This is a genomic window from Methanoculleus taiwanensis (assembly GCF_004102725.1).
GTDB classification, from domain to species: domain Archaea; phylum Halobacteriota; class Methanomicrobia; order Methanomicrobiales; family Methanoculleaceae; genus Methanoculleus_A; species Methanoculleus_A taiwanensis.
Genome location: NZ_LHQS01000002.1, coordinates 1,134,133 through 1,191,803, shown reverse-complemented (window position 1 = coordinate 1,191,803; position 57,671 = coordinate 1,134,133). Strand labels below are relative to the sequence as shown.

Genomic DNA, 57,671 nt, shown 5'->3' with positions numbered 1-57,671 from the left:
AAGAACTTCGGCGAGCTCGGCGACGGCAAGGAGCGCCTCAAGAAGATCATGGAAGAGACGAGCCGCTGTATCAAGTGCTACCAGTGCATCGACCAGTGTCCAATCTGCTACTGTGAAGAGTGCAGCACCAAGAAGCCGGACATGGTCACGCCCGGAAAGCTGCCGGTCGACTTTATGTTCCACCTGATCCGGTTCGCCCACATCTCCGACTCCTGTATCAACTGCGGTCAGTGCGAGGAGAACTGTGCGATGGACATCCCGAACGCACTCTTCATGCACGCCCTGCAGACCGACCTCGAGGAGATGTTCGGCCAGAAGCCCGGTGTTGACATGACCCTGCCGATTCTGGCACTCGTTGATGAGAAGACTGAGCGCAAGCGCCTGGCAGACACCGGCGACGATCAGATCTTCAACATCTTCATCAACAAATAATCTTTTTGAAGAGATCGTATCTTGAACTATCCATGGAAAACCGCCCGCTGATAGCGGGAACGGAGCGGTCGGAAGATCCGTAAAGCCTCGGAAACTTCACTGGTTTCCCGGCCGCCTTTTTCGAGGGCGCTGCATGCCATTCCGGCGGAAAAGGAGTTCCGTGTGCGGATCTCCAAAACATTCTGGTTGTTCTTTTGTATTCGTGCCATAAACCGGTCGCTGACCCTGTGACGAAGGCGGGCATAACCCTGCCTGATCGATGTATTGGACGGCCTCATCATCCTGACTATCGATGGGTAAAAGAGCATCACGGAATTGATGCATCATCCCCGCTTGATCCGTAGACAACCAGAGCCTCGATCTGAAACGCGGATTAGGATAGTATGGACTCTCTCGTCCGGAGATGCTGTGAAAACCGTATTTCCGGCAGGGCATGGACGGCTAAAAAAAGGATGCGGAGAGAGCCGCTGTCAGACGTAGTCCCAGCCACCGTAGGTGTCGTCCCAGACGACATCCTGGTCGCGTATGTATCCGCCGAACTGGTGACTCGTGTAGTCGTTCGTCGCCTCCTGATTGTTGTAGACGTCCATGATGATGTCGCTCGAATCGACGGCGTAGCCGGTGCCCGTATAGCCTCCCGTCGTGTCCGTCGGATAGTAGTAACTGTCGGTCGGGTAGTACCCGGTATCGACGTAGCCGGTATCCGTCTCCGTGGTCTCCTGTCCGGAGGAGATCGAAACCCATCCTCCTGATGCCTGATCGTAGTAATACCAGTCCTTGCTGGTCGCATCGTACGCGTAGTTGTTCCCGGAGGTCTGGTCATAGTAGTAGGTGGTCATCGTGTCGTAGTCATACTGGAACCAGAGCCCCGTCGTCTCGTCGTACTGGTACTCACTGGCGGTATCGTCGGTTGAGGGCGCTTCAGTCCCGACGGTGGTGCCCTCGCTGATCTCTTCAGTCGGGGTGGGAGTGACCCAGTCGTCACTGGTATCTTCGGTCGTTGAGCCCCAGTAGTCACCGGAGTCATCGGACGAGCTCCAGTGATCGCTGGAATCGTCGGAAGTGGAACTCCAGTAGTCACCGGAGTCATCGGACGAGCTCCAGTAATCGTCGGTATCGTACCCGTAGCTCGCCTGCGGCGAGGTGTTTGCTTCCATCATCGGGATCGGGGCCAGTGCGGAGGCCGCGGGCGTATCGTTCCGCTCCGCGGTATCGGGGATGGTATAGAGGACGACATCCGAGGTATTGTCGTGCCAGTCCTCCCAGACGACGTACTGCCCGGAGATATCGGGCCACCACTCGAGTCCCGGGTCGTTCGTCAACCGTCGCGCATCGCCGGTGCTGATTGTGTAGAGCACGATATCGAACGTCCCGTTCCGCTCCTCGACCCAGACGATCCGGTCGTCGTCTATCGCCGGAAGTGTGTGGTTCCCACTGCCGGTCGTGACCTCCGTCTCGCTCCCGGTAGCGAGATCGAGCAGGCGGATCTGCGCGTTACCGCCTCGCCAGTCCTCCCAGACGACCCGGGAACCGGAGACGTCCGGCCACCATTGGTCGGAGGTGTTATTCGTAGCAGGCGCCGCTCTGCCGGCGTCGAGGGAGGCTAGCAGGATATCGTTTGACCCGGTGACATTGTCCTCCCATGCGAGCAGACTCCCGGAGATGGCAGGGAACGTCTCCCATGCGGTGTCGTTCGTCAGGCGGGAGACGTTTCCGTCGGCGAAGGAGTACAGGAAGAGGTCCGGCTGCCCGGTGCGCCAGTCGAGCCAGACGATGTACTCGTCCGAGACGGCCGGCTGCTCCTGCCATGCCGGATCGGCAGTGACGGGCATCTCGGTTCCGTTCTCGTACAGGTAAATGTCATACGAGTTGTTGCGGTAGTCCTGCCAGACGACTCTTCCGCTGCTGGTATCGGGGAAGAGCGGGTACACCGCGCCGCTCGAGACCTCCTGCTCCTCTCCGCTCTCGATATCGTAGCGGTAGACCGAGCCGTTCTCGGTTCGGAGGTCGATCCAGACTATGTAACCGTCAGAGACCGCAGGGAAGAGCTGCGCTGCTCTGCCCGGACTCACCGGAACGGCAACGCCGGGTGCGGCCTCGGGTGGCTGCACGGAAATGTTCGCGGTCAGGTTTGCATCTTGAGTCTGATTGTTTCCGGTGGCGTTCTCTTCACCGATTGGCGCTCCCGATGCCACCGGGATCAGAACGAGTGCCAGCACGAGCAAAAAAGTAATAATTCGTTCCAAAGGTATCCCCCCTTGAGGATATCTACGAACCTCCGCAATATTATTTTAATATTTTTATAATTGTGATGGCTGCTTTATCGGATCGTTTTTCCGCGTATACGACTGATTTTTCCAGGCCGAGCTAAGGCTTCGAACCCATTTTTTTATCTCCGTGCCGCTTCTCGCCCGGAGATTCGTCGAACAGGTCGGCGGCTCGATAACCGATAGTCACCCCGTCACCGTCTCCGTGAGACGAATCTGCTATCATTCAGGTAAAATCGAAGAGGGAGGTCCGCCGCCTTCGTGATCCCGACCCGGGTCGTCTGGACGATCTCCCCGGATGTGCCTTCCGGCCGGTGGTCAGGCAGGCTGTCGGGCGACCAGACCTGGAGGGAACTGCTATGGAGGGAGGCTCCGTTCAGATCCATGGTGATGCCGAGTGCTGATGCCAGTTTCCCCGGGCCGTTGCAGAGAGACACCAGATCCTGCGTTCCCCGCCTCTCCTGCATCAACTCGATCCCTTGTGCCGGTTCAAGAGCCCGGATCAGGACCGCCTCCCCATCACCCTCCGTGCCGGTCACGATATTGACACAGGTATGGAGGCCGTAGATCCGGTAGATGTAGGCGCGGCCTGTCGGGCCGAACAAGACGCTGTTCCTCTTCGTCTCCCCCCGGAAGGAGTGGGCTGCAGGGTCGCCCCGGAGATACGCCTCGTCCTCGACGATCCAGCCGCTCGTCGTCTTCGCTCCTTCCCGGTGCACCAGCAGGCATCCCAGCAGCTCCTGTGCGACGGTCACGGTATCCCGTTTGTAGAATGCAGGTGAGAGGAGCATAGCGGCCTTTAGCACTCATCTCTCCTGTGCATCAAGGTTTCGGGCACGGAGACAAACCCTGACTGGACGCGGGGCGGCCGAAAAAAGGTAAAGGTGCCAGCGCCGCCGAAAAGAGGGGTTATTGGTTCTTCTTCCGAAGGATGAACGCTGCTCCCGCCACGAAGAGCATCGCAACGATAGCGATGGCGATCATGCCCCTTGGGAGGGTTTCGGCTGTTCCTGTACCCGGTTCGGCAGGGGTGCCCGCAGGGGTCGCTGTCGTTGCCGGCTCTGCAGCTGCTGGGTTTCGTATTCTTCGTGTGTCTCGATAGAGCCAACTCTCCCGAAGCTGGTCAAGCTGGCTTTTATCGGAGGACTGCGAAGATTTTGTAGAAGAACGAGGAACGGTATGACACTGCACGCTCTTGCCGCCGGGAACGATGTCATCCTTCTCCTGACCGTTACTGCACTCATCTGTATCGCCGGGATATGGATGCTCTTCTCGCGGTGGGGGCACGGAAGGGCAACGCGGTTCATTGCCTTATGGGTAGACGAGGCGCTCCGGTGCGGCGGCGGCAGGTTTCTTCGAGTGCTGGTTCTGGACGTCCTTCTCTTCCGCCGTGTCTGGCGGCGGAGCAGGGGTCGATGGGCGGTGCACATGGCCATGTTCTGGGGATTTTGCATCTTTGGCGGGCTCGCCGTCCTGGGGATGCTGATCGGTCTCCTCGCGTTCATCGACCCTGCAGGCGCCGGCGGAGCAGTTGCCCGCTTCCACGACAGCCTGCACGTCCCCTACGACCTGCTGGGCTACGTCCTCCTCGCCGGTTCGGGGATCGCTCTCGGACGCCGGATTGTCTCCCGGAAGGTCCGGGAACGAACAAACGCCGCCGATCTCTTCCTCGTCGGGAGCGTCTTCTGCATTACGCTCACCGGCATGATCGCCGAATGGTTCAGCGGTTTCGGGTCGTTTATCGGCCCTGCGGTGAGAAACTGGGAATTCGCCCTGCAGTTTCAGACACTTCATATCTACGCCATGTTCATCCTCTTTGTAATGGTACTCCCGTGGAGCAAGTTCTGCCACATTCTGGCGACGCCGCTTACGCTGCTTGCCCGTCGGGGAGGTGAATGATATGGACGGCCGCTCCTTTTCCGAGATCCACTCCCGCTGGTTCTCGCCGATCCAGGTGCTGGAGCTCGATGCCTGCACCCGCTGCCAGGAGTGCCTTAACATCTGCCCGGTCACCGCTATAGACCGCGAGACCAGTCCGATGGACCGCATCGGCGACTGGAGGCGTATCGTCGACCGGCAGACCGGCATCCGTGCACGGCTCTTCGGCCGGCCGTCGCTCGATGAGAAGATCCTTCACGACCTTGCCGACAGTGCGTACGCCTGCACGACCTGCGGGGCGTGCGGTGTCGTCTGCGAGAGCGGCATCTCCACAGCTCAACTCTGGGAATCGATGCGGGGAGCAATCGTAGACCTCGGCGGTAGCCGGGCGGGTGTTTTTGCCGATGCCGCAGAGCGGATTGCCCGGTTCCGGAACCCTTACGGCGCCCCTCAGGAAAAGCGCAGTGCCTGGATCCCGGGCGATATCGTCATCGCCGATGCGGCACCGGTCGCCTACTTTCCGGGCTGCACAGTTTCGTTCCGCCAGCCGGAGATCGGGATGGCGGCGCTCCGCATCCTCCAGTCGCTCAACATCCGATTCTGTATGCTCGGAGAGGAGGAGTCCTGCTGTGGCTCTCTCCTCTTCCGGACAGGGCACTCTCCGGAAGACGCGGAGGTGATCCGGAACCTGATCCAGGCCGTGGTCGACCGGGGGGTCACGACGCTCCTCTTCACCTGTGCCGGGTGTTTAAAGACGGCCACAACCGACTGGCCGCGGGTCTGGGGAGGCCCGCTGCCGTTCACGCCGGTACCGTTCGCTGTCTTTCTCCGGGATCAGATCCGGCAGGGGCGCCTCTCCTTTCAGAGCAGGATCGCCCGGCGGGTTGCCTACCACGACTCCTGCCACGCCGGTCGGCATCTGATGCACGTGCTCGGCCGGGACCAGGCCTTCGAGGCGCCGCGTGAGGTTCTCCGCGCAATTCCGGGCATCGAACTTACGGAGCTTCGCACCAATCGGGAGTTCCAGATCTGTTGCGGTGCCGGCGGCGGCCTGAAACGTAAGAGTCCCGACCTCGCGCTTGCGATCGCCGGACGGAAAGTCACCGACGTCAGGGAGACCGGAGCAGAGGTTCTGGCCACCACCTGCCCGTTCTGCCGCCGGAATATCCTGGACGCGGCCGGCGATACGCTCGAGGTCGTCGATATCGCAGAGCTTGTGGCCGAGGCTCTGGGGCTGCAGGCTGACGAATGAAGATAACCCGAAATACTTTTTTGAAATGCAGAAAAACGAAACGACGCCCCGGCCGGGATTTGAACCCGGGTCAAAAGCTCCGGAGGCTTCTAGGATATCCACTACCCTACCGGGACTGCTATATCAGGTTGTATCGACTGGTATAAAAGGCCAGCGGAGGGTTCTGCCCTCACACCCGCCGTGACTCATAAAGATGCCAGATTTTGCACGCCCCTTCGTGGCTCACCATGCACGGACCGACCGGGGTGCGCGGCGTGCAGGCCTTCCCGAAGAGCTTGCAGTCCGACGGCTGTGCGATGCCGCGCAGCACCCGGTCGCAGATGCACGCGGAGTGCTTGTCGACATGCCGGATCTCGATATCGAACTTCTTCTGCGCATCGTACTGCTCGAACTCAGGCTTGAGCCGGAGGCCTGAGCCCGGGATGACGGGGAACCCGCGCCACTCGACGTCGCAGGGTTCGAAGACGTCGTACATCAGCGCCTGTGCTTTTCTGTTCCCCTCGCGGCAGACCGCCCGGGGATACGCATTATCGATCCGTGCTTTGCCTTCGCGGATCTGCTTAACGAGCATCACGAGTCCGAGGAGGATATCCTCAGGCTCGAATCCGGCCACCACCTGCGGCACCGGGAACTGTTCGTACTCGTGGTATCCCATCACCGTGCAGACGTGGCCGGGGAGCATGAACCCGTGGAGTTTCGCCTCGCCCTGACTGAGCAGCCACTCCATCGCCGGAGGGACGAGGCGGTGGCAGGAGAGGATCGAGAAGTTTTCGGGAGGGTTCGTGAGGATCGTCGCGGCGACGGTCGGAGCCGTCGTTTCAAAACCTACCGAGATGAAGACGACCTCTTTTTCGGGCTCGCGGCGGGCGATCTCGACGGCCTTGTGGACGCCCTGCACCACGCGCACGTCTCCGCCCGAGGATTCGAGCGAGCCGTTTGAGCCCGGAACACGGAGGAGATCGCCGTATGTCGCGATGACGCAGTCCTTTTCGACGAGATCGATTGCGGCGTCGATCTCGCCCTGCGGCGTGATGCAGACCGGACAACCTGGGCCCATCACGATCTTCAGTCTTTCGGGGAGAATACTCCGGATACCGGCGCGTGCGATTGCTGCTTCGTGTGTGCCGCATATATGCATGATGCAGAGGTCGGAATCGACCAGGGAATCGAGCGTGTCCAGAATATCCTTTGAAACCGGCATGAAATCTCCTATTTATATTCGCTGCAATCACATATTAGTACTGGTATGGACGGGATCTACTCTGGAATCGGAATTATCGTCGCCGGAACCGTGGGCGCATATATCGTTCACGAGATCTTCCGGTGGCTGCAGAAGAGGGCGGACCTCACCGAATCGAAGATCGACGACATTATTCTCTTCTCGCTCGCTAAACCGGCCTCCATCGCCGTTGTCCTTGGCTCACTCTGGATCGCAGTCACGATGTACGTCGACCCTGCGACCCTCCTCGGCAGCTATGCGTGGCTCCTCTCGAGCAGGTACTTCACCGCCGCCGCCATCCTGATCGGTGCCTGGGTTGTATCGAGTTTCTCCTACAGTTTCATCAACCTCTACGGGCGCTGGATGGCATCGAAGACCGAAACGGACCTCGATGACCGTATCATCCAGCTCCTGGAGGTTACGGCGAAGTACGTCGTCTGGTTCATCGCTGTCCTTATGGTGCTCCAGACGCTTGAGATCGATATTACGCCTCTCATCGCAGGTGCGGGGATCGCCGGCCTTGCCGTCGCCCTGGCCGCGCAGGATATTATGTCGAACTTCTTCGGCGGAGCGCTGATCCTGGTCGACAAGCCGTTTCAGGTCGGCGACCGGATCAAAGTCAACGACTATCTCGGCGACGTGATCAGCATCGGGCCGCGGAGCACCCGGATGAAGACGCTCGACTACCAGCTCGTTACGATCCCGAACTCGACGATCTCGAGCAACGTCGTCGTCAACTATGCGATGCCGGATGTGAAGCTGAAGATCAAGATCCCGGTCTCGGTTGCCTACGGCAGCGACGTTGCCCGCGTGAAGGAGATTCTCCTCGAGATCGGCCGGGAGGCAGCAGAGCGATCCCGTTACGTCCTCGACGATCCCGCGCCCTCGGTCTACTTCCTCACGTTCGGGGCGTCGAGTCTCGATTTCATGCTGGTCATCTGGGCACGCGCATTCAATATGGCCTGGGACGTGCAGGACTTTGTGAATACCCGGATAGACGAACGGTTCGGAGAGGAAGGCATCGAGATTCCGTTCCCCCAGATGGATCTCCACATCAGGGACGGGTTATACCCGCCGGGAAAAGTTCCGGAAGGAGTCTACCCGGTTACGGACAGTACAATGCCGTCATTTAAGGCGGAAAAATAATCCCCGTTCTTCCGTTACCGCCTCAATCTTCCCTTTTTCGAGCAGTATGCCGAGGTACTTGCTCATCTCGTTTGGATGCAGCGAAAAGATCCTGCAGAGATCCTCGGTGGTGCACGGCCGCCGGGCAAGGGTCACCCAGATTGATTCGAGGATATCTGCCCGGAAGGACGGGACGCTCTCCCTGGCCGTGCAGGCCGCGATCACCTCGACCCGGTGGTCGCCGAGGAATGCGGCGATCCGTTCGAGCGATCTCTGGGAGGCAGGCGTCACCCAGACCTCCGTCCCGGGGCGGTCGAGCGTATTCAACTGTACCCGATCGGGATCGATCGCGAAGATAGCGTCGCGGATCCGGGTAAGTTCCTCCTCCGAGTCGTTCAGTCCCGGGACGATAAAGATCTCAAGCCAGATCTCTCCGGGAAAGTCGTGGGAGAACGCGATCAGCCCTTCATGGACAGAGTTAGCTGACACACCGGTGCATGGGCGGTTCACTTCTGCAAAAGCCGATTCTGAGACCGCATCAAGGGAGGGGACGACGAGATCCGCGCTCGCAAGGTCGCTACGCACCTGCGGGTCGGCGAGGAGGGCGCCGTTCGTAAGCACCGCCACCCGGTATCGTGGGTAACGCTCTTTGAGGAACCCGATGATCTCCCCGATACCGGAATGCAGCGTGGGCTCTCCCGATCCCGCAAAGGTGATATGGTCGAGTGCCGGTTCCATCCGGAGATAATCGTCAAGTTCCCCGATCACTTCAGCCGCCGGGACGTACTCGCGCCGCTCACAGGTCAGGGCGGTCGTCCTGCCGCACTCACAGTAGATACAGTCGTACGGGCAGGTCTTATGGGGGATGAGATCGACGCCCAGGGAGACGCCGAGACGGCGGGAAGGAACAGGGCCGAAGAGATGTTTGTAAACCATCAGAACACCGTCATGCTGCTATTTTGAGTATATTGCACCGGTACGTATTTAGGACTGCACGCCGGAAAAGATGATCGCGATAAGCAGGAGATGGGTCGGATGACAGCAGGAGAAGCGGGACGCGAACACCCCGGGCACACCCGGGGGGTGCCGGCATGATGATCGCCGTCGTGAGCGGGAAAGGGGGGACAGGCAGGACGACGCTGACGGCAGCGCTCGCCGGACTCGCCCCGCCCCCGGTAGTCATGGCGGACTGCAACCTGGAGTCTCCGAATCTTGACCTGTTCCTGTCGACCGCTCTCGTTTCGCGCAGACCTCTGCCGGGAACCCCGTGTGCCGTCATCGATGCCGGCACCTGCGTCGAGTGTCTCTCCTGCGTAGAGCACTGCGTTTTCGGGGCGATCTCCTACAGAGGAGGCAGGTTCACCGTCAATCCGGCGGCATGCGAGGGGTGCGGCCTCTGCATGAAGGTCTGTCCGGTCTCTGCTCCGCGTATGGAACCGCGAACCGTTGGAGAGCTCTGTCTTTCGGAGACCCCGTACGGCCTGCTCTCGCATGCCCGTCTTTTCCCGGGTTACAGCGCGAACGGCTCGCTTGTAGCCGAAGTGATGCGGCAGGCACGCGAGGCTGCCGGAGAAGAGCCTCTTCTCCTCGTCGACGGCCCTCCGGGAACCGGGAGGGCGCTCCTTGCCGCCGTAGCAGGCGCAGATCTCATTCTGGTCGTGACGGAACCGACCGCGGCGGGTATCCGCGGCCTCCGGCGGGTCGTGGCGGCCTGCCGTGATGTCGGAGGAGCAATCGGGGTGGTGATCGGCAGATCCACGCGGAGCCCGGAGATGACGGGAGCTATCCGGAGACTCTGCCGGGATGAAGGGATCGGCATCCTCGGCGAGGTTCCGTTCGACGATGCGGCGGCCGCCGGCTTCAACCCTTCCGCCGCGCCGGCTTACCGGCAGATCCTGGACGCCATCGAGAGACTCTATTAGGCATCCTTGATACCGAGCATCCGGTGGCAGTAATTGTCGACCGACCGGAAGACCGCACCCCTTACCCCCTCGATCTTGCCGGCTCCTTCCACGACGACGAACTCCAGAAGATCGGCATAGTAGTTCTGCGAGGGGTATTTGCGTTTGAAATTTTCGAGGCAGAGTGCGGACTCCGCCTGCTTCCCCCGCAGGAATGCATGAGCAAAATCGACAACGGCGAGCACGTGGCCGGCCATGCCCTTCTCTACAGCGAGCCGCCGGAACTCGTTGAACTCTTTATCCCCGGAGAGGTAGAAGGACGTCCGGATGCCGTAGTATATCGGTTCGATATCGTCAGGATACTTCTCTCGCATCGCCCGGACGAGGCCGAGCGCATCGCCGAGCTCCGCCTGATCGAACCGCATGTAGTATGCCTCCCGGAAGAAGATCATATCGTCGGGGAACCGAACCAGGGCGGCCTGGAGCATCTTTACGAGGACTACTTCGTTCCGGTCGGCTTTCGCCTTTGTGAAACCGATCTGAAGGAACCAGCGGTTTTCGGGGAACCACTCCGTTGCCGAGAAGATCATCATCCAGAAGGGTTCGTCGAGCCAGGAGTCGTTCTTCATCTCACCACGGACGAGGCGGTGCAGGGGAGGCTTCCACTGGCTGAGTTCCTCGAGGTACTGGCGTGCAAGTTTGAGGTAATTCCACCGTTCACCGGATGAAAAACCGGGCTCCGTTGAACCGTCTTTGTAGAGAGCGTAGTGGCAGTATGCATACCAGCACCCGACCAGAGCATCGTGTTTCCAGTAGGGCTTGAGGAAGGTGAGCGCCTCGAGGTACCTGCCGATCTTCATCAGTTTGGCGGCGGCAGCGAGGTGGATGCCGGCTTTCCGCTCCTTCTTTCGCTTGATGCCGATCGCGATATCACAGAGGCGGAGAACGAACTTCGTATCGTCGGCACGACGGGTGGTATCGAATACTTTGTACGTGACCGCATCGACGAATTCGTCATAGGCCTGTTCGGGAACCGGGACGCTCATCTGATCGAAGAGCGATGCGACCTTGCCGAAGAAGACAGGAAAGTTGCTATCGATATTTTCAGTGTTTTTATTGATATATTCAAATAGTTCTGCTTTTGATTTATCGAGCATACTCGAGACGACAACATCCGGGACGAACCCTTCCTGCATACAATATACTTGGGAAATGCGGTAATAAATTATCCGAAATTCGTAAGGAGTTGCTGCGCGCCGTTCCGGTAAAACCATCCCGATTCCACACCGGCGCTCAGACGCAAACCTCCGGAGCGGCAAAATATTCATGCCGGGCAGGACGGAACGTGCCATATGTTTCCCGTCATGCCGATATCCCTTACATTATCTTTTAAATGATTAAAATACAGTAAATATCGCCAGATATATCTACAAAGGTATATATATAGAATCAGGCTGTATACTCAGTATGCTGGAGTGCCGTGCATCCGGCGTGTGAGGTGCTGTTTCATGACCCCGCAGAGTGAACTCGAACTGAAAAAATTTGTTGTTCCCGAGTTTATCTTCGGATCCGGATCGCTCGATCTTGCGGGGCGGTATGCTCGCAACTTCGGCTTGCGGAAGGTGCTGCTCGTCACCGACCCCGGGGTTCGGCGGGCGGGCTGGACCGAGCGGGTCTCTGAAAGCCTTATAAATGCCGGAATCTCCTATGAGGTCTTCGACCGCATATCCCCGAACCCCCGTGCCGCCGAAGTAATGGCCGGTGCCGAAGTCTACCGGGCAACGGAGTGCCAGGGGATCGTCGCGGTCGGCGGCGGAAGTCCCATGGACTGCGCGAAGGGGATCGGGATCGTCAGCTCGAACCGGCGCTCCATTCTGAGCTACGAGGGGGTCGACCAGGTGCTTCTGCCGGGTCCACCGCTCATATGCATCCCCACAACTGCCGGAAGCTCGGCGGACGTCTCGCAGTTTGCTATCATCACCGACGAGCGCGAGAAGCGCAAGATCGCGATCATCAGCAAGACGCTCGTCCCGGACATATCGCTCCTCGATCCCCTCCCGCTGACGACGATGGACGCCGAACTTACCGTGGATACGGGGCTCGATGCACTCTGCCACGCGATCGAGGCGTACGTCTCGAATGCGAGCTCGCCCATGACCGACCTGCACGCCCTGCAGGCGATACACCTGCTTGTTTCTTCTCTTCCGGATGCCGTTACCGCACCGGACGCTCTCTCTATCCGCTACCGGACTATGCTCGGCAGTCTTCACGCCGGCCTTGCGTTCTCCAATGCAAGTCTCGGTGCTGTCCATGCCATGGCGCACAGCCTCGGCGGCCTGCTCGACCTGGCACACGGCCGGTGTAATGCCCTCCTTCTCGAGCATGTGGCGGCCTACAACTACGACGCGGCGCCAGAGCGGTACGATGCGATCGGGCGATCCCTGGGGGCCGCCCCGTGCGGGGTCGGGCACGACGAGAGGCGGAGCCATATCCAGAATACGATCGCTTCCTTCCGCCGGTCGCTCGGCGTCGGTGTGACGCTTTCCAACCTCGGGGTAACCGGGTGCGATCTCTCCGATCTGGCACTCAGGGCGCTTAACGATCCGTGCATGGCCACGAACCCCCGCCGGCCGACGCACCGGGAGGTGGAGATGATCTATGCATCGGCACTCTGATGCGGAGCCTGACTGGGATTCGCTCCGTGAGCGGATAATCGGCCTTGGGGAGCACTCGATCCACAAGAGTTACTACCCCGAGCTCCAGGACCGGCTCGCCGAGCTTGAACGGTTCCGCGCACTCCTTGACCAGACGAGCGACGCCATCTTCCTCATCGATGCTGAGACCGGGCTTCTCATCGATACGAACGAGTCGGCATGGCTGCAGCTTGGCTACAACCGGGAGAGGCTGATGCGGATTCCGTTCTGCAACCTGATCGCTCCTGCGAGCCTCGCCTGGTTCCTCGAGTTCTTTGCGTCCGGGCAGAACCGGGCGCGCCGGGAACAGGTTACGGTAGCCGGGCTCATGACCGCCGACGGTTGTGAGGTTCCCGTTGAGATCACCATCAGGTTCGTGACGTTCGGGGACGAGCGCTATGCCGTTGCCGTGGCGCGGGATATCTCCGAGCGGATCCGGACCGAGCGCGAACTCCGGATCAAGGAGAGCGCGTTTGAATCGTCGACGAACGGTATTCTGATCGCCGATCTCGAAGGTCTCCTGATCTACGCAAACCCCGCTCTCCTCCGGATGTTTGATTACGAGGGCGTGCACCGTATCCAGGAAAAATCCATCACTGACCTTTTTTCCTGTGCAGACACCGATACACGGCTGCTTGCACGGCTCTACCGTGAGGGAGCGTTTGCCGGCGAGGGGCACGGGAGACGGAACGGCGGGTCGGTCTTCGATGTGCATCTCTCGGGAAGTATCGTTCGGAACGACTCCGGGCAGCCGCTCTGCATAGTGGGCATCTGCATGGATATCACCGAGCGAAAACAGATGGAAGAGCTGAAACGCGAGGCGTACGAGCAGCTCCGGAAGAATATCGAGCAGTTCGCCATCCTCGGGGATCACATCAGGAACCCGCTGCAGGTGATCGTCGGTATTGCCGAGATGATCGACGATCCCCTGACCGCAAAGATCCTCAATCAGTCGGAGCGGATCAACGATATCATCACCGAGCTCGACCGGGGATGGGTCGAGTCCGAGAGCGTGCGGCGCTACCTGAAAAGGCGTGAGCGGCCGGAGGCATCCTTCGCGAAGATCTTCCGGAACCAGAACAACCCTGAGTGACGATCGGTTTTTTGCTGTCCGGAGCACTATCTCTGGTATGTTTGGCATCTCCACGTACTGCCTTCACCGCGAACTGCTCGAGACGGCGCTCGATGCGCTCGCACCGGTCACCGACTACGTCGAGGTGATGGATGAGGGGCTGCACTACCTGGAATCCGCAGAGCCCCTCGAGAGTTACTCGTTTGCCTGCTCCATCCATGCACCGAGCCGCGGCGTGAATATCGCAAGCCTCCTCGAACCGATCCGGAGGGCGAGCGTCGAGGTGCTCGTCGATACCTTCGCCCTTGCCGGGGAGCTCGATGCCGACGTAGTCGTGCACCCGGGGTATTACGCGTGGCGCGAGGAGCGGGAACGCGCGGTGGCGAAGTTCCAGCAGTCCCTCGACGAACTGCAACAGGCGGCGGACGAGTATTCGGTCTCGTTCACCGTTGAAAATATGGGCAACTGGGAGTACTTCTTCCTCCGGACGCCCGATGAACTCCCGCTGATCGACGGGATCGGGTTTGCACTCGACGTTGGGCATGCCAACCTCAATGATGGCAGCCTCGAGGGATTCCTCGCTCATCCGATTGCCCACTTCCACCTCCACGACAACGACGGCGGTAAGGATACCCACTCTCCCGTCGGGGAAGGGACGATCGACTTTTGCGCGGTGATGGATGCGGTGCGGAGAAACAACGTCATCCCTATCGTCGAGGTTGATACGTTCGAAGGCGTGCTGGCAAGTATTGAGGCGCTAAAAAAGCTCTGAATCGGATAATGGGGGCATTCAGGCTTTATTCTCAAGCAGAATCTGATGCCTTCTCGAAAACACAATCCGCAACATTTTATTAGGTCGAGCACCCACTTATGTAGGTGCGCCATGCCTCAGTGGCTCAGCCGGTAGAGCGCGTCCTTGGTAAGGACGAGGTCGCGAGTTCGAATCTCGCCTGAGGCTTGATTATGGGGGTTCTTAACCTCCCTTGTTTTTTTCCCATGTTGACAGAAGGTTTTCAGGCACTCCACGCACGTGGGGATATTTCACCTTGTTTATACACTACAATTCCTGTTCCGGCCGGGGTTTTGAATAGAGGGACATATGCCCCTCTTTTTTATTTATCTACGGTCATTCCGTCTTCATACCGCATCACCCTGGATGGTGACGGTCGTATCGGTCACCGGGCTCGTCTTTGATCGTTTCAAGGCTCTATCAACAACATGGTGTTCCCCAGTGCAGCACGGGACTTCCATGTGGACGACCGTGATCGATTTGATCGCATGAGGAGAGAAGAGTTCTCCCATCCTTTTCAGAGCACGCAATCCTTGCAGTCCTGCTCGCCGCACGGGATATTATCGATCTTCCACTTCAGGGCCCAGCGCTTGATATCCCGGATGATATCAACGATCTCAAGCCCGCTCTCCGTGAGGGTGTACTCGGTTCTGACCGGAAATGCAGTTGCGTCAACGTTCCGTGTAAGGATCCCTTCATCTTCGAGTTCTTTTAACCGCTCGGAGAGGACTTTCGGTGTGATGCCGGAGAGTGCATCCCGGAGCTCGGAGAAACGCCGGGTATATCGCTCGCCCTTGTAGAGCTCGAGGATGAGGAGGAGCGTCCACCGTTTGGCGATGTACCTGACCGTCTGGTTGACTGTGCATGACTCATGCATGGTATGTAATTGGAAACTCTCGGCTATTTATAATTAGGTATTTAATTAATATTTTGTATCAAAAAGAAATCAAAGGAGTCGAGCCATGTTCTGTTACCAGTGTGAAGAGACGCTGAAAGGGACCGGATGCACGGTCAGAGGCGTCTGCGGGAAGGAAGATGATATCGCTGCATACCAGGATGTGCTGATCTATCTCTGCAAGGGGATCTCGATCCGGAACCTTGCAGCAATGGAGCAAGGCAGAGGGGATCCTGACGCAGGGCTGTTCATCGCGGACGCGCTCTTTGCAGTGCTGACCAATGTCAACTTTGACAAGGCCCGGTTCGCGGCCATGATCGCCGAGGCCGTCGCGATCCGGGATGGGCTTCCCGCGACCGGCAGCCCGGAACCGGATGCCTGTACCTGGAAACCGAAGGATGAAAGCGATATTCTTGAAAAAGCATTATCTGTCGGGACGCTCTCGACAGCAGACGAGGATCTCCGCTCGCTCCGATCAACACTTCTCTTCGGTCTCATGGGGGTTGCCGCATACTACACGCACGCCGCCGTTCTGGGAAAGACCGATGATACCATCACGACATTCCTGCAGAAAGGGCTTGCCTCCACGACAGAGGATCTTACGGTTCCGGAGCTGGTCAGCCTCGTGCTGGAGTGCGGGAGCGTCGGCGTCAGTGTCCTTGCCCTGCTCGATGCCGCCAACACATCGGCATTTGGAAAACCGGAGATTACCGCCGTAAAGACGACCGTGGGGACACGGCCGGGCATCCTGATTACCGGTCACGACCTGAAAGATCTTGAGATGCTGCTCGAGCAGTCAAAGGACGCTGGCGTGGATGTCTATACCCACGGCGAGATGCTCCCGGCCCACGCGTATCCCGCGTTGAAGAAATACGCCCACCTGCATAGCAACTACGGTGGTTCGTGGCCGCACCAGCGCGAGGAGTTTGAGCAGTTCAACGGCCCGGTTCTCTTCACGACCAACTGCCTCGTCCCGCCAAAGGACTCCTACAAGAACCGCCTCTTCACAACCGGCGTCACCGGGTTCCCGGACGTCCCGCATATATCCGCGTCCCCGGACGGGAAGAAGGATTTCTCGCAGGTCATTGCATGCGCAAAGAGCTGCCAGCCGCCCAACGCACTCCCGGGAAGTGGCAACGATCTCATCACCGGTTGTGCGCACGATGCCGTCCTTGCAATTGCGGACAAGGTTGTCGCAGCGGTCAAGAGCGGTGATATAAAACGGTTCATTGTCATGGCAGGGTGCGACGGCCGGCAGAAGGAGCGCGAGTATTACACGGAATTTGCAAAGGCGCTCCCCGGTGATGCGGTCATCCTTACAGCAGGCTGCGCCAAGTACCGGTACAACAGCCTCGGGCTTGGAACGATCGGCGGGATCCCCCGCGTAATCGATGCCGGGCAGTGCAATGACTGTTACTCGCTGGTTGTGATCGCACAGGCACTCGCCGGGGCATTCGGTGTCGGCATCAATGACCTGCCGATCTCCTACAACATCGCGTGGTACGAACAGAAGGCCGTGCTCGTTCTCCTCGCCCTGTTCTCGCTTGGTGTGCAGGACATCACGCTCGGCCCGAAACTGCCGGGATTCGTTTCGCCGGCTGTGCTGGATCTGCTCGCCAAACAGTTCGACCTCAAGCCCAACACCACCGTACCGGCTGATCTTCGCCGGATGGTCGGAGCCTGAACCCGCTGCGGTGCAAGGATGGAGATGACTGCCATATTCCGGTGGATCCTTTCCCGGTTCCGCCCCCGGCAACTGGACGATGCTGAGTGCGAGTGCAGGGAGATCCGCACTCTCCTCATCGACCCCTGCGCCCAAGACGAACCGACAGGCCCGGCGGCGGCAGGCTATCCTGTGGAGAGGATCCGGAAGGCCCTTGCGCGCATGCAGCGGGCGCAGACGAAAGCGGAGTTGCTCGCCTTCCTCGGCCAGGAGATAGAACTGTTCGATCTTCACGATATCGAGAAGATGAACGCCTGCTTTACCCGGAAAGTTGCCTTCCTGCCAGAACACTATCGTGAGCGCCTTCTTGGAAAGGTCAGGGAGCAGATCTTCGGGGCGCATCACCGCCTCCTTCTCGTAGCAAGGAACGGGTATGAGGACGGCAGTCCCCTTCATCCTGCCTTCCCTTCGTACTGCGCCATGGTCGCGGCGGCATGTACGGAGAAAGCCCGCGAGAAAGACCCCCGCCCGCTCTACCTGAAGTACCTGCTCGCCGCGTTCACCATGTTTGTCCTCGAAGAGCCCGCCCACCCGGTCGGCACCCCCTTTCCCGGCGGGCAGATCGTCGATGTGTGGGAGGGTCAATACCTCTGTCCGGTGAGGGAACAGGCAGGCGACGTGCCCTTTGCGCTCTGCCCCTACTGCCCCGCCGTGCAGAGCGCTATCCCCACGTTCCCGGAGAGTCGGGCGGCCCGCGAAGAGAGCCGCAGGCGCGAATGCCTCGCAAACTACTGGACGAACTACAAGGGATGACGCGGAAAGAATAATTCAGAGAACCAAAAGGTGATACTCATGAACATTGTCAACGTTGCCGATCTGCCCGTCGGCCTAAACCCGCATCATGTGGATGCCAGGAAAATCTATGATACGGAGCACGCAACCGCTGTGGTCATCACGCTGCAGCCGGGCGAAGCCCTCAAGAAGCACATAACGCCGGTAGACGTCTTCTTCTATGTGCTGGAGGGGACAGGCGTCGTCGAGATCGGCGAAGAACGGGAGACGGTCGGATCCGACCACCTTATCGAGAGCCCCGCAAAGATCCCGCACCGCTGGAGCAACGAGAGCGGCGACACCTTCCGGGTGCTGGTTGTTAAGGTTCCGCGGCCGACGAGCGAGACAAAACTGCTGTGAAACCATGGTACTCGGATCTGCCCCGAAGGCGCTCGGCATCGCGTATGCCGTGCTTGCCGTTATCGTCCTCGCGTCTCTCTGGCATTCCGGATGGTTCTCCCGGCGACGTGCCGCCGGGTTTCTTCTCGTCTCTGCCGCCCTCGGGTTTCTGATCTTCTCTCCCGTCTTCCCGTACATACTGCAGCTCGTGATACTCGGGGATACCAGGGAACTCGGCGTCCTGCTGCCCGCAGCGGCTGCCGGACTGCTGGTATTCATCGCCGTCACGCTGTTTTGCGGACGGATCGTCTGCGGGCAGATCTGCCCGGTTGGGGCTGTGCAGGAGCTGATATACCTGATTCCCGTCCCGCGGCACGGCCGGAACCTGACCCCGCGGGCGATGAGTGTCCGCATCGGAATTTTCATAGTCATCCTTGCAACCGGGGTGGGGTTCTCCGTCAATCTCCTCGGCATCATCGGCCTGAAGGATTTCTTCTTTCTCTCCCCGACGAGCCCGGGCTTCGCCGTCTTTTTTGCGATCGTCCTGGTCTCGGTAACCGTATACCGCCCTTTTTGCCGGTTCATCTGCCCGTACGGCGTTTTCCTCGCCATCGGCGCCGCACGGAGCCGGTGGAAGATCCGGAGGACGGATGCCTGCATTCAGTGCGGCAGATGTGAGCGAGCCTGCCCCGTGAATGTGGCAACGGCAGAGAACAGCAGGGCGGAGTGCTACCTGTGCGGGCGCTGCACGGAGGTCTGCCCAGTCGAGGGTGCGCTCGTATATGGTCGTAAATCCTGATCAATAAGCATGTGCCGGGGAATGTTCCCATAGGGGGGAGAGATGGCACGGGAGCAGATCACATGTTCCCGGGACACGCGATCGTGCAGTCGGTAGTGTCGAGAGCACACTTCACATCATTCCCGGCCGGGATCATAACCGAACCGCCGATTCCGGGCATGTTTGTGGTTATTAAGGAATCAACTCTGCTGGTAACATCGATTTCACTAATTTATTATGTTCCATGAGCCAAAAGGATCGTATCGTCAGGGGAAATGATACGCTACCCCGTACCCTTGACACCCCCCTGGTAGAATCTGCTCTCAATCTCTGCTCTCTCCCGCATGACAGGTCTTGATCGCCATACCGCAGCAACTACTCGGAAATCTTCCTCTTCCGTGCATGGTGGAGGATATCCAGCAAGGCAGGGCTACAATGTGCTCACATACAGTGTTCTCCCATCCCCCCATGGCCTCAGAAGAACAGCGAAGCAATACCTCCCTTTCTCCCGTCACCAGATGTAAGATTACCGTGCCCGAAGGGATGTGGCGGTCGGCCTGGAGGAGTGGATAATGCAAGATACCATACGCGTCCTCTATGTCGATGACGAACCCGCCCTTCTTGAGATCGGCAAACTCTTCCTTGAAAAAACCGGAGAGGAATTTGTCGTCGATACCCTCACTTCGGCCACGGAAGCTCTCACCCGCATTCCCACGGAGCAGTATGATGCCGTCATCTCCGATTACCAGATGCCCGACATGGATGGAATCGAATTTTTACGAAGGGTGAGAAGTTTGGGCAATACCATCCCGTTCATTCTTTTGACCGGCCGGGGCCGCGAGGAGGTTGTTATTGAAGCGATCAACAACGGTGTGGATTTCTACCTCCAGAAAGGCGGTCAGCCGCGGGCGCAGTTTGCAGAACTTGCCCATAAGGTCAGGCAGGCGGTACAACGACGGCGTGCGGAAATTTCGTTGCAGGAGAGCGAGGAGCGATACCGCACCGTTGTCAATGACCTGACCGAGATGATCTGCCGGTTCACCCAGGACGGCACCGTGACGTTCACCAACGAAGCCTATCGGCAGCACTTTCACCCCATGCTGGCCCTCACCGATCTCGAGGGAAAGAAGATCCACGACCTCATGCAGGTGGGTAATTATGAGAAAGTAGATAATTTTCTTGGTACGCTCACACCGGATACGCCGATTCGCGAGATGGAACTCGTGGTCACCGGCAGGGATCAGAAGACGTACTGGCAACTCTGGTCGGTCCGTGCGTTGTTCGACGCCGGGGGAAAACCCGTAGAATATCAGGTTGTTGGAAAGGATATCACAGAGCAGAAACTGGCTCTGGCGGCACTGGCAGACAGCGAGTCCAAGCTCCGTTTATTCATCGAGACGACCCGGGAATCGGTCACCCTGATCGATGAAGAAGGAAAAGTGATCGAATGGAATCCCGGAGCTGAACGGATCTCCGGCATCACGCAAGAAGAAGCACTTGGCAGCTCCTTATGGGACGTGACGTTCCGTATGCTCCCCCGTGAGCGCCGCACGGAAGAATGCCGTGCAGCTATTGAGCAGACGAGCCGTACGATGCTCAGGACGGGTGTCCCGATATTCGAAAAACCCCGTATTGTCGAAGCGGAGCGTCCCGACGGCACACGGATCTTCGTTCGGCAGATAATCTTTCCGATCAAGACCGACAAGGGATTCCGGTTCGGTTCGATTGCGCAGGATATCACCGGTGAAAAACGGGAGGAAGATGCCGTGCGGGAGAGCGAAGCGAAGTACCGCGAGCTTGCCGATCTCCTCCCGCAGATGGTTTTTGAGATGGATCCGGATTTTCAGGTAACCTATGCAAACCAGAATGCATTCGCCACCCTGGGATATACCGAACAGGACCTCAAAGACGGCGTAAATGCCATGTCCATAATCGAACCTTCCCAGCATGGACGGGTGAAGGAAGACATCCGGAAACTCCTCAACGGGGTGGCTCTTGAATCACAGGAATATACGTGCCTGCGGAAGGATGGCAGCAAAATTCCGGTTTTCATCGATACGGCGCCGATTTACCGGAATGGGAGCCTTGCCGGATTCCGCGGCGTCATTATCGATATTTCCGCACGGAAAAAAATGGATGCCGAACTCCGGGAGAGCGAGGAGAAATACCGGCTTGTGGTCGAGAATAGTGATAATGTCGTGTATATTTACCGTGGTAGCCAGATCCTTTTTGCCAACCGCAGGACAACGGAATTCACCGGTTATACCAATGATGAACTCATCAGCATGAACATCTGGGATCTCGTCCATCCCGATGACCGGTCCCGCCTGCAGGAAAACGCGAAACTGAGGATCTCCGGAAGCACCCCCCCTCCTGACTTTACCGCGCGAATCATATTAAAAAGCGGTGAAGAACGGGAATGTGAATTCTTTGTTAACCAGATCCTCTATCAGAACCAGCCGGCACTTCTCGGTATTCTTCGTGACGTTTCCGAACGAAAACGCGCTGAAGAGGCGATCCGGGAGAGCGAAGCGAAGTACCGCCTGCTGGCAGACCATGTCCATGATGTTATCTGGACAGCTGACATGGATATGCGCCTTACCTATGTCTCGCCGTCGGTCACCGCGCTTCGGGGGATGACGCCCGAAGAAACTCTTAGAGAATCCCTCAGTGACGCCCTGACCCCGGCATCCTACAGGACGATCATGCTGATGCGCGAGAAGGGAATCAACGAGATGCGGAAGAGCGGAACGATCCAGAAATACCAGACCATGGAACTTGAATTTTTTAGGAAGGACGGTTCCACGGTCTGGACCGAGACGATTATCTCCCCGATCTTTGACGATGATAAAAAACCGTCCGGTGTAGTTGGCGTGATGCGGGATATCACCGAGCGGAAAAAAGCAGAAGATTTACTCCGCGAGAGCGAGGAGAAGTTCCGGTCTATCGTGGAGACCTCGCCGGACATGATCTGGGAGATCGACCTGCAGGGGACGTTCCTGTACATCAGTCCCCGGGTCGAGGCAATCATGGGATATGCACCGGAAGAGATCATCGGAGGAACGATACTTGATCTGGTTGCAGAGGAGGGAAAGGCGTATGCAATGCAGGAACTGGCACGCTACAGTTCCCTGGAAGGATCTCTCTTACCTCTCGAAATACCTGCCCGTCATCGCGACGGGCGTCACATGGTAATCGAGATCCGCCCATCAATGGCTGGCACTGATGGGAAGGGGCAGGGATTCCGCGGGGTTGCCGTTGACATCACCGAACACAAGAAAGCGGAAGAAGCCCTCCGTCGGGCGAACCGCCAGCTCAACCTGCTTACCGGTATTACCCGGCATGATATCCTCAACAATACCTCAATTGCCCTTGGATTTCTGGAGATCGCGGAGATGAAGGTCGATGACCCCGCGCTGGCCCGGTACCTAAAAAAGATAGAATCCGCCATCACGAATATCCAATCCCAGATCGAATTTACACGGATCTACGAGGATATCGGCACCCATGAACCGCGGTGGATTGACCTTTCTACTGTCATGCCATGGGATCAGGTCCCGGCAGCAGTCAGCCTGACTGCCGACGTACAGGGTGTCGGGATATTTGCGGATCCGATGCTTGAGAAGGTCTTTTTCAGCCTCCTTGAAAACGCGGTCCGGCACGGTGGGCGGGTGACGGAAATCCGGGTGTCATCTCACCGGTTGGGAAAGGATCTGGTCGTGGTGTGGGAAGACAACGGGGTTGGCATTGCTCCTGACGAAAAGGAGCGTATTTTCGAGAGTGGGGTTGGGAAAAACACCGGACTCGGGCTTTTCCTCGTCAGGGAGATACTCTCCCTAACGAGGATCATGATCACCGAGACCGGGGAACCGGGCAGGGGTGCACGGTTCGAGATGACAATCCCGAACGGTGGTTACCGGCTTGTCGGCAAACAATAAATCCGGATGATAGTATTGCGGGAACCATCGGGCGAAGAACGGGGATCTCTCGTTCTTTGCATCGGAAAACCATTTGTCGAAAACACGCGCAGGAGGAGGTAAACAATTCTCAATGAAAACAGGATGCGCGAAAAAAGGTGGGCATACAACCCTCCGTTCAGACGCCCCGGCCGGGTTATACATGGAGGGTTACATTCCCTGCCTGAAATCCTCTGGGAAGAGTTTCTTTCCTTTTTCTGTGTATTCGATAACACCCAGTTGTTTGAGGAAATCCAATTCGTCATCGACTTCCCATCCCTCTGCAAGTCTGCCGTGAACTATGCGCCAGATGAAGACCATCATCATTGTTACCTTCTTGCCGGTGGGGGGCAGTGAAACTCCGGAAAGATTCCATTCGCCTGTATGGGTCCCCGTAGCTGTAACGCAAACCCACACCTTATCTCCTTCAGCAATGATATCTTCAATATGTTCATGCCAGTCGGGGAAAGCTTCGAAAGCGAGCGTAAAGAGCTGTTTGAAGCTTTCCAGACCATGTTGCCGATGGGTGTGGTCGACATAATCCGGTGCCACTAAATCGTCAAATACATCCAGGTTTCGTGTATTATAGGCTTCAATAAACCTGCGAACAATCGCCTTATTCTCTTCCGATGACATGGAGCATCACTGCTCCTTGAATCCTTTTTGATATTTAACAGATGTTGTCTTCGTGTAAGCATTTATTTTCCAAAAAAGCATTCTCATCGAATAGTTCGGTTATTCACTATTTCGTCAAATGTTCCGGGATTATAGAACTCTTCAGACACCTTCGCGAAGAGACCGCCGGCGTGGATGGAGCAGTCGCCGGTGGTGTGAGTCAGGCAGCGGGTCGGGCAGGAACGCGCCTGCTCACCCGTCTTCCCCGGACTCTGAAACCCGAAGCACCGTCAGTGAGGCGCCGGCCGCCCCCTCGATCCAGTCGAGGTCAAAGATCCGTTCTTCACCCCGCGTGCGGCAGAACTCCTGGAGGTCGAGCATATGCAGAAGGCCCAGAGAAGCTCTCTCGTTCTGCAGCAGATCGAGGGGCGGCTCGAGGAGCGGTCGCGGCAGGAAGACGATGCACTTCGACCGGCTCCGCGTCACCGAGACGTTCAGCCGGTTCCTGCTGTAGATGAACTCCGCCTCGGCAAGGGCCGTCTCGATATCGCTCACGCCGTAACTGATGATGACCGCATCGGCCTCCTGCCCCTGCATCTTATCGACCGTATCCACGAAAGGCTGGTACTGCCAGTCACGGATACCTGCAAGCAGGCTCCGGATGGCATGGATCTGGGCGTGGTGCGGACTGACGACGAAGAGGCCCTGCCGCCAGAAACGATAATCGCCGTCTTCCGTTGCAGGATAGGGTGCACCGGTGGCGGGATCCGCAAGCCGCTCCCGGAGCCCGGAGGTCAGATGCGCGACCAGCTCCGCTTCTATCCGGTTTTCAACCGTTGTCCTGACGTTCTCAAGGACGCAGAGCACCAGGGGATACGTGGGATCGAGGATCCAGTGGGCGAGCTCCCTGCCGGGCGACGCCGGCGGCTCGCCCGGGAGGAGGGAGAGCTGCTGCCGGCCGATTGCTTCGGTCGCAGGAGCGTAGCCGGAGCCGTAGAGCGTCTCCGCCGGGAACAGCGAGAGGGTGGCGTTCATCCGCCAGTTTTCGAGGAGCTGGCAGGTGTAGACCGGACTCGCCGGGTCGTCCCGGTGGCGGAGGTAGGCAAAGATCGAGTCTTCAAGCCCCGGCAGCCCGTCGTCGGGGACGGGATACCCCCCGAGCACGATAGGGGGGAGCTGCAGGTCGTCCCCGGCAAGAATCAATCGCCCCTCTTCGCCGAGAGCCGTGATCACGAGAGCCAGCTCGGCCGGTTTCATCTGCGAGGCCTCGTCGACGATGAGGATATCGAGGGACGGGAGGAACTTCTCGAGCCTCCCGAAGCTATGCACCGTCCCGCCGAGGACGAGGGCAGGGTAGTCGACGACGCTCTCGACCCGGTCGTGGGGGAGTGCCTGCAGGCAGCGCTCCCCTTTGGGTGTCCGCAGGTCGCGGAGTTTATACAGGGGAAGTTCGGCGGCGAGGCCGTACTCGTCGATCGACTCCTGCATCTTGACGAGCAGGTTCTCGATTGCGGCGTGGGTGAAGGCCGTCACCCCCACCCGGACACGCCTCCCATGTACTCTTCTCGCCTTGACGAGCGCAAGGACGGCGGCAGCGAGGAAATGTGTCTTCCCGGTCCCCGGAGGACCCCAGACCAGGGTGAGGCGGCTTGCGAGCATCTTCTCAAACGCCCTCGCCTGGCTCGGCGTGAATCCGGCTTTTTTTGCGAGCAGACCGGCCTCTCTTCTGATCGCTTCGGGTTCGGAGACCTGACCGGCAAACGAGTGCGGGTCGGAGAGGAGGCGGAGGAAGGCGTTATCCGCCTCCGCATCGAGCTCGAGGAGGCGCTCCCGGTACCGCTTCGCCGTAAAATCGGTGAACCGGGGATGCAGCACCGCCTCGTCGCCCTCGGAGAAGGGTGCGTGGCCACGGCCGTACCCCACCTCGAGGGCAAACCCCTTGAGCAGGCCTGCTTTCCGGTCGACGATTGTGTCCTGAACCCTCGCAAAACAGACGCCGCTCTTTCCCGGGTTCATGCTGTCCCGGTAGCGGGGGTCGTCGAAACCCGCCTGCGCCTCTTCGCCCGCGTCGCCATTCGGCACGAGAAGGTAACTGAACGTCGCCGACTGCTCGAAGAGCAGACTATCGATCGGGCTCTGCACCTTCCAGAAGTTCCCTATGCTCTTTTGGACGGGTATGCTGATCCCGTCACGCACCCGTGCAGCCCACGGCCTGCTCCGGAGTTCCTGCACCCGCAGGGCACCGAGTGCGGATTCATACTCCATGATGAAGAGGAGGCGCGATATCTCGGGATTGGAGACGTCCCACGGGCGGGGAAACCGGAAGTTCGCCGGCCACCGCACGAGACCTCCCCGCACCCGCTCACGGAGACCGTCGAGCAGGCTCCCGGTCGCGAGCAGGCGGCGGGAGAGTTCGCTGCGGATCCATTCGAGAGCCTCCGCCCGTCTCCCGCCCCATGCCATGACGATCGCATCGCCCTTGAGCGCATTGCCGTGGTCGTGCCAGAAAAGGCTTCCCGGGTTCAGTTCGAAGGCAAACCGCGAACTCTGCAGCTCCTGGAGAACCTCGGGCATTCGGAGAGAGAACGGAACCGGGAGCGCGAGCAGTCGCCGGATCTCCCGCGTCAGGACGACGAGCGGGTAGGCGACCGGGGTGTTCGGATGGTTCTGTCCGTCGGCCATCCCGGCATCCTGGTAGTAGAAGCGAAGCCGTAGGGCATCGGCCGCGGCGCCGGGGTCATTGAGCGCATCGGCGAGCAGACGAGAGAAGAGATCCGCTTCGTAGGTGTCGTAGACGTAGGTCTGCACCGACTTCTGGTCTGCCCATTCACGCGGCCGGTTATAGTCGTGGACGGCCTCTAGCTCGCCGGCGAGCGCCCGGATGAACTCTCGCTGCACCCGCACGCAGTCGTCGGGGTCTTCTGCAACGAAGAGAGCCTCGCGGGACGGCGATCCGTAGACCGCATCGCCCTTGAACCGGCGAAAACCCGCGGCATAGATCCGCCCCGAGACGGGATCGCGCTGGAGGGTCAGAGTAATGCCGATATCCTCGTACACCGGGAGTGCACGGGAGGTCCCCTCAAGGGGGATCGTCAGGCCGGTCTCGAGCGCCTGCACGATCGCTGAGAGGCGGCTCTGCTGGTGTGCGAGCGAACCGCAGATCTTCAGGTGCAGGTCGCTCCCGGGAGCATCGAGAAATCGCGACAGGTCGGGGAGGGTCGTGACGCCGAGGTCGTCCCGGAGGTACCGGCACGCGGCGGTCGAGAGGTCGGGGATGAGCGAGACCGATCGACGTGAGGTTGCTTCCGCCCGGCAGCTCCCGGAGAACTCGCAGGACTCGCATCGGGAGGTGAGGTGCCAGGAGACCTCGTCCGGTGGAGCCGCAAGGATCGCGGGAAGGCGGAAACGGAGGAACTCCTCGAGCACTCTGATATTCAGGGAGAGATCGAATGTCTCCGGTTCGTCCCGGTCGTAGAGCCAGATCCCTGCCCGGCAGAGGTCGACCTTGCGATCGATCCCGAGCAGGGTCAGGGCGTGGTCGAGGAAGAGGGCATACAGCGTCGCCTGGATGCGATGGCTGATGCTGAGTTCCTCGCTCGCCTTGATGTCGATGACCCGGAGCATGGTTCCGTCACGCACCACCAGGTCGGGGCGGCATGGGGCGAACCGGTGCAGTTCAGGGTCGAGCCCGTACTTCTGCAGGAAGTGGATCGAGACCGGAATGGTAGGCTGGTAGAGCGCTTCACCGGGCGCGAGATCGGGGAGCAGTGCGAAGCTCTCCTCGATAGAGAACGAACGTTCGGCGAGCGCGCCGGCTCCTCCGGGAACCCTGACCCTGCCTGCAAGGCTGGTGCGGATCACCTGCTCCTCCCACGAGATCCCCGCATCGAGGAGTGCCGCCGTCACCGGGCTCGTATCGGGAAGGAGTACGGGGATGCCGGATGCCTCGCGCTCCTGCTCCGGGGTCGCATGGTAGCGGAGGTAGCGGTCGCAGTCGTGGTAGAAGTACCGCCCGATAAGCGATGGACTGAGGTTGAACCTGACCATGATGAATCACGTATGCGGCTGAGCGGAGGAACGCTGAATGAGAACAGTATTCGAGGGGTGGGGAGAAAACAGTTGTTGACGGCATCCGCCGCGGGTATGCAATCGGTCGGGCTTCCGACACGTCACGGTTCGCGGAAGAGAGCGATCGGGTTCATTTCTTCCCCTGCCGCTTTGCTATACGGTGTTCCTGGTATGTTGCAACTGTCTTCTCTTCCATCGTCGTCTGTTCGTCAGGGGCTTCCGGCGGTAGATTGCTTTCGGGTGACCTTTCGTCGATATCTTTCGGCACCGGATCGTAGACAGTATCCGTTCCTTTCTCTTCGAACGGAATCTCGGGATCCGGCCGCTTCCGATCTCGCGTCTCTTTTGCCATGGCAATCACATCCTCCCCCCGGGGAGGCCGTATCGGCGGTCGCGGGAGACTATACCGAACCTGGCATTTAACCGTCCCGGCGCCCGTCGCCACCCTGCGTTTGACCATCACCTGGACGGTTGCACGGGCTGCAGAGCCGTCCCTCTCCGGTACGCTTCCTCTGTCTTTGCCCACTCGACCTTCGAGTACATCTCGTTCCCGGTAAGCCACTGTCTCCGGGGAAGGTCGTACTCGGCATAGATGCGCATATTCTTCCCGAGTGTCACCCGCACGACATCAAAGGTCGTCTGCGGCGGGCGGAGCTTCCGGTGACGCTGCAGTTCCTCCCAGAGCAGGTCCGCCTCACGCTGGTGGAGGTGCCGTGCGATCGTAATATGCAGCGCTTTCTCCTCAGGATACAGGTCTGTCCGGTTCTCGGCCTGCGCGATAGGGATGTTCGGCGGGAAGACCGAGAAATGAAAGAGCCTCCTCGAGAGAGGGTGCCAGAACCCGATAAGAGCGCGCGAGGGAATGACCCGGTGTGCGATGGCCTGGTTCTGTACGGAATGGTTGGTGAGCCGGATGAACCCGTCGACGCTGACCGTGAGGTGATCGAACGGTTCGGCCGCATCTTCGATGGCTGCCTTAAGTCTCTCCTCCGAGAAGTTCGCTCGAGGCCAGAAATGGCTGACCAGGGTGATGTGCGGGTACCACTGGATCTGGCTGGTCAGCCGGAAGGCGCCCGCTATCTCGCGGGCAATTTTGGTAAACCTCCCGTCATGCATCGTAATATGCAGGTTGTAGCAGTCAGGCCACGGGGGCATCGGCATGCGATTGCTCTTCCTGGTTCAAGAATCTTTTTCATGCCGGCCCCTGCCCTTCCGACCTGAGCGTTCCGGAGCCGGAACCGCGCCTGCCGGATGAGTTTTCCCTCCTGAAAGCCCGCCTGCAGTACCGTGGACAAAGAAACGTGGATGGTCGACATTTGGGCAGTCAGCCTGAAACTATGCTGTCCCTATGCCGGTCAGTACTCCTCCCGGACAGGGCACTGCTCCCCCTCCCGTTCAATTTCTACCGTTGCGTGAGAGACCCCGAGCCCGGCGGCCGCCTCCTTCACCCGGCACTTAATCTCCTGCAGTTCGTCGTATGCCCCGTCCCCGCCGACCACGATATGGGTGGTCAGAATGTGGTGTTCACCGTCGAGCGACCAGAGGTGGGTGTCGTGGATGCCGAGAACACCGGGCACGCCGGTGAGCACAGTCCTGACCTCGTTGAGGGTGATCGTCGGCGGCACACCCTGGAGAAAGATCACGACCGTCTTACGGAGGTTTTTGCCGACGTTCCAGAGGACGAAGAGCGCGATCAGCACCGAGAGGATCGGGTCGAGAACCGGCAGATCACGGAAAAGCAGGACGGTGCTCACGATGAGTACCGCGACCCATCCCATGACGTCTTCGAGAAGGTGCCAGGCCACCGCCTGCTCATTGAGCGTCTTTCCACCCCGGACGCGGAGTGCCGCCGCCCCGTTTGCCGCAATCCCGATGAGAGCGAATACGAACATTCCGCCGGCATCGGGCATCTCGGGCGCGAGTATCCGGGGAACAGCCAGGGCAAGGATGGTGATCGATCCGATCACGAGGATGACGGCGTTGATGAGCGCCGCAAGAAGCGAGAAACGCCGGTAGCCGTACGAGAAGGCTGAAGTCCGCTCCCGGCGGGCAACCCGTTCGAAGAACCAGGAGAGGCCGAGGGAGAAGGAGTCCCCGAGGTCGTGCAGCGCGTCGGCCGTGATCGCAAGACTCCCGGTATATGCCCCGCCGATAAATTCGAGGAGCGTAAAGGAGAGGTTTAAGAAGAAAGCTGTCCGGATATTCCGTTCGCTGCGGTCTTCCCGGGGTTCCGGGGGCATAACCCCTCAATCTGCCGATCTGCAGAAAAACATTTGCCTGCCCGGTAGATCGCTGGAATCCCGGGTTAGCGGAGAGATTCCTGTCAGGCTGACGGCCCTATGTCAGGTAAGCATCCGGCCGGGAGACATAACAGCAAAAGTTTTTCGTCCGGGGATCAATCTTACTGGACAAGCGTTCCGGCACTATTGAAACCATGACATCCACCGATCGACCCGACACACTGCTCTTCACTGTGGCAGCTGATGACCTGGACGATGCCGTCCTGATACTCGACGAAGAGCGGCGAATATGCGGGATGAACAGAGCCCTGCAGAATCTCCTTCGGATCAGGCAGGAGGAGGTTATCGGAGCGGATGCCCTTGCATTTATCAGAGGTGCCTTTGCACCGCTGCCCGGGGATGCACAGGCGCAGTGCATTACGGACGCCCTCTCGGGGGGAGAGGAGCCGGAACCGATCACCTGCCGGATACGAAACTTAGCCGGCACCGGACGATTCGTCTCCGTCACCGTTCATCCCCGGAGAGGCGGGCACCAGGCCGTCCTGATCCGCGATGTCACCGATACGGAGCACGCTCGATATGTTAAGACCGCACTTGATCACTCACCGGTGGTCGTCTTTACGCAGGATATGGATCTCCGCTACACCTGGTCGTACAACCAGCAGTTCGGGCTGACCGACACCGCGATGATCGGGAAGACTGACGGCGAGATCTTCTCACCGGAGGATGCCGCCCGGCTGACTGCGCTCAAACAGCGGGTGCTCACGACCGGTGATGTTATTCACGAGAATGTCTCCCTCAGCATCGGCGGTGTCCTGCATATCCGGGAGATGACGCTCGAACCCCTTCGCGATGCACGGGCGAGGCTCGTCGGCATCGCAGGCGTGGCGTATGACGTCACCGAACAGCAGAAGAACGAGTGCGCTCTCAAAGAGAGCGAGGATCGGTTCCGCGGCATCTTCGAGAATGTAGGCATCGGCATCGTGCTTGTGGATCTGGACGGGCATATCCTCGAATGCAATCAGGTCTTCCATGCGATGCTTGGGTATACCCCGGGGGAACTTGCAGAAATGAACTTAAACGAGATCATCCATCCGGACGATCTCGCAGCAAGCCTGGTTCGCTACACGGCAATGCGTGCCGGGGATCTTGAGCGGTTCCGGAGCGAAAAGCGGTACGTCACGAAAGACGGCCGTGTCATCTGGGGACGCCTCTCCGCCTCGCTTTTGCGGGATGCGACCGGCAGGCCGTACCGCACCATCGGCACGGTTGAAGATATCACCGAACGGAAACGGATGGAGAACGATCTTGCTTACCATGCGTATCTCCTCGACCGGGTGAACGATGCGGTCATAGCCACCGATGAGCGTTTTAACGTGACGGCGTGGAACCGTGCCGCCGAAGAGATGTACGGCTGGAGCGCGGACGAGGTGCGCGGACACTGTATATCGGATGTCATTCGCCCGGAGAATCCCGATACCGGGCCAAAAGAGATCTTCGATGCTGCGATAACAACCGGGCAGCACCGGACCGAGACCGTGCACCACCACCGGGACGGTAAGCCGATTCATATCGAGTCGAGTATCACCCCGCTCTTTGATGCCCGGGGTCACGTAACCGGATACATAACCGTCAACCGGGATATCCTCGAACGCAAGCTGGCCGAGATGATTAAGAAGAAGGCTTTCGACCAGATCGAGCAGAATATGGAACAGTTCGCGATCCTCGGCGACCACGTCCGCCACCCCCTTCAGGTGATCCTGTCACGAGCGGATCTCCTCGAAGACGAGGTTGTGGCGGAGAGGATCCGCGAGCAGGTCGTCAGGATCAACGACCTGATCCGGCAACTCGATCAGGGCTGGGTCGAGTCGAGTAAAATCCGGGAGTTCCTCCGAAGAAACGAGCTGGTTTGAAGCCTGCCGGCCAATCACGGTTCGGCAGCAGCCAGGACGTATCACCGAAAATGCTATCTTCCCGCAGAACCCGACGGCAGCGCGGGGGGTATACCCGATGGTTGACGTCGTCAAGCGAGATGGAAGGAGGGAGCCGTTCGTTCCCGAAAAGATCACGGTCAGCGCCGTGAAGGCCGGCGCACCGCTCGAAGATGCCCGTCGGATTGCACAGGGTGTAGAGCGGGCAGCGCACGATGGAATCTCGACGGATGAGATTCGGCGCCGTGTGCTCGAACAGCTCCGCGATCAGAATGCAGGGTGGGAGCAGAACTGGCTGGTCTATGACCGGGCCGTGAAGAAACGGAAGGCCGCAGAGATCCCGCAGCCGGTTGCCCGGTGATCCCCGTTTTCCATTATCATTTTTGCGCATCCTGCTACCTGACGGCATATCCTATTCGGGGCTGCCGACAGTGCCGCTCACGAACTGAACGAGATGGCCTGCCGCCTCAAGGTGATGATGCAGCGTTTTACGGTCTGAAACGGCGATGGAGTGATGGTTGGGGTGATAGATCTCGGGAGCAGAGACGGATGGCTTTTTCACCCGATGGAAAACTCCTTTTTGTAGCGGCCGGTCGTGCCATCGGGTTGCCGCCATTCGGGTTCACTTCAGGAAATTCGAGGGTGGCGGGGTGCAATTCATCAAAAAAGGTTAGTGGAAGACGAGCATCGTCGCCGTCTGATTGATGTGCCCGATGTACTCTTCCCCATAGGTGCTGAACCCGATCGCCGGGATATCCGAGAAGAGCGATCCGTATGCGGCGGAAAGCCCCCTATCTTCGAGGTCGAGCGTCCTGAGGATGCAGTTGAAGTTGATGAGCGCGGAGATGCCGCCGAGTTTCTGCAGTTTTTCCTGCACCGCAGCTCTGGTGTCGGCAACGATATCCGTCGACTCAAGTACCGCGAGGTCGACCCCCTCTTTGACATTACAGTAGAAGAAGACGCTCTCTCCCGATACCTGCCGCGGACTGCGGACAAAGATATCGTCGCCTGCGAGGAGCCCGACGGGGTGCTGCATGAAGTGTGCCGCCAGATCGTCGGGAGAGACCCCGAGGGCTTCTGCGTAGGCAACAGAGGCCGGTTTTCCGTTGAACTCGAGCACTTCCCGCGCCTCTTCATTCACCTTTGTCGGAAGAAGCGTCGTATCCATGGCGATGAAACTCTGCGTTTTGATGAGGTCGAACTCCGTCGCAGGTTTCAGGAGCGCCAGCACGGCGGCATTCGTGTACGCCTTCCCATCGGCGAAGACATACGTTGATGCAAACCGGAGATCATCGCCGGCAGACCCGCCGACGAAGAGCAGATTGGTCAGGTCGCCGATCCTGTCCATTGTCCTCTCCTCGGCACCGGAAAGGCCGTCAATGAGAATGATGCCAACGTATTTTGTAAAATCGAGTTCTGTCATTGGCTGGCCGTAATAGGACTCGAACTCCGAGAAGACAGTTCTTATTCCTTCAGGATTCGAGAGATCGCGGACGACGCCCACCTTAAGGTCTTCGATAATGCGGTCGTTTAGCGCCATTGCCACGATAGACCCTTTCAGCAGAGAGCCGTTTCCTATCTCGCCTGCAGTTGTACAGCCGAAGACCGGCAGATCGCCGAAGGCGTCTTTCATTGCTCCGGCCAGAGAGCCGGGCTCGTAGCCTGATGAAGCGAAGAAAAGCAGCATTTTCGGTTTGAAATCGCCGCACTGTTCTTTCAGGTCGTTCACAGCATCATTGACGGACGGTTTGGTTGTCGAAAGAGTAATTGCATTCATGCTCTGGCTCCACCTATAGTGTTATTCCCATATCCTTTGCTATTACCTTCAGCTCTGCAATCTTAGCCGGATCATCTTCGGACGTAGCCGTATACTTGTCTGGATTAAAACCTTTGATGACGAGCTTTGTACGGGTCGTATTTTCCAGCACCGGATTGCCGTTTGCACGTTCCCGGATGATTGTTTCGATCATGCGTTTGATCTGACCTGCCACCGGTATTCACCGATTAGAGTAAGTATCGCAGCGCTAAATTAAGGTTTCTAAATTTTCAGGGGAAATAAACGAGTTAATTATATTTTTAACGTCGTGTCATCTCGTTCGATAGCAAAAGGGTTTATCCGGAGTGCCTTTCTGTTTCTCATTCTCCGTACCCGTTTGAACCGGACGCTTCCCGGGCATGCCGTTCTCCCGCACGGCCGGAAGCGGCTTTTCGGGATGCAGTGGGCGTCGTGCCGCTGGCATGAAGGAGTTGTCGGTAGGAAAAAAGTGGTGTTTATTCTCTCTCCCGGATCTCTTCATCGAGCTCCGGCAGAGGTTCGATCCGGGAGACGGCAGCAGGTCCCGGGGAGGGGAGGGGAATGCCGGCGGGCCGTGGCTGGATGAACCACCCGGTCATGGTCTCCTCAAGGACGGTATCGCTGTTCTTCCGGGTCAGCAGGCTGACGACGATCATGGTCGCGATTGAAATAATCAGGGCGTAGAGGCTGAAGTGAACGGGGAGTTTCGCCACGAACTGGTGCCAGTAGCCGAAGAGGGCGGCGGAGACGAGGCCGAGCGCCATGCTGGCGATGGCTCCCTGTGCGGTTGCGCCCCGCCAGTACAGACCGGCCAGAAGCGGGACTGCAAAGGTTGCGAGCATGACCCCGATTCCCATCCAGATCAGCCATGCCAGCATCGGCGGCGGGCTGACAGCAAGCCAGAGGGTTCCGCCTGCTGCGATGATGACGGCAACCTTCGAGACGAGGAGCACCTCCTTGTCGGGTGCGGACGGCCGGAGGATATTCTTGTAGATGTCCCAGGCAAACATCGTCCCGACGGTCAGCATCAGGCGGTCGGTCGTGGACATGACGGCTGCAAGGACGATGACGGCGAAGAGCGCCCATAGCGCAACACTCGGCATCGCAAACTCCACGCCTGATATGAACGCGAAGTCCTGGGCGTTGACCGTGTTCGGGAGCACTATCGTTCCTTCTTCGACGAGGGAGCGGACTGCAAACCCGGCGAACTTCACAAGGAACATGACGACGGCGTAGATGACGAAGGCGACGAGCGGCGCCCACCGGAAGTACTTATCCTCTTTTGCTGCGAGAACGTTGTTGATGACGTGGGGCGCACAGGCAAGCCCGACGGTCAACAGAATCCCGAACGAGAAGAGGAACTCCGGCGTGGCGTAGGCGTAGGGTGCGTAGGCCGGCGACGGGTACCAGGGCTGGACGAAGTTCGGATCGACGCCGGCAAGCACCACGTTGATATGCTCAAGCCCCCCTGCGGCGAGCACCACGAGCGGCGCCATCACGACGACCCCGATGATCAGGATGCCGCCCTGCACCAGGGTCGTCCAGGAGACGGCGTAGAGTCCTCCGACGACCGTGTAGGCGGTGATGATAACGCCGGAGATGATAAGCGCCCAGGTATGCGGGATCTCAAAAAGCCAGACGAGGACGATACTGATCGCCGTGTACTGGCCGATCAGGTAGATGAGCGAGACGACGATGCCGGCAACGGCGGAAAGCCCGCGGAGCGCCCCTGGACTTTCGAACCGATGGGCGAGGTAGTCCTGTACGGTGAGGTATCCGTGGGATTTTCCGACATGGTGGAGCTTGACGCCGAAGGCGATGATACAGAAGGCTGCAGCAAGCGGGACGAAGATCTGTTCCCAGATCCCCGGCCATCCTGATGCAAATCCGAACCCGCTGACCCCGAGAAGGGTCATTCCGCTGCAGATGGAGCAGACGATAAGAATGGTGAAGACCCAGAACCCGAGCGACCTGCCTGCAAGAATGTAGTCCTCGGTGTTATGGATCTTCCCTGATGCCCAGCTGCCGATGCCAATCAGGATGATGAAGTAGAGTGCTATCAGCCCGAGGGTTATCGGATCGATCATCAGCACCCCGCCTCCTTAAAATTCAGCCCCCAGAGGAAGAGCAGGACGGTCAAGGCGACGAATGCTCCGCTTACCGCGAGAACCGTCTCGAGAGGAAGACCAAGAATCATACTGCGCTATATGTTAGCATGCTACATATTAACATGATCGTTCCGCTTACACGCCGGCACCTGGACGGCATCGGGAGAAAAGAGTGGGGGGACTTTATTATTTTGCGCTCTTGACGGTCTTTGAGCCGCGGAGCATGGCGATTTTGCCCGTCCTGACGAGCTCTTTGATACCGTACTGGCGCAGCAGCGTCTCGAGCGCATCGATCTTGCTGGTATTGCCGACGACCTGCAGGAGCAGCGTCTTCGTGCCGACATCGACGATCTGCGCCCGGAAGATATCGGCTATCTGCATGATCTCCGCACGGGACGTGCCCGGTTCTGCGGCCACTTTGATCAGGGCGAGCTCCCGGTCGACGCTCTCGCGTTCGGTGATATCGGAGACCTTGATCACCTCGATGAGCTTGTTCGCCTGCTTCATCACCTGCTCTATCTGGACGTCGTCGCCGTTCACGACGATGGTGATCCGGCTCATATTCGGCTCTTCGCAGGTCCCAACGGCAAGGCTCTCGATGTTGAAGCCCCGCCGTGAGAACATCCCGGCGACGCGGGAGAGGACGCCTGCCCGGTTCTCGACGAGCACGCTGAGTGTATGCGACTTCATTTCCGGTGCACCCCGATCATCTCGTTGATGGCAGCTCCTGCAGGTGCCATCGGGAATACGTTCTCCTCGCGTTCGATCCGGAAGTCGAGGACGAACGGGCCGTCGGTCGTAAGCGCCGTCTCAAGCGCCTCGCGGACGGCCTCCTTCTCTTCGACCCTGATGCCGTCGATGCCGTATGCCTGTGCTATCTTGACGAAATCGACTGGCGGCAGCTCCGTGTATGAGTAGCGGCGGTCGTAGAAGAGCTCCTGCCACTGCCGCACCATCCCGAGGTACATGTTGTTTAAGACGACGACCTTCACCGGGATGTCGTACTGGGCGACCGTCCCGAGCTCCTGGATGTTCATCTGGAAACTGCCGTCGCCGGCGATATCGACGACGGGCATATCCGGGCGGGCGTAATGCGCACCGATTGCGGCGGGAAAGCCGTAGCCCATCGTGCCGAGCCCGCCGGAGGTGAGCCAGGTCCGCGGTTTTGTGAAGCAGTAGTGAAGCGCCGTCCACATCTGGTTCTGCCCGACCTCGCTGACGACTATCCCCTCTCCTTTCAGGATATCGGAGAGCTGGCGGATGATATACTGCGGCCGGAGATTGTCGTCGTCGGGGAACCCGATCGGATAGCGTTTCTTCCAGTCCGCAACCCGGGTTCGCCACCCGTTCGTCTCACCGTGCTTCTGCATCCGCTCGAGCATCGCCTGGAGGACCATCCGGACATCGCCGACGATCGGAACGTCGACGGGCTTGTTCTTCCCGATCTCGGCGGGATCGATATCGATGTGAACGATCGTCGCGTTCGGGGCGAACGCCTCGATCTTTCCGGTCACCCGGTCGTCGAAACGGACGCCGACGGCGAGGAGAAGGTCGCATTCGGTGATGGCATAGTTGGCTGCAGGAGTTCCGTGCATCCCGAGCATTCCGAGGTTCAGCGGGTGGTCGCAGGGAACACAACCGAGCCCCATCAGGGTGGTGGTCACCGGGATCGCCGCCCGTTCCGCGAACGCCACGAGTTCGGCCGAGGCGTTTGAGAGGACGACACCGCCGCCTGCGTAGATGACAGGCCGTGCAGCCTCCGCTATCAGGGAGAGGGCTTTGTCGATCTGCCGGACATGTCCCTGGTACGTGGGCTGGTAGCCGCGGAGGCATATCTCCGGAGGCAGCGGCCTCTCGGCCGTGACCTGATTTGTGGTAACGTCTTTCGGGAGATCGACGAGGACCGGCCCTGGCCTGCCGGTTCCGGCGACGTAGAACGCCTCCCGGATCACGCCGGCGAGGTCGGCACCGTTTTTCACCAGGTAGTTGTGTTTCGTGACCGGCATGGTGATTCCGGTGATATCCGACTCCTGGAACGCGTCGTTGCCGAGCATCCCCGTCGGAACCTGACCGGTAAGCGCGACGACGGGGACGGAGTCCATATACGCCGTAGCGATACCGGTCACGAGGTTGCATGCACCCGGACCGGAGGTGGCGAGGCATACACCTACCCGGCCGCTTGCGCGTGCATACCCGTCGGCTGCATGTGCCGCTGCCTGTTCGTGCCTCACCAGAATGTGCCGGATCGACGAGTCGTAGAGCTCGTCATAGATCGGCAGCACCGAGCCGCCGGGGTAGCCGAATATGGTATCCACCCCTTCGCGCTGCAGCGCTTCAATCAGTATCTTCGCTCCGGTTTTCATGCTCTTCCCGTAGTAGTCTGTTCATACCTGCGATAACTGCTTCGACGCTCGCCGTGATGATATCCGTCCGGGCACCACGGCTGGTCACGGTCTTTCCATCTTTCGAGAGTTTCACCGTCACGTCGACGAGGGCGTCCGTGCCGCCGACGATCGCGTCGACATGGTACTGTTCGAGCCTGACCGTGCCGACGGCGGCGACCGACCGCTGCAGTGCCCGGATGGCTGCATCGACGGGGCCGTTCCCGGTCGCGGCGCCGGTGATCTCTTCGCCCTGTACGAGCAGTGTCACCGATGCGGTCGGCATCGCGTTGCTCCCGGAGACGATCGTGAACTGGCGCAGCTCGATCGCCGGCGTATACTCGATCTCGAAGACGGCATCGGCGATCGTCATCATATCGGCGTCGGTGATCCGTTTCCCGGCGTCGCCGAGCTGCTTGATTCGACCGACGATCTCCGCGAGCTGGTGCGGGTCCGGGTGGTAGCCCATCTCGTGAAGGGCGGTCTCGACGGCCGCCGATCCCGAGTGCTTCCCGAGGACGATCCGCCTTTTGCGGCCGACATCTTCGGGTTTTATCGACTCGTACGTGGTCGCATCCCGCATTATCCCGTGGGCATGGATGCCGCTCTCGTGCGTGAAGGCCATCTCGCCGACGATCGGCTTGTTCGTGGCAAGCGGAACCCCGGTCAGCCGGGAGACGACGGTCGAGAGCTGGTAGAGTTTTCCGGTCTCGATACCGGTTCGCCTCCCATAGAGCACCTCGAGCGACATCACGAGCTCTTCAAACGCCGTGTTCCCCGCCCGCTCACCGAGGCCGTTGACGGTCGTGTGAGCGCACGTCGCCCCGGCACGGAGTGCTGCGACGGTGGTCGCGAGCGCAAACCCGAGGTCGTCGTGGCAGTGGATTGACAGGGGCGCCATGCAGAGCGGCGGTATCACCCCGGCAGCCCGTTCGGGTGTCAGGAGGCCGACGGTGTCGCAGAAGCAGAGCCGGTCGGCCCCACGCTCGATGCCTTCCCGGAAGAGCTCCCGGAGAAATTGCTGGTCTGCCCTCGACGCATCTTCACCGCTGAGTTCGACGATAAGCCCGCGGCTCTTCGCATACTCGACGGTGTTCCAGGCCATCTCGCAGACCTGCTCCCGGGTTTTCCGGAGTTTCTTCTCGATATGCAGGTCGCTCACCGGGACGACGAGGTGTACCGAATCCGCACCGTAGTCGGCGGCGAGATCGATATCCTGAGCAAGCGCCCGTACATAGGTGCAGCATTCGGCGGCAAGGCCTGCGTCGGAGATAAGCCGTATTGCCTCGCGTTCGCCGACGGATGCGGCTGCGGAGCCTGCCTCGATGACGTCGACGCCGATATCGGAGAGGTGCGATGCGATCTCGAGTTTCTCTGCCGGGGTCAGCGATACGCCCGGGGTCTGTTCACCATCACGTAGTGTGGTGTCAAAAAAGCGAATCCTCTTTCCTGATGAATCCTTACGGTCAAACGATCCGTGTAGCTTCGATTCACCCAATAAAACAATCACTCATGGTCGGTTGTCACCAGGAATAGATGCGCCGGAGATATACTTAAATGTTGAGCCCCCGCCCGCCCGGAGAAAAAAAGGAAAACGGGGTTTACGCCGGTGCAGGAGCGCTGTCGTAGATCAGAGTGATGTACCGGTAGGAGAAGACGACAAACGCCGGTGCCAGTATGAAGAGCAGCAGAATGCCGAGGATCGGGATCAGAAGCAGGACGAACTCGATGACCGCGACGACTATCCCGAGGATGACGAGGGCGACGAAGTAGGAGAGCCATCCGATCTCGCCGATATGCCGGGTGATGGCGCGGAGGTTGAACGCCTCGCCGAATCTGCCGGTACGGGCGTACCGGATGCCGCCGAAGTTGGCCATAAGACTGATCGCGATCGCAAGAAGGACGATGACGATCATCAGGATGACCGCAACGAGAGCTCCGAACGGGAGACCGGCGGAACCTACCGGGTCACCGGTCATGGCAGGCCCGCTCGTGACCGATGCCGGGATGAAATACAGCGCCAGGGAGATAAAGGCGATCAGGTAGATAGGGATAGCGTAGACGATATAGACCACGAGGAGGACAATGCCTTCGATGAACATCGAAACGAGATTGTCTGTCTCGGGAGCAGGTTTCGTGCCGCGCATGATCCGGACGGTATAGCCGTAGATCAGCGGGAAGACGATCGTCGAGATGAGGAGGATGAGCCACCTTCCCCAGTGACCCCAGAGAGCATCTTTTGTATACTCGTACGAGTCCTTGAGCATTGATACGAATTCCATGAGTATCACCGATTCTAATCTGATGAGAGAGTTAGTTTCGGCTTTAATATAGTTTTCCAAAACAATGGGGAGGTTTCTGAGGAAATAAACAGTTCACGACGGTTTTTCCGGGTGCCCGGGCGGGAAAAAGTGTGATCATATGAGCTCTGCTCCGCCGCTGTCATAGATGAGGGTAACGTACCGGGCGATGAAGACGAGATAGGCAGGGTACAGGAAGAGAGCGATCAGCCACCCGATGATCGGGATAACGCCGATGATGCCGACGATCACGGAGTAGACGACCCCGACAAGCCAGAGGACGATGAGTGCAAGGATGTACTGCCCCCACCCGATCCGGTTGATCTGCTCGAAGATCGCGGTGAAGTTGAAGGCTTCCGCGATATTGTTCGTCCTCGCGTACCTGACGGCCGCGACGATGAGCACGATGTAAATGACGATCTGCAGGATCATGACGAGGATGATGCCGATTGCGAGGCCGGCAAGCGCGCTCAGTATCGCATTCGCGAGTGCGATCGGATCGCCTGCACGGAAGAGATCGGCAACGGTAGCGTATGCTCCTCCGAAGAAGAGTGCCATCACGATCCAGACCGGTATGAAGTAGATGATCCCGAGGACAAAGAGCTTCAGACCGTCGATGAACAGGCCCACCCAGTCGGTAAGTTCGGGTGCAGGCTTTACCCCCCGAAAGATCCTGAACATATACCCGAGGATAAACGGAAAGATGATCGTCCCGATCGCGAGAAGTATCCATTTACCCCATTTCCCAAAGAGCCCGTCTTTCGTATACCCGTACGCGCTCCCAAGCATCGCTGCGATATCCATAGTCGCCGTCTCCCGTATCGGAGAGGCTCTCCACTCCCCTATATAATACTTTGGGTAACGGGAAGAACAGAGTAAAAAATGAAGGGACTCGAGATCAAGCCGGTGCCGGAGCGCTCTCGTAGATCGTTACCATGTACCGTGCCTGGAAGATTATGAACGCCGGGTAGAGGAAGAGGGCAATCAGCCAGCCGATAACCGGAATAATCCCGAGGATGCTTACGATAACCGCAAAGACAATCCCGATCAGCCAGAGAACGATCAGTGCCGCGATGTAGCTTCCCCAGCCGATCTTCCCGATGTGGGCGAGAATTGCGCTGACATTGAAGGCCTCGCCGAGGCTATCCTTCCGGGCAAACCGGATCATGCCGATTGCAGCGATCAGCGAGATGACGATGCTGACGACGATCATAAGGACGATGCCAAGGAGCATACTCCCGAGGCCGGCGGCAGCTGCTGCATTGCTCCCAGTCGAGAAGAGGGCGATCGACCCGCCCATGAAGAGAAGGAATACCAGGATAACCGGGATGGAGTAGATAAGACCGATGATGAAGAGTTTGATCCCGTCGATGAAGAGGCTGCCCCAGTCTTCGAGTTCGGGAGCAGGCTCTTTGCCGCTGTAGATCCGTACGACGTACCCCATAATGAGCGGGAAGATAATCGTACTGACGACGAGGAGCACCCACCGCATCCATTCGCCCACTACTGCCCCTTTTGCATATGCAAAGGAGTCTTCAACCATATTTGTGAAATGCATAGGTAACCATCTCGGATATGAGATAAACAACTATTTATACCTGCTATAGGCTAACCGGACTTCCTTATACTTCCGCTGAAAGATCCGGTCTGCTTTTACGAGTTTTTTGATGAATCGCGTATCCCGCGCCGAAAAGAATGGTGTGTGAAGGGGTTATGCCGGTGCGGGCTCGCTCTCGTAGACGATAGCAAAGTAGCGTGCCATGAAGACGGAGAACGCCACGGCGAGGAAGAGCTCGATGATCCACCCGATGATCGGAATCATGCTGAGAATTCCGGCGATAAGGCCATAGATGAATGAGAGGACGAAGAGGATAATGACTGCAATGATCCAGGATCCCCAGCCAATCTTCCCGATGTGCTCGAGGATGGCGCTGAAATTGAAGGCCTGGACGAAGCTCTCCGTGTGGGCGAACCGCAGCATACCGAAGGTTGCGATGAACGAGATGATAACCGCAACAATGATTGCAACCAGGATACCGCCGAGGAGACTCGCTACTGCAGCTGCTGCTGCCGAGGGGTCACCGCCTGCTGTCTCCGATGCGATGGCGCTGAGTGCGGCGAAACCGCCGAAGATGAAGAGAACGATGAGCACCGGGATCATGTAGATGAGGCCGATGATATTCAGCTTCCACCCGTCGACGAAGAGTTTCCCCCACTGGTCGACTTCCGGAGCAGGTTTTGCTCCGCCGTATACCCTGACCATGTATCCGGTGTAGAGCGGGACGAGGAAGAGTGTGAAGATCTGAATGAGCGAGAGGACGATCAGGATTATCCAGCGTCCCCATTTACCGACGAGACCTTCTTTTGCATAATCGATCGACTGACCGATGACGTTACCGTAATCCATAAAGGTAATCACCTGTGTGATAGTGGGAAAATTGCACTATATATACGTTTTTAAAGGATTCGCGCCGTCAGAGATCTTCTATGGGCAAAAAGACACACGAAATCGGGAATATTCTGGTTTCAAAAGATCCCCGGACGGATATTGGGGAGAACGCAACACACGCCGACTTACCTGTACCGGAGAAAAAGAGTGGTGCCGATCTATGCCGGTGCCGGAGCGCTCTCGTAGATCAGCGTCATGTAGCGTGCTGCGAAGACGATCCAGGGCGGGTAGAGGAAGAGCATGATCAGCCAGCCGATGAGCGGAATCGCGCTGAGCACCGTGACGATAATGCCGAAGACGGCACCGACGACCCAGAGGATGATCAGGGCGATGATGTAACTTCCCCAGCCGATCCTGCCGATGTGCCCGAGGATGGCTCCGAAGGCAAACGCCTGACCCATACTGCCCTTTTGTGCGAACCGGATGACACCGATCGCCGAGATCAGCGAGATGATGATCGCGACGACGATCATGACCAGCAGGCCGAGACCGGCCGACCCGATGGCGGCGGCCGGGTTGCCGTTCGCCAGCATCATCGCCGGTATGAGGGCGATAACCGCGATGACGAAGATCGGGATGGCATAGATGATGCCGATGACGAAGAGCTTCAGACCGTTGATGAAGAGCTCTCCCCAGTTTTCCAGTTCAGGAGCCGGTTTTGCGCCGCTGTAAATGCGGACGGTATATCCCATAATGAGCGGGAAGACGATCGTACTGATGACAAGCAGAACCCACCGGCTCCACTTGCCCCAGACGGCGTCCTTTGCATAGCCGAACGAATCGCTCAGCATCTCTCCGTAGTCCATAGGTTAAACACCTGATCGATAATGGGAGAATAGCGATATAAATGCGTTTTGAAATGTATTCCTGGGATCAGGAATTTCCCTGTGGACATAAAGGGATTTTACGGCCTATAAGGGGCAGAATAGCCTTCCGCGGCGGCGGCCCGCCTGAACATGAGATCCGGTTTCCCGAGGATAGCGCCGGAAAGGCACGGCGATAGAGGAAAAAAGGATGTTAGTGGCGGAAGTAGCGCACGCCGGTGAAGATCATCGCGATGTTGAGCCGGTTCGCCGCATCGATGACCTCCTGATCCCGGATGGAGCCGCCCGGCTGGACGAGCGCCGTCGCCCCCGCCGCTGCCGCGACTTCCAGAGTATCGGGGAACGGCAGGAAGGCATCCGAGGCGACTGCCGAGCCGGCAAGAGAACTCCGGGCCTTCCTGACCGCGATCTCTGCGGATTCGACCCGGTTCATCTGTCCGGCGCCGATGCCGATGACCGCTTTCTCGTCTGCAAATATGATGGCGTTGCTCTTCGTGTGCTGGCAGACCTTCCAGGCAAGGCGCATCGCCCGCATCTCGTGGGCATCGGGTTCCCGCTCGCTTACGACCCGCCAGTCTTCGCGGCAGGTTTCCGTCCGCTGGAGCAGGGCGCCGCCGTCGATGCTCCTGATCTCGTCCTGCATCACCGGCGAAGGCAGCCGGAGCACCCGCATATTCTCCTTGGCCTTCATGATCTCGAGCGCCTCCGGAGTGTAGGACGGGGCGACCACTACTTCCACAAATGTCCCGGTAAACTCCCGGGCGAGATCCTCCGTTACCTCCCGGTTCAGGGCGACGATCGAGCCGTAGGCCGAGACCGGGTCGACATCCCGGGCAGCGATGTACGTCTCGAGAGGCCGATCGCCCGTAGCCACGCCGCAGGGGTTGTTATGCTTGACGATGACCACGGCGCAGTCGTCGAACTCCCGCAGCAGGCCGACCGCGGCATGAACGTCGAGGTAGTTGTTGTAGGACATCTGCTTGCCCTGGAGCGGCTGCTCTGCGGCGATGCCGAGATCGCCGTAGACGGCAGCCGTCTGGTGGGGGTTCTCGCCGTAGCGCAGCGCCCTCCCGTTCCGGAACTGGACGGTGAGGACCTCGGGGAACGGCCGGTCGATAGAGGTTAAGTAATTCGTGATGGCACCGTCATACGCTGCCGTCCGGGCAAACGCCGTGGCGGCGAGCTGCTGCTGTTCTTCAGCAGTGAACCCTCCTCTCCGGACGGCCTCGATCGCCATGCCGTAGTCGGACGGGTCGACGATGACCGCTACATCCTTATGGTTCTTCGCCGCCGCCCGGATCATCGCCGGGCCGCCGATATCGATGTACTCGACCATCTCGTTGAGGCTGAGATTCTGCCTGCTCATCTCCTCGAAGGGGTAGAGGTTGACCACCACGAGATCGATCGGCTCGATGCCGTGTTCTTCCATCACCGCATCGTCGACCCCTCGCCGCCCGAGGATCCCGCCGTGCACCTTCGGATGGAGCGTCTTGACCCGTCCGTGCATCATCTCCGGCGACCCGGTATACGACGAGACGTCGGTATAGGGGATCCCTGCTTCCCGCAGGGCGGATCCCGTTCCACCCGAGCTTAAGATCCCGTAGTCTGCGTCAACCAGAGCCTTTGCGAGGTCGAGAATGCCTGTTTTGTCCCAAACAGACAGTAATGCCCACTTCATGAGGACATATGAGCTTGATACACTCTTATACTTGGCGAGGAGACCCGGACACCCGGTTTCGCCCGGCTATGGCATCGTGCCTGCAGGCTTCTTTCGGTGAACGAGAGGCAGGAATATGACGGACCGCCGGCCGGTGCTCCCGGCGCCGAAAGGCGGTTATCATCTCTCGAATAGTTCCAATTTAACGATGATATCCGAAAATACCTCGTTAGCGAAGTATTTCTTCCGCATCCTAGGAAAGTTATATATAGAACCATATTACAATAATTATCTATACCAATTATTTCGCGAGATACAGCATCCCATGGAGGTAATCGTATGACTGAAGAACAACCACGACAGACTGAAGCGGAAAATGCCACCCTCACGAGAGAGCCGGAGGCATGCTCTTCGGAGGTCGAGGAGCTGCAGAAGGCATACGATGACCTCAACGATCGTTTCCTGCGGCTTGCAGCAGATTTTGACAACTACCAGAGAAGGATGGCACGGGAACTTGAAACCCGGACGACGTTCGCTATCGAATCATTTGCAGTAGAGTTACTCGACGTACTCGACAACTTCGAGCGGGCCACAGCTGCGGACGATGCCAGTCTCCGCGAGGGGCTCGAGCAGATCAAGAAACTCTTCACGGCGATTCTGCAGCGGCATGAGATCACACCGATCGAATGCTGCAACCGGCCGTTCGATCCCCGGGCGCACGAAGCAGTTGCATACGTCCCGGCGGATGCGACAGAGGGAACCGTGATCGATGAGGTTATTCGCGGGTATTGTATGAAAGACAAGGTCATCAGATGTTCAAAAGTCGTAGTATCACGAGGTAAGGAGGAGTAAATACATGGTTTCTGAGAAAGTTCTGGGTATCGATCTGGGAACGACGAATTCGTGCATGGCTATCATGGAAGGCGGACGGGCAACCGTCATTACGAACGCCGAAGGCGGCAGAACAACGCCGTCGGTCGTCGCCTTCACCAAAGACGGCGAGCGCCTCGTTGGCAGCGTCGCGAAGCGCCAGGCTATTACGAACCCCGACCGGACGATCAGCTCGATCAAGCGGAAGATGGGCACGAGCGACAAGGTCGCCGTCGGCGACAAGGCCTACACTCCGCAGGAGATCTCCGCGATGGTGCTCCAGAAGCTGAAGCTCGATGCGGAGGCATACCTCGGGGAGAAGATCGCGAAGGCCGTCATCACCGTTCCCGCCTACTTCAACGACGCTCAGCGCCAGGCAACCAAGGATGCAGGGACGGTCGCCGGTCTTGAGGTGCTGCGGATCATCAACGAGCCCACGGCAAGCGCTCTTGCATACGGTATCGACAAAGAGGGCGACTCGACCGTGCTCGTCTACGACCTCGGCGGCGGTACGTTTGACGTCTCGATCCTCGCACTCGGAGACGGGGTCTTTGAGGTCAAGTCGACCGCCGGCAACAACCACCTCGGCGGCGACGACTTCGATAAGAGAGTCACCGACTACCTGGTCGAGGAGTTCAAGAGAAAGGAAGGGATCGACCTTCGCAACGACAAGGTTGCCATGCAGCGCCTCCGGGACGCTGCCGAGAATGCCAAGATCGAGCTCTCGACCGTTCAGAAGACCACGATCAACCTGCCTTACATCACGACGAGCGAGAGCGGGCCGAAGTTCCTCGATATCGACCTCTCACGGGCGAAGTTCGAGCAGCTCATCGGCGACCTCGTCGAGTCGACCGTCGGCCCGGTGAAGCAGGCGCTCGCTGATGCCAGGGTCAAGCCGGACGAGATAGACCACGTCCTCCTCGTCGGCGGCTCGACCCGTGTGCCGCTCGTGCAGGAGACCGTCAAGAAGATCCTCGGCAAGGAGCCCGACAAGGGCATCAACCCCGACGAGTGCGTCGCCGTCGGTGCGGCGATCCAGGCAGGCGTCCTCACCGGCGAGACGAAGGATGTGCTCCTCCTCGACGTGACGCCGCTCTCGCTCGGCATCGAGACGCTCGGCGGCATCGCAACAAAGCTCATCGACCGGAACACCACCATCCCGACCCGGAAGAGCCAGATCTTCTCGACCGCTGCGGACGGACAGACAAGCGTCGAGATCCATGTCTCTCAGGGCGAGCGTGCCCTTGCAAAGGACAACTTCTCTCTTGGCAGGTTCCAGCTGACCGGTATTCCGCCTGCCCCGCGCGGCATCCCGCAGATCGAGGTGACCTTCGATATCGACGCGAACGGCATCGTGCACGTCTCGGCGAAGGATCTCGGCACCGGCAACCAGCAGTCGATCACCATCAAGCCGCAGGACTCGAGGCCGAGCGAGGCGGATATCCAGCGGATGATGAACGACGCAAAGAGCTACGAGGAAGAGGATCGGAAGAAGCGCGAGGAGATCGAGCTGCGGAACACCGCCGACTCCGCCGTCTTCACCGCCGAGCGGACGCTGAAAGAGGCTGGCGACCAGATCGACGCTGCCGACAAGCAGAAGATCGAGGATGCGGCCGAAAAACTCAAGAAAGCGCTCGACGGCGACGACCTCGACGCCATCAGGAAGGAGATGGACGAACTCACAGAAGCGGTATATGCGGTGACGACCAAGATGTACCAGCAGGCTCAGGCACAGGCACAATCTCAGGGGCAGGCAGGCCAGAAGGATGAGAATGTGGTTGATGCGGAGTACGAAGTAAAAGAGTGAGTCCAATGGGTCCGGAGAGCTACTATGATATCCTCGGCGTTGCCAGGGATGCAAACGAGAAGGAGATCAAAAAGGCGTACCGAGACCTCGCTCGCAAATACCACCCCGACGTCTGCAAAGAGTCGGGAGCGGAAGAGAAGTTCAAGAAGATCAACGAGGCCTACAGCGTCCTGTCGGACTCGCAGAAACGCGCCCAGTACGACCATATGGGGCACGATGCATTCAGTCATGCATCAAAAGGGTCGTACTCCGGGGGCGGCGGATACGGCGGTGGGTTCAATGCCGACTTCTCGGGCTTCGGGGATATCTTCGATACCTTTTTCGGCGGCGGAGGCGGCGGGGGGCGCAGTGCCGGCCCGCGGCCAGGTGCCGATCTCCTCATGAAGATGCGGATAACCCTTGAGGATGCGGCTCTCGGAACCGAGAAAGAGGTCGGCCTCACCCACTCGGAACCCTGCCCCGACTGTGACGGAACGGGCAGCCAGACGAAGAAACTCAATACCTGTACGACCTGTGGCGGGACCGGGCAGATGCGGCAGATGAGCCAGTCCATCTTCGGCCAGTTCGTCAGGATGAGCACCTGCACCGCCTGCGGCGGGCGCGGCAGGATACCGGAAGAACGGTGCAGGGCATGCGGCGGAAGCGGCCGCCAGCAGGTGCACCGAAAAGTCACGGTAAACGTTCCGCCGGGTGTCGACACCGGCATGCGCCTCCGGATGGAGGGCTTTGGCGAAGCAGGAGATTACGGAGCGCCGAACGGCGATCTCTATATCGAGCTCGAGGTCGCGCCGCATAAGCGGTTCGTCCGCCGCGGATACGATCTCGAGACACCTGTCACGATATCGGCCGCTCAGGCGGCGCTCGGTTCGAAGGTCGAGATCGGAACAATCGACGGGCGGAACATCGACCTCTCCATACCCCCCGGCGTGCAGCACGGCACCGGGCTGAAGATCCCGGGCGAAGGCATACGCCGCCACGGCCGTCCCGGCGACCTGATTGCCCGCGTCGGTATCGTCATCCCGGGTTCGCTCTCGGCGGAGCAGCGCGAACTCTACGAGAAACTGCTTGAGATTGAGGGGAAACGACCCCAAAAATCTCATAAGAAGGGATTCTTCCAGGACGTCGTCGACAAAGTGAAAGAGACCGTCAAGTGAGAGTCCGCTCCTCATCGGGTCTTCTGCAATACCGATGCTCTTCTTGCTGATCGCCGGATCGCTTCGATACGCGTTGCTATCCATCGATCACATATCTGTTTAATAGCGCCGCAAATCCAATAGATAAGGAGATGAAACTCCTCTTCGAACTCTCCGGCGAACACCCGGATCTCCCGGTTGCGGAGCTTGCATGCGTCGGCACCCTGCTCGACCGGCGGACGCAGGTGGCGGTGGCCGAGTGCCCCGACCCGGGAAAAACGTCCCGGCTCGCACTCACGCACGTCGTTTCCGAGTATCTCGGCGAGTGCGAGGCGACGAAAGAGGCGCTCGCCGACCTCCTGCGGGATCTCTCCCTGAGAACCGACCGGCCGTTCGCCGGCAGGGTGAAGAAGGTGCATGGAGCCGGGATGGATACCCCGCAGCTCGAGCTCGAACGGATGATTGGCGGCATGATCACAGGGCCGGTCTCGCTCCGACATCCCGAAGAGGAGTATCGTGCCCTCGTCTCCGACGACCGCTGTTACTTCGGCCGGGTGATACACCGGATCGACCGGGGAGCATTCGAGTACCGCAATCCCATGCGGCGGCCGTTTTTCCATCCGGGCGTGATGATGCCCCGGACGGCACGGGCTATCGTCAACCTCTCTCTCGTCCGGGAAGGCGAGCTCCTCTGCGACCCCTTCTGCGGCACCGGAGGCATTCTCCTCGAAGCGGAGTCTATCGGTGTTCTGCCAGTCGGCAGCGACTTCGATCCGATGATGGTCGAGGGGTGCCGCAGAAACCTTCCCCGTGCACCCGTGATCCTTGCCGATGCGACGAGGTTGCCCTTCGCCGATAGTTCGATAGACGCCGTGGTGACCGACCTCCCCTACGGTCAGTCGGTGCGGATACAGGCCGATAGCATGGACAGCCTCTACGCCGGGGCGTTTGCTGAGATCCGGCGTATCCTCCGGCCTGGCCGGCGGGCGGTCGTCGTCACCCACCGGGACGTGACACCGATCGCAGCCCGGGAGTTCGATGTCCTCGAGACCCACCTCCAGCGGGTCCACAAGAGTCTGACGCGGCGTATCATGGTACTCGGGTAACACGAGAGATGCCGGAACTATTCCGGATGGAATCTTCCGGTCGATGCCCACCTTTAAGAGATCATATTGGCACTTTTATATGTGCAGATCAATTTTAAGCGGTACGGGCTGTACCTTGTCCGGTGGCAGCTCTCGACACCAATCCTTGCCCTCGTCCTCTACTACCTTGCTCCTATCGGAGCGCTGTGGGCGACTGTCGTTGCAAACCTGATCGGCGGGCTCATATTCTTCTGGGTCGATCGGTTCATCTTCACATCCCAGGTGCTCGCCGCCCAGTGGGAGGTAAGGGAAGAGATCCGGTGCGTCGACTGCGGCAGAGTGGCGCGTGGATACCGGCTTGTGCATGCTGAGAATTACGACCGGAGCGGAGATGACGAGCCTGAGTTCCGTTGCGAGGAGTGTTCGAAGAAGAAGTCGGAAGAACTCCGGAAAAGAGGCATCAAACTGTAAAGCAGCAGAGCGCGAGGACGATGCATGTCGCCAGCGGGATGATCAGGTTGTCGTCGATCGGTGAGAAGGCCTCGACGACCCCTGCCACAACGGCGACGAAGAGCGCCGTCCACGGCGGGATGAAGAAAGCTAAGATAGCAAAGGTCAGAATAATCCCGGAAAGCGTCCCTTCGACCGATTTTTTCCGGTAGAGCGTGTGCTTCCCGACCCTGATGCCGACGAGCGTCGAGACGCTGTCGAGAACCCCGAGGGTGACGAGACCGATAGCGGTATAGAACGGACCAAAGGCGGTGTAACAGAGGAGTGCACTGATCGCGTAGGCGATGCCGCCCTTCATCGGCACTTTTCCCCGTCGTTCAGCCTCGTCCACAAGGACGACGAGCGCCGGGATCCTGTAGCCGCGGGTTAAGATGTCCTGGACGGCAAATCCGATGAACAGAACGACGCCGAGGAAGATCAGGGCGGTTCTCGGCTGTACGGTGATGAGGATTGCAGCCCCGAGTACACCCATCAGGAAATGAACCGTCTGCCGGAAGACCTCGTCGTTCATCGCATGGTTCTCACGATCATACCGTTTAAATGCTCCCACAGCTGCTGCCCGGCATTCTCCCCACACACTCACGTTACTTTCTTAAGGTCATCCCCTATCTTACTCCGGAAAGGGGGATCTATTATGAGACGAAATGTGTATGCCAACCCGCCCATCTCCGAGGCGGTATGCGAATTCCGGTTTCCGCTGGATATGCCCTGGGATATGACATTCCCGGGAATTTTATTCGAAAACATGAAGGGTACGTATCCGAAGCGGGATCAGCGATGGGTTCGCGAGGTGGTCGTCATGCTCGGTCCCGAAGGGCTTCGGGAAGAACTCCTGGTCACCGAACGCTCCATGCTCTCGACCGAGGACGGCACCTGTGCCCTCCAGGTCGGACCCCGGCTCTTCTCCGTGAACTGCCAGAAGCCCCACGCGGACTGGGACGAACTCCGCCCGCGGATCGAGAATGCCTACTCCCGCTTCCGGGACGTCATCGGTGTCCCGGGGATCAGGACGCTGAATCTCCGGTACATCAACACCATCGAGATTCCAGAGGAGGAGATCGCTCTTGGCGACTACTTCTCATTCTACCCGACCTTCCCCGAGACGCTGAAGGGGCTCCCCGTCGGGTTCATCTCCGGTGCGGAGTTCTCGTTCGAGGAGGGACGGGACAACTGCCGGGTGGAGCTCACCGATGCAGTCGCCGAGGCGCCCGGGACGAATGCGTTTCTCTTAAACATAGACTACTACCTGACGGAAGAAGGAGAGATTGCGCCTGATGATGTGATGATGTGGATAGGCCAGGCGCACGAACGGGTGGAGACGATCTTTGAGGCCTGCATCACCGACAGGCTGCGCAGCCTCTTCGGGCGGCGGCGGGAAGAAGAGGCGGTCGCCGCACGATGATGGAAGAGGGAGAGGATCTCCCTCTCATCCCATCCGGGTGATCCTCGTTGCCAGTTCTTCCGCTTTCTTCTTATCGATGATCAGTGACGCCGATGTCCTGACCCATGTGGCCAGGTCGGGGATATGCGATTTCTGCAGATCGGTGAATGCAAGGCCGTTTAAGTGAGACTTTGTCTGCCGTTCAAGAAATCGCTCGGCTGCCGGGCCGAGGTACTGAAGAGATACTTTCAGTACCTCGTCTGAGAGCTGGCTCATCCATACCCTCCTATTTTGTCCCGTCCTCAGGATCCATCATCATGATCTTGAGGCTCGCTACCATCCGGCCGAAGGACTCCGCAAGCTCGCCGATCTCGTCTTTCCGCTCGACGTCGACGGAGACGTCGGTGTTGCCCATGCTGATCGCATTTGCCGTTTCGTTCAGTTTCTTGATATCGCGGATGATCGTCCTCGAGAAGAGGGCGATGAACCCACCGGCAACGAGGATGGCTATGCCGATGACCACAAAGATGGTGTTTCCGATGAAGTCCTGGCGGTCGATCACCCGGGAGCTGTCCATGTCGACGCCCACGAGCCCGACGACGGCGCCGGCCGAGTCCTTAATGGGAGCGTACCCGGAAAGAACGGTGCCCCACTGATCGGTGGTGAACTCGCTGTCTGCAGAGGGGGCGGTAAATCCGGCGAGCAGGTCGGAGCCCGCTTCATCGTAGAGATCGCCGATCGCAGCCCCGTCATCGATACCGTAGTCGGCATCCACGACGAACTCGACGGTATCCCCAACCGAACGCATCGTATAGAGATAGAGAATCTCGGGGTTTGAAGACCGGATGGTGTCGAGCTGGTCACGAATGGCTATAAACTCCGCCATCTCCTCGTCGCCGGGCTGGAACGCCGCCATCGCGTCGCCGTCAATCTGGGTTGCGATGATCACTGCGAGCGCTTTCAGCTCGTCCTGCGTCGTCTCCTTGAGCGCCGATTTCGTCTCTCCGTACGTGAACACAAACGTAAGTCCCGATATGACAAGGATCAGGACGATGAAGCTGACCGTCAGCTTGGTCTGAATACTCTGCTGCCACGGTGTCAAAACATACACTCCTTTCAGGATACTTTATTTTTAAGAAGAGAATTTAAGCATTAGGAAATGTTTTTGCAGTTCTGAATGCACTTAGGAAAATTTACCTCAATAAATCCCGGTTTAATGGAAAAATACAGTACTCCTGGAATTATACAGTACCATTGGAAACCCGATTGCAACAAGGACTCTTTACTTTTCAACGATATACCGGACGAGGCTTTCAGGCCTGATTCCGACGGCGTTCAGGAGCAGCACCAGAAGATAGAGAGCGCTGAGCCGGTACTTCCCGACCGCGGCATACCGCCGGGGTGAGGCGCGTATCGTCCGGTCAATCCGGACGAGTCGCCCATACCGCCGTGCCGCCCGGGAGAATGCGAAGTCCTCAAGATAGAGGAGCGGTTCATATCCGCCGATCCGGAAGAAGGCTTCCCTTTCGATGAAGATCCCGAAGTCACCGAAAAATATCCCTCTCCTCCGGGCGAGGATGTTTCCGGCGAAGCTTGTCAGACGGAGAAAGGGGTCGGTTGAGTCGAAGGAGTGTGAGAACCCCCCGCCGATCACGGCAGCCTCCGCACAAGCCTGCTCGATAACCTGCAGTGAGTCGTGTGGAATCCGGCAGTCCGCGTGCAGGAAGAGGAGGATCGAACCTGCGGCCTGCTCTGCTCCGGCGTTCATCTGGACACCTCTCCCCTTCGGCGAGGAGAGCAGCGAAAACCGGTGGCGAAGTGTCGATGCGGCAGCCGTAGCATCCCGGAGCGTCCCATCGGAGCTCCCACCGTCGACAACGATCACCTCAAAATCCCCGGCAAGACCGTCGATGTGGGAGAGATACCCCGGAAGGGTTCCCTCTTCGTTCAGTACCGGCGTGATTATCGATATCATATCCTCCCGCACGACCTGAATCACCGTCACCAACATATATGATAATGGTCATGGTTGAGTGTGTTCCAGAGGCCAGAGGGCATGAATGAGGTACGGCAGAGGGTGAGGGACGAAGATGAGGCTGTATCCTGCGGGTGTCTGCACCTCGATGCCGAAGAGGTGGTGCGCTATTTTAAAGAAGAGATGGTCTATTCCGTCCAGATAGAATCGAATCACTCATGCCCTCAGGGCTGCCGCTACTGCTATGCATCGGCGGACGGTGCACCCGTGCATGAGCTTCCCGCGGAGGATATCTCCGCCGTGCTCTACGCTGCGGCAACGATGGATGTAAAAGCAATCGACTGGCTCGGCGGAGACCCGCTGTGCCGGCCGGACTGGTATGAACTGATGGTTCACGCCGCGGATCTCGGTTTTGTCAATAACATCTGGACGAGCGGGATGCCGCTTGCGGACCCTGCCGTTGCACGCCGGGCAATCGAGATGACGGAAGGCGGGTTCATCTCCGTGCATCTCGACAGCCTGAATCCCGGGGTATACGGTCAGCTGCATACCGGGAACGCGGAAGAGAAGATCCGGGCGATATCCCGCGGTGTCGAGACCGTTCTCGCTCTCGGAAAACCCGCGAGCGAACTTGTCAACTGCATCACCTTCACCCACCCTCTGGCCGGCGACGACGTGAAAGCGACGATGCGACACTTCTGTGAAGACCTCGGAATGAAGATATGCCTGACACAGATCTGCGCTGTCGGTCTTGCAGAGGTTCACCCGGAGTGGATACCCGCCCTCGAAGAGATCCGCGACGCCTGCAGGGAGCGGGATAGGATCTGTTACCCGGGCTCGTCGTGGTCTCTCGGGACGATGGACGTGAACAAATTCTACTGCGGCGGAATGGTCTGTGTGACGGTGGACGGCGATGTCACACCCTGTTCGGTCATCAGAAAGGGGTATGGCAATATCAGGGAGCGGTCGCTACGGAAGATCGTGGACGAGCACCGGGACGAGTTGCTCTTCTCCCGGATGAGGCAGCCGGGTGCGAATCCTTCCCCCTGCACCTGGTGCGAGCAGAGTGCCGTCTGCTGGGGGTGCCGGGCACTGGCGTACTACGAGACGGGAGATATCTGCGGCGCCGACCCGAAATGCTGGCGTGCAGCGTTGTGAGGCGAAAAGTATGGGTGATGTCGTAGGCAAAAAGCAAATGGCGATGCTGGACATCAACGTCGGTGACGTGATGACCGTCTATGAAGGGCCGGTCGGTCAGCTCTGGGAGATGCTGATGGGAGAAGAGATCCATGTCGGCGGCGAGGAGGAGACCCGGATTCTTGCAGAGATGGCGGGAGTCGGTGAACAGAGCCGGGTTCTCGACGTCCTTGCGGGCCAGGGAGGGCCTGCCAGGCACCTTGCGCGACGATATGGTGCGACGGTGATGGGCCTTGACATCACGCCCCGGATGGTCGCCAAAGCAGTTGAGCGGACGAGGATCGCAGGGCTCGGCGATCGCGTCACCTTCAGGCTCGGAAACGCGCTTGATATGCCTTTTCGGGCAGGCACCTTCGATATCGTCTGGGGGCAGGACTCCTGGTGCTATGTAACCGATAAAGAACGTCTGCTGAAGGAATGCAGGCGGGTGGCAAAACCGGGGGGCACCATCGCCTTCACCGACTGGATACAGACCGGGACGATGAGCGCCGAGGAGTGGCAGACCCTCAATACCTTCATGGTATTCCCGTACATGGAGACACTCGAAGGATATACCGAACTCTTGCAACGGAACGGATTTACCGTGACGGAGCGGGAAGATCTCAGTGAAGACTTTTCGAAGCAGATGCGCCGCTACCATGCGAGTCTCACCGGCGAGCTCGAGGGCGAGATCGTCGACCTCTTTGGCAAAGAGGTCTACCGGGATGCGGAGCGTGGACTTGCGCTCTGGAGGAAAGCCGCCGATGAAGGGAAGGTAGGCCGCGGGCGTTTTATCGGGCGGAAAACCTGATGCAGGCAGCCGCGATAATGGCCAAAGCGCCATACCCTGGCTATGTCAAGACCCGCCTCGCACCCCTGCTCTCTCCGGACGAGGCGGCGGAGCTCTATGAAAGTTTTCTGCTCGATTCGATCGAACAACTCGGCCGGGCGAGCGGCATCGCCCCGTTCGTCGCCTACACCCCGCGGGACGCGGAGCCCTACTTCTCCGTGATCGTGCCGCAGGGGTATGCGCTGATCGCCCAGCCCGCCGGGGACCTCGGCACCCGCCTCGCCCACGTAGCGGAGGCACTCTTCGGGCTCGGTGCGACCGCGGTGGTGCTGCTCGGCAGCGATTCGCCGACACTCCCGGTAGAGTTCGTTCACCGTGCGTTCAGGAGGCTTGTCGACGCTGATCTGGTTCTTGGCCCGTCGACCGACGGAGGCTACTATCTCATAGGAATGCGAAGATCGATCCCCGGTCTCTTTGCCGATATCCCGTGGAGTACCGGGCGTGTTGCCGCGTGCACCTGCGCCCGTGCCGGGGGACTCGGGGCGACGGTATCCCTTCTTGAACCGTGGTACGATATCGATACGCCGGAAGATCTGTACCGCCTCTCCCGCACGCTCGCCGGGTCGCCAGGGGATATACCCCCTGCCCGGCATACCCGTTCCGCGCTTCTCCGGTTCGGACTGCTGCCGCCGCCGGTTGCCGCTCACGCCCGGTGAACCCGGTCAAGCTCATTGAAGAGCTCGGCACGGTCGTTATACTGCCGATCGACGCTGCAGAGGGGCAGGCTGCCTGCCGGTATTATGAGGATTCGTTCTCGATAACGATGCAGAAGAGAAGATGATCGGCACAGATGGGCGGGAAGAGGCGCAGCTGCTGCATTCACCGCTCACCCGCTCTGTGCGCTTACTTGACCTGGCCGATTCCTGAACTGACATCCGCGGCAGAGTTGTTCTTCTTTGCGTGGTCTATAATCTCCTGCTTGCTTGCAGGATAGTCCATCCCGGAAAGGAACTTCTGGACATATGCCGGACTGACACTCTCTCGCTGCTGAGCCACAACTGTCACCTCCATGACGCCGGCTCCCATTCCCACTACAATATATTAATCTTGCAATAGTTTGGGGCATGGAGATCCGGCATCACCGGGACCTCTGGAGTGCTCCGGGGAATGGCGAAACAATCTCCCGGGTGAGACACACCTGGTACCATGAGAACCGGCAGTGTATGCCGGTGTCCGGAAATGGGTGTCCATGCAGTATCCGGTGCCGGCTATGCAGTTCTCTTCCCGCCTGCCGATGCTTCCCCACCCTTCTTCGCAACACGCTTGCGGGTCTCCTCGTCTGCGGCCTGCAGGCCCCGGGTCTCGTGCGGTGCCACGCCGCCGGCACGGGCGACACGCTTGCGGGTCTCCTCGTCGGCAGCCTGCAGGCCCCGGGTCTCGTGCGGTGCCTCGCCACCGGCACGGGCGACACGCTCGCGGGTTTCC

The 57,671-nt window shown here is 59.0% G+C and carries 54 protein-coding genes and 2 tRNA genes (1 of these 56 running past the window's edge); 26 read left to right on the top strand and 30 right to left on the bottom strand.

The features are described 5' to 3' along the window. Window positions 1–432, top strand: partial view of a Coenzyme F420 hydrogenase/dehydrogenase, beta subunit C-terminal domain gene (locus ABH15_RS10480; protein WP_128694272.1) — the 3' portion only. 813 nt of this gene lie to the left of the window's left edge; 432 of the gene's 1,245 nt are visible here — the last part of the coding sequence; the start codon falls outside the window, past its left edge; its stop codon occupies window positions 430–432. A 470-nt stretch (window positions 433–902) separates the two neighbouring features. Here the strand turns inward: ABH15_RS10480 and ABH15_RS10475 are convergent, their stop codons facing one another. Both ABH15_RS10475 and ABH15_RS10470 read right to left on the bottom strand, forming a co-directional pair. After that, complete coding sequence (locus tag ABH15_RS10475) at window positions 903–2,678, bottom strand: hypothetical protein (protein WP_128694271.1); 1,776 nt, start codon at window positions 2,676–2,678, stop codon at window positions 903–905. Window positions 2,679–2,893: 215 nt separating this feature from the next. After that, window positions 2,894–3,505, bottom strand: coding sequence for a DNA-3-methyladenine glycosylase (locus ABH15_RS10470; protein WP_241648075.1), 612 nt, complete (start codon window positions 3,503–3,505; stop codon window positions 2,894–2,896). Window positions 3,506–3,878: 373 nt separating this feature from the next. Between ABH15_RS10470 and ABH15_RS10465 the strand changes: the two genes are divergently transcribed. Together ABH15_RS10465 and ABH15_RS10460 are read left to right on the top strand one after the other, a co-directional pair. Beyond that, window positions 3,879–4,598 (top strand): hypothetical protein, encoded by a 720-nt coding sequence (locus tag ABH15_RS10465; RefSeq protein WP_128694270.1) that lies wholly within the window; start codon window positions 3,879–3,881, stop codon window positions 4,596–4,598. 1 nt (window position 4,599) lies between these two features. Next, window positions 4,600–5,829, top strand: coding sequence for a (Fe-S)-binding protein (locus ABH15_RS10460; RefSeq protein WP_128694269.1), 1,230 nt, complete (start codon window positions 4,600–4,602; stop codon window positions 5,827–5,829). 44 nt (window positions 5,830–5,873) lie between these two features. Here ABH15_RS10460 and ABH15_RS10455 read toward each other — a convergent pair. Both ABH15_RS10455 and hypD read right to left on the bottom strand, forming a co-directional pair. Further along, a tRNA-Arg gene (locus ABH15_RS10455) sits at window positions 5,874–5,945 on the bottom strand. A gap of 53 nt (window positions 5,946–5,998) precedes the next feature. Further along, window positions 5,999–7,030, bottom strand: coding sequence for a hydrogenase formation protein HypD (hypD, locus tag ABH15_RS10450; RefSeq protein WP_128694268.1), 1,032 nt, complete (start codon window positions 7,028–7,030; stop codon window positions 5,999–6,001). A 45-nt stretch (window positions 7,031–7,075) separates the two neighbouring features. On the opposite strand from hypD, the gene ABH15_RS10445 reads away from it, so the two are divergent. Further along, window positions 7,076–8,194: a mechanosensitive ion channel family protein gene (locus ABH15_RS10445; protein ID WP_128694267.1), complete on the top strand. Its 1,119-nt coding sequence runs from the start codon at window positions 7,076–7,078 to the stop codon at window positions 8,192–8,194. On the opposite strand, the gene ABH15_RS10440 is transcribed toward ABH15_RS10445, so the two are convergent. After that, a complete protein-coding gene (locus ABH15_RS10440) occupies window positions 8,174–9,109 on the bottom strand; it encodes a radical SAM protein (RefSeq protein ID WP_128694266.1) in 936 nt (311 codons plus the stop codon). The two genes, ABH15_RS10445 and ABH15_RS10440, sit on opposite strands and share 21 nt — an antisense overlap. 155 nt (window positions 9,110–9,264) lie before the next feature. Here ABH15_RS10440 and ABH15_RS10435 point away from each other — a divergent pair, with 155 nt between their 5' ends. Then, complete coding sequence (locus ABH15_RS10435; protein ID WP_128694265.1) at window positions 9,265–10,095, top strand: 4Fe-4S binding protein; 831 nt, start codon at window positions 9,265–9,267, stop codon at window positions 10,093–10,095. On the opposite strand, the gene ABH15_RS10430 is transcribed toward ABH15_RS10435, so the two are convergent. After that, a complete protein-coding gene (locus ABH15_RS10430; protein ID WP_128694264.1) occupies window positions 10,092–11,270 on the bottom strand; it encodes a hypothetical protein in 1,179 nt (392 codons plus the stop codon). The genes ABH15_RS10435 and ABH15_RS10430 overlap by 4 nt on opposite strands. Before the next feature lie 312 nt (window positions 11,271–11,582). Here ABH15_RS10430 and ercA point away from each other — a divergent pair, with 312 nt between their 5' ends. The 4 genes from ercA to ABH15_RS10410 all read left to right on the top strand — a co-directional run bounded on the left by ercA (window position 11,583) and on the right by ABH15_RS10410 (window position 14,797). Beyond that, window positions 11,583–12,749: an alcohol dehydrogenase-like regulatory protein ErcA gene (gene ercA, locus ABH15_RS10425; protein WP_128694263.1), complete on the top strand. Its 1,167-nt coding sequence runs from the start codon at window positions 11,583–11,585 to the stop codon at window positions 12,747–12,749. Beyond that, window positions 12,733–13,860 (top strand): PAS domain S-box protein, encoded by a 1,128-nt coding sequence (locus ABH15_RS10420; RefSeq protein WP_128694262.1) that lies wholly within the window; start codon window positions 12,733–12,735, stop codon window positions 13,858–13,860. The genes ercA and ABH15_RS10420 overlap by 17 nt, the downstream gene beginning before the upstream one ends. Window positions 13,861–13,897: 37 nt before the next feature. Next, window positions 13,898–14,611 (top strand): sugar phosphate isomerase/epimerase family protein, encoded by a 714-nt coding sequence (locus ABH15_RS10415; protein WP_128694261.1) that lies wholly within the window; start codon window positions 13,898–13,900, stop codon window positions 14,609–14,611. Between the two features lie 113 nt (window positions 14,612–14,724). Beyond that, window positions 14,725–14,797, top strand: a tRNA-Thr gene (locus ABH15_RS10410). A gap of 349 nt (window positions 14,798–15,146) precedes the next feature. Here ABH15_RS10410 and ABH15_RS10405 read toward each other — a convergent pair. Next, window positions 15,147–15,506 carry a winged helix-turn-helix transcriptional regulator gene (locus ABH15_RS10405; RefSeq protein WP_128694260.1) on the bottom strand — a complete coding sequence of 120 codons (360 nt, stop codon included), beginning with the start codon at window positions 15,504–15,506 and terminating at the stop codon, window positions 15,147–15,149. Window positions 15,507–15,591: 85 nt separating this feature from the next. On the opposite strand from ABH15_RS10405, the gene hcp reads away from it, so the two are divergent. The 5 genes from hcp (at window position 15,592) to ABH15_RS10380 (ending at window position 23,073) form a co-directional block, all read left to right on the top strand. Then, window positions 15,592–17,208, top strand: coding sequence for a hydroxylamine reductase (hcp, locus tag ABH15_RS10400; protein WP_128694259.1), 1,617 nt, complete (start codon window positions 15,592–15,594; stop codon window positions 17,206–17,208). A 24-nt stretch (window positions 17,209–17,232) separates the two neighbouring features. Next, window positions 17,233–18,000 (top strand): DUF2115 domain-containing protein, encoded by a 768-nt coding sequence (locus tag ABH15_RS10395; protein WP_241648074.1) that lies wholly within the window; start codon window positions 17,233–17,235, stop codon window positions 17,998–18,000. Window positions 18,001–18,039: 39 nt separating this feature from the next. Continuing rightward, complete coding sequence (locus tag ABH15_RS10390) at window positions 18,040–18,378, top strand: cupin domain-containing protein (RefSeq protein ID WP_128694258.1); 339 nt, start codon at window positions 18,040–18,042, stop codon at window positions 18,376–18,378. A 4-nt stretch (window positions 18,379–18,382) separates the two neighbouring features. Further along, window positions 18,383–19,156, top strand: a complete 774-nt coding sequence (locus tag ABH15_RS10385; protein WP_128694257.1) for a 4Fe-4S binding protein — start codon at window positions 18,383–18,385, stop codon at window positions 19,154–19,156. 551 nt (window positions 19,157–19,707) lie between these two features. Then, window positions 19,708–23,073, top strand: coding sequence for a hybrid sensor histidine kinase/response regulator (locus ABH15_RS10380; protein ID WP_128694256.1), 3,366 nt, complete (start codon window positions 19,708–19,710; stop codon window positions 23,071–23,073). A 189-nt stretch (window positions 23,074–23,262) separates the two neighbouring features. Here ABH15_RS10380 and ABH15_RS10375 read toward each other — a convergent pair whose 3' ends face one another. The 5 genes from ABH15_RS10375 to ABH15_RS10355 form a co-directional block, all read right to left on the bottom strand. Beyond that, window positions 23,263–23,727 (bottom strand): ester cyclase, encoded by a 465-nt coding sequence (locus ABH15_RS10375; RefSeq protein ID WP_128694255.1) that lies wholly within the window; start codon window positions 23,725–23,727, stop codon window positions 23,263–23,265. 231 nt (window positions 23,728–23,958) lie between these two features. Further along, entirely contained in the window at window positions 23,959–27,753 is a 3,795-nt protein-coding gene (locus tag ABH15_RS10370; RefSeq protein WP_128694254.1) for a bifunctional RecB family nuclease/DEAD/DEAH box helicase, read from the bottom strand. 151 nt (window positions 27,754–27,904) lie between these two features. After that, window positions 27,905–28,126, bottom strand: coding sequence for a hypothetical protein (locus ABH15_RS10365; RefSeq protein ID WP_128694253.1), 222 nt, complete (start codon window positions 28,124–28,126; stop codon window positions 27,905–27,907). Between the two features lie 107 nt (window positions 28,127–28,233). After that, window positions 28,234–28,929: a 2'-5' RNA ligase family protein gene (locus tag ABH15_RS10360; protein ID WP_164913725.1), complete on the bottom strand. Its 696-nt coding sequence runs from the start codon at window positions 28,927–28,929 to the stop codon at window positions 28,234–28,236. 200 nt (window positions 28,930–29,129) lie between these two features. Beyond that, a complete protein-coding gene (locus ABH15_RS10355) occupies window positions 29,130–30,014 on the bottom strand; it encodes a cation diffusion facilitator family transporter (protein WP_128694251.1) in 885 nt (294 codons plus the stop codon). Between the two features lie 194 nt (window positions 30,015–30,208). Between ABH15_RS10355 and ABH15_RS10350 the strand changes: the two genes are divergently transcribed. Both ABH15_RS10350 and ABH15_RS10345 read left to right on the top strand, forming a co-directional pair. After that, the gene (locus ABH15_RS10350) at window positions 30,209–31,927 is read left to right on the top strand and encodes a PAS domain S-box protein (RefSeq protein ID WP_128694250.1); all 1,719 of its coding nucleotides are present in this window, start codon (window positions 30,209–30,211) and stop codon (window positions 31,925–31,927) included. Window positions 31,928–32,024: 97 nt separating this feature from the next. After that, window positions 32,025–32,306, top strand: a complete 282-nt coding sequence (locus tag ABH15_RS10345; protein ID WP_128694249.1) for an ATP cone domain-containing protein — start codon at window positions 32,025–32,027, stop codon at window positions 32,304–32,306. A gap of 309 nt (window positions 32,307–32,615) precedes the next feature. Here the strand turns inward: ABH15_RS10345 and ABH15_RS10340 are convergent, their stop codons facing one another. The 12 genes from ABH15_RS10340 to purH all read right to left on the bottom strand — a co-directional run bounded on the left by ABH15_RS10340 (window position 32,616) and on the right by purH (window position 45,480). Beyond that, a complete protein-coding gene (locus ABH15_RS10340; protein ID WP_128694248.1) occupies window positions 32,616–33,722 on the bottom strand; it encodes an FIST signal transduction protein in 1,107 nt (368 codons plus the stop codon). Between the two features lie 13 nt (window positions 33,723–33,735). Then, window positions 33,736–33,915 (bottom strand): hypothetical protein, encoded by a 180-nt coding sequence (locus ABH15_RS10335; protein WP_206633444.1) that lies wholly within the window; start codon window positions 33,913–33,915, stop codon window positions 33,736–33,738. A 301-nt stretch (window positions 33,916–34,216) separates the two neighbouring features. Beyond that, window positions 34,217–35,827 (bottom strand): sodium:solute symporter family protein, encoded by a 1,611-nt coding sequence (locus ABH15_RS10330; protein WP_128694246.1) that lies wholly within the window; start codon window positions 35,825–35,827, stop codon window positions 34,217–34,219. 207 nt (window positions 35,828–36,034) lie between these two features. Further along, on the bottom strand, window positions 36,035–36,538 hold the full coding sequence (gene ilvN, locus ABH15_RS10325; protein WP_128694245.1) for an acetolactate synthase small subunit: 504 nt from the start codon (window positions 36,536–36,538) through the stop codon (window positions 36,035–36,037). Further along, window positions 36,535–38,211, bottom strand: coding sequence for a biosynthetic-type acetolactate synthase large subunit (ilvB, locus tag ABH15_RS10320; RefSeq protein ID WP_128694244.1), 1,677 nt, complete (start codon window positions 38,209–38,211; stop codon window positions 36,535–36,537). The genes ilvN and ilvB overlap by 4 nt, the downstream gene beginning before the upstream one ends. Beyond that, entirely contained in the window at window positions 38,183–39,727 is a 1,545-nt protein-coding gene (locus ABH15_RS10315; RefSeq protein ID WP_338323530.1) for a 2-isopropylmalate synthase, read from the bottom strand. The genes ilvB and ABH15_RS10315 overlap by 29 nt, the downstream gene beginning before the upstream one ends. A 103-nt stretch (window positions 39,728–39,830) precedes the next feature. Then, window positions 39,831–40,511 carry a DUF4013 domain-containing protein gene (locus ABH15_RS10310; RefSeq protein WP_128694243.1) on the bottom strand — a complete coding sequence of 227 codons (681 nt, stop codon included), beginning with the start codon at window positions 40,509–40,511 and terminating at the stop codon, window positions 39,831–39,833. A 135-nt stretch (window positions 40,512–40,646) separates the two neighbouring features. Next, window positions 40,647–41,333 carry a DUF4013 domain-containing protein gene (locus ABH15_RS10305; RefSeq protein ID WP_128694242.1) on the bottom strand — a complete coding sequence of 229 codons (687 nt, stop codon included), beginning with the start codon at window positions 41,331–41,333 and terminating at the stop codon, window positions 40,647–40,649. Between the two features lie 94 nt (window positions 41,334–41,427). Beyond that, window positions 41,428–42,087: a DUF4013 domain-containing protein gene (locus ABH15_RS10300; protein ID WP_128694241.1), complete on the bottom strand. Its 660-nt coding sequence runs from the start codon at window positions 42,085–42,087 to the stop codon at window positions 41,428–41,430. 153 nt (window positions 42,088–42,240) lie between these two features. Beyond that, window positions 42,241–42,948, bottom strand: coding sequence for a DUF4013 domain-containing protein (locus ABH15_RS10295; RefSeq protein ID WP_241648073.1), 708 nt, complete (start codon window positions 42,946–42,948; stop codon window positions 42,241–42,243). Between the two features lie 188 nt (window positions 42,949–43,136). Next, complete coding sequence (locus ABH15_RS10290; RefSeq protein ID WP_128694240.1) at window positions 43,137–43,784, bottom strand: DUF4013 domain-containing protein; 648 nt, start codon at window positions 43,782–43,784, stop codon at window positions 43,137–43,139. A gap of 211 nt (window positions 43,785–43,995) precedes the next feature. Then, a complete protein-coding gene (purH, locus tag ABH15_RS10285; RefSeq protein WP_128694239.1) occupies window positions 43,996–45,480 on the bottom strand; it encodes a bifunctional phosphoribosylaminoimidazolecarboxamide formyltransferase/IMP cyclohydrolase in 1,485 nt (494 codons plus the stop codon). Window positions 45,481–45,798: 318 nt separating this feature from the next. Here purH and ABH15_RS10280 point away from each other — a divergent pair, with 318 nt between their 5' ends. The 5 genes from ABH15_RS10280 to ABH15_RS10260 all read left to right on the top strand — a co-directional run bounded on the left by ABH15_RS10280 (window position 45,799) and on the right by ABH15_RS10260 (window position 50,825). Beyond that, window positions 45,799–46,311, top strand: a complete 513-nt coding sequence (locus ABH15_RS10280; RefSeq protein ID WP_128694238.1) for a nucleotide exchange factor GrpE — start codon at window positions 45,799–45,801, stop codon at window positions 46,309–46,311. 4 nt (window positions 46,312–46,315) lie between these two features. Beyond that, window positions 46,316–48,136 (top strand): molecular chaperone DnaK, encoded by a 1,821-nt coding sequence (dnaK, locus tag ABH15_RS10275; protein WP_128694237.1) that lies wholly within the window; start codon window positions 46,316–46,318, stop codon window positions 48,134–48,136. Window positions 48,137–48,141: 5 nt separating this feature from the next. Beyond that, window positions 48,142–49,290, top strand: coding sequence for a molecular chaperone DnaJ (gene dnaJ, locus ABH15_RS10270; protein WP_128694360.1), 1,149 nt, complete (start codon window positions 48,142–48,144; stop codon window positions 49,288–49,290). Between the two features lie 131 nt (window positions 49,291–49,421). Further along, window positions 49,422–50,375, top strand: coding sequence for a methyltransferase domain-containing protein (locus ABH15_RS10265; protein ID WP_128694236.1), 954 nt, complete (start codon window positions 49,422–49,424; stop codon window positions 50,373–50,375). Between the two features lie 81 nt (window positions 50,376–50,456). Beyond that, a complete protein-coding gene (locus tag ABH15_RS10260; protein WP_128694235.1) occupies window positions 50,457–50,825 on the top strand; it encodes a hypothetical protein in 369 nt (122 codons plus the stop codon). Here ABH15_RS10260 and ABH15_RS10255 read toward each other — a convergent pair. After that, window positions 50,815–51,375, bottom strand: a complete 561-nt coding sequence (locus tag ABH15_RS10255) for a diacylglycerol/polyprenol kinase family protein (protein ID WP_128694234.1) — start codon at window positions 51,373–51,375, stop codon at window positions 50,815–50,817. The genes ABH15_RS10260 and ABH15_RS10255 overlap by 11 nt on opposite strands. Window positions 51,376–51,498: 123 nt before the next feature. Here ABH15_RS10255 and ABH15_RS10250 point away from each other — a divergent pair, with 123 nt between their 5' ends. Continuing rightward, a complete protein-coding gene (locus ABH15_RS10250) occupies window positions 51,499–52,266 on the top strand; it encodes a TIGR04255 family protein (protein WP_128694233.1) in 768 nt (255 codons plus the stop codon). Between the two features lie 24 nt (window positions 52,267–52,290). Here ABH15_RS10250 and ABH15_RS10245 read toward each other — a convergent pair whose 3' ends face one another. The 3 genes from ABH15_RS10245 to ABH15_RS10235 form a co-directional block, all read right to left on the bottom strand. Continuing rightward, window positions 52,291–52,521 (bottom strand): hypothetical protein, encoded by a 231-nt coding sequence (locus ABH15_RS10245; protein ID WP_128694232.1) that lies wholly within the window; start codon window positions 52,519–52,521, stop codon window positions 52,291–52,293. A gap of 10 nt (window positions 52,522–52,531) precedes the next feature. Beyond that, window positions 52,532–53,347: a HAMP domain-containing protein gene (locus ABH15_RS10240; protein WP_128694231.1), complete on the bottom strand. Its 816-nt coding sequence runs from the start codon at window positions 53,345–53,347 to the stop codon at window positions 52,532–52,534. 180 nt (window positions 53,348–53,527) lie between these two features. Further along, window positions 53,528–54,220: a TIGR04283 family arsenosugar biosynthesis glycosyltransferase gene (locus tag ABH15_RS10235; protein ID WP_164913724.1), complete on the bottom strand. Its 693-nt coding sequence runs from the start codon at window positions 54,218–54,220 to the stop codon at window positions 53,528–53,530. Window positions 54,221–54,322: 102 nt separating this feature from the next. Here ABH15_RS10235 and ABH15_RS10230 point away from each other — a divergent pair, with 102 nt between their 5' ends. From ABH15_RS10230 to ABH15_RS14085, 4 genes are read left to right on the top strand one after another with little or no spacing between them, the layout of a single operon-like run. Then, on the top strand, window positions 54,323–55,378 hold the full coding sequence (locus ABH15_RS10230) for a radical SAM/SPASM domain-containing protein (RefSeq protein ID WP_164913723.1): 1,056 nt from the start codon (window positions 54,323–54,325) through the stop codon (window positions 55,376–55,378). Between the two features lie 10 nt (window positions 55,379–55,388). Next, complete coding sequence (locus tag ABH15_RS10225; protein ID WP_241648072.1) at window positions 55,389–56,207, top strand: methyltransferase domain-containing protein; 819 nt, start codon at window positions 55,389–55,391, stop codon at window positions 56,205–56,207. A 17-nt stretch (window positions 56,208–56,224) separates the two neighbouring features. Next, a complete protein-coding gene (locus ABH15_RS10220) occupies window positions 56,225–56,902 on the top strand; it encodes a TIGR04282 family arsenosugar biosynthesis glycosyltransferase (RefSeq protein WP_164913722.1) in 678 nt (225 codons plus the stop codon). Further along, entirely contained in the window at window positions 56,899–57,027 is a 129-nt protein-coding gene (locus tag ABH15_RS14085; protein WP_277749829.1) for a hypothetical protein, read from the top strand. Before ABH15_RS10220 ends, ABH15_RS14085 begins: the two co-directional genes overlap by 4 nt. Window positions 57,028–57,089: 62 nt before the next feature. Here the strand turns inward: ABH15_RS14085 and ABH15_RS10215 are convergent, their stop codons facing one another. Further along, window positions 57,090–57,257 carry a DUF2795 domain-containing protein gene (locus ABH15_RS10215; RefSeq protein WP_241648071.1) on the bottom strand — a complete coding sequence of 56 codons (168 nt, stop codon included), beginning with the start codon at window positions 57,255–57,257 and terminating at the stop codon, window positions 57,090–57,092. A gap of 197 nt (window positions 57,258–57,454) precedes the next feature. Next, a partial coding sequence (locus ABH15_RS13695; RefSeq protein WP_164913721.1) for a hypothetical protein occupies window positions 57,455–57,671 on the bottom strand: 217 nt, incomplete at its 5' end.

Coding starts and splice junctions, on each gene's coding strand:
- ABH15_RS10445 (WP_128694267.1), top strand. CDS start 7,076: ATGGACGGGATCTACTCTGGAATCGGAATTATCGTCGCCGGAACCGTG.
- ABH15_RS10465 (WP_128694270.1), top strand. CDS start 3,879: ATGACACTGCACGCTCTTGCCGCCGGGAACGATGTCATCCTTCTCCTG.
- ABH15_RS10370 (WP_128694254.1), bottom strand. CDS start 27,753: ATGGTCAGGTTCAACCTCAGTCCATCGCTTATCGGGCGGTACTTCTAC.
- purH (WP_128694239.1), bottom strand. CDS start 45,480: ATGAAGTGGGCATTACTGTCTGTTTGGGACAAAACAGGCATTCTCGAC.
- ABH15_RS10460 (WP_128694269.1), top strand. CDS start 4,600: ATGGACGGCCGCTCCTTTTCCGAGATCCACTCCCGCTGGTTCTCGCCG.
- dnaK (WP_128694237.1), top strand. CDS start 46,316: ATGGTTTCTGAGAAAGTTCTGGGTATCGATCTGGGAACGACGAATTCG.
- ABH15_RS10235 (WP_164913724.1), bottom strand. CDS start 54,220: ATGATATCGATAATCACGCCGGTACTGAACGAAGAGGGAACCCTTCCG.
- ABH15_RS10385 (WP_128694257.1), top strand. CDS start 18,383: ATGGTACTCGGATCTGCCCCGAAGGCGCTCGGCATCGCGTATGCCGTG.
- ABH15_RS10420 (WP_128694262.1), top strand. CDS start 12,733: ATGCATCGGCACTCTGATGCGGAGCCTGACTGGGATTCGCTCCGTGAG.
- ABH15_RS10415 (WP_128694261.1), top strand. CDS start 13,898: ATGTTTGGCATCTCCACGTACTGCCTTCACCGCGAACTGCTCGAGACG.
- ABH15_RS10290 (WP_128694240.1), bottom strand. CDS start 43,784: ATGGACTACGGAGAGATGCTGAGCGATTCGTTCGGCTATGCAAAGGAC.
- ABH15_RS10215 (WP_241648071.1), bottom strand. CDS start 57,257: ATGGAGGTGACAGTTGTGGCTCAGCAGCGAGAGAGTGTCAGTCCGGCA.
- ABH15_RS10430 (WP_128694264.1), bottom strand. CDS start 11,270: ATGCAGGAAGGGTTCGTCCCGGATGTTGTCGTCTCGAGTATGCTCGAT.
- ABH15_RS10265 (WP_128694236.1), top strand. CDS start 49,422: ATGAAACTCCTCTTCGAACTCTCCGGCGAACACCCGGATCTCCCGGTT.
- ABH15_RS10380 (WP_128694256.1), top strand. CDS start 19,708: ATGCAAGATACCATACGCGTCCTCTATGTCGATGACGAACCCGCCCTT.
- ABH15_RS10405 (WP_128694260.1), bottom strand. CDS start 15,506: ATGCATGAGTCATGCACAGTCAACCAGACGGTCAGGTACATCGCCAAA.
- ABH15_RS10340 (WP_128694248.1), bottom strand. CDS start 33,722: ATGAATGCAATTACTCTTTCGACAACCAAACCGTCCGTCAATGATGCT.
- ABH15_RS10345 (WP_128694249.1), top strand. CDS start 32,025: ATGGTTGACGTCGTCAAGCGAGATGGAAGGAGGGAGCCGTTCGTTCCC.
- ercA (WP_128694263.1), top strand. CDS start 11,583: ATGACCCCGCAGAGTGAACTCGAACTGAAAAAATTTGTTGTTCCCGAG.
- ABH15_RS10440 (WP_128694266.1), bottom strand. CDS start 9,109: ATGGTTTACAAACATCTCTTCGGCCCTGTTCCTTCCCGCCGTCTCGGC.
- ilvB (WP_128694244.1), bottom strand. CDS start 38,211: ATGAAAACCGGAGCGAAGATACTGATTGAAGCGCTGCAGCGCGAAGGG.
- ABH15_RS10280 (WP_128694238.1), top strand. CDS start 45,799: ATGACTGAAGAACAACCACGACAGACTGAAGCGGAAAATGCCACCCTC.
- ABH15_RS10435 (WP_128694265.1), top strand. CDS start 9,265: ATGATGATCGCCGTCGTGAGCGGGAAAGGGGGGACAGGCAGGACGACG.
- ABH15_RS10300 (WP_128694241.1), bottom strand. CDS start 42,087: ATGCATTTCACAAATATGGTTGAAGACTCCTTTGCATATGCAAAAGGG.
- ABH15_RS10390 (WP_128694258.1), top strand. CDS start 18,040: ATGAACATTGTCAACGTTGCCGATCTGCCCGTCGGCCTAAACCCGCAT.
- ABH15_RS10310 (WP_128694243.1), bottom strand. CDS start 40,511: ATGGAATTCGTATCAATGCTCAAGGACTCGTACGAGTATACAAAAGAT.
- ABH15_RS10365 (WP_128694253.1), bottom strand. CDS start 28,126: ATGGCAAAAGAGACGCGAGATCGGAAGCGGCCGGATCCCGAGATTCCG.
- ABH15_RS10355 (WP_128694251.1), bottom strand. CDS start 30,014: ATGCCCCCGGAACCCCGGGAAGACCGCAGCGAACGGAATATCCGGACA.
- ABH15_RS10255 (WP_128694234.1), bottom strand. CDS start 51,375: ATGAACGACGAGGTCTTCCGGCAGACGGTTCATTTCCTGATGGGTGTA.
- ilvN (WP_128694245.1), bottom strand. CDS start 36,538: ATGAAGTCGCATACACTCAGCGTGCTCGTCGAGAACCGGGCAGGCGTC.
- ABH15_RS10250 (WP_128694233.1), top strand. CDS start 51,499: ATGAGACGAAATGTGTATGCCAACCCGCCCATCTCCGAGGCGGTATGC.
- ABH15_RS10350 (WP_128694250.1), top strand. CDS start 30,209: ATGACATCCACCGATCGACCCGACACACTGCTCTTCACTGTGGCAGCT.
- ABH15_RS10395 (WP_241648074.1), top strand. CDS start 17,233: ATGACTGCCATATTCCGGTGGATCCTTTCCCGGTTCCGCCCCCGGCAA.
- hcp (WP_128694259.1), top strand. CDS start 15,592: ATGTTCTGTTACCAGTGTGAAGAGACGCTGAAAGGGACCGGATGCACG.
- ABH15_RS10375 (WP_128694255.1), bottom strand. CDS start 23,727: ATGTCATCGGAAGAGAATAAGGCGATTGTTCGCAGGTTTATTGAAGCC.
- ABH15_RS10220 (WP_164913722.1), top strand. CDS start 56,225: ATGGCCAAAGCGCCATACCCTGGCTATGTCAAGACCCGCCTCGCACCC.
- ABH15_RS10330 (WP_128694246.1), bottom strand. CDS start 35,827: ATGATCGATCCGATAACCCTCGGGCTGATAGCACTCTACTTCATCATC.
- hypD (WP_128694268.1), bottom strand. CDS start 7,030: ATGCCGGTTTCAAAGGATATTCTGGACACGCTCGATTCCCTGGTCGAT.
- dnaJ (WP_128694360.1), top strand. CDS start 48,142: ATGGGTCCGGAGAGCTACTATGATATCCTCGGCGTTGCCAGGGATGCA.
- ABH15_RS10245 (WP_128694232.1), bottom strand. CDS start 52,521: ATGAGCCAGCTCTCAGACGAGGTACTGAAAGTATCTCTTCAGTACCTC.
- ABH15_RS10360 (WP_164913725.1), bottom strand. CDS start 28,929: ATGCCCCCGTGGCCTGACTGCTACAACCTGCATATTACGATGCATGAC.
- ABH15_RS10335 (WP_206633444.1), bottom strand. CDS start 33,915: ATGATCGAAACAATCATCCGGGAACGTGCAAACGGCAATCCGGTGCTG.
- ABH15_RS10225 (WP_241648072.1), top strand. CDS start 55,389: ATGGGTGATGTCGTAGGCAAAAAGCAAATGGCGATGCTGGACATCAAC.
- ABH15_RS10305 (WP_128694242.1), bottom strand. CDS start 41,333: ATGGATATCGCAGCGATGCTTGGGAGCGCGTACGGGTATACGAAAGAC.